The sequence below is a fragment of the Curtobacterium sp. MCLR17_042 genome, from assembly GCF_003234695.1.
GTDB lineage: Bacteria > Actinomycetota > Actinomycetes > Actinomycetales > Microbacteriaceae > Curtobacterium > Curtobacterium flaccumfaciens.
The window spans coordinates 1-57,120 of record NZ_QKTD01000008.1; the positions used below are offsets into that span (position 1 = coordinate 1).

53 protein-coding genes (1 of these 53 only partly in view) are annotated in these 57,120 nt (G+C 71.3%); 25 read left to right on the forward strand and 28 right to left on the reverse strand.

Annotated elements, in window-relative coordinates:
- Positions 1–103: 103 nt before the first annotated feature.
- The 5 genes from rhaI to DEJ02_RS18675 all read left to right on the forward strand — a co-directional run bounded on the left by rhaI (position 104) and on the right by DEJ02_RS18675 (position 7,493).
- Positions 104–1,276, forward strand: a complete 1,173-nt coding sequence (gene rhaI / locus DEJ02_RS09410) for an L-rhamnose isomerase (RefSeq protein WP_111032813.1) — start codon at positions 104–106, stop codon at positions 1,274–1,276.
- 40 nt (positions 1,277–1,316) lie between these two features.
- On the forward strand, positions 1,317–3,365 hold the full coding sequence (locus tag DEJ02_RS09415; protein ID WP_111032814.1) for a bifunctional aldolase/short-chain dehydrogenase: 2,049 nt from the start codon (positions 1,317–1,319) through the stop codon (positions 3,363–3,365).
- Between the two features lie 52 nt (positions 3,366–3,417).
- Positions 3,418–4,905, forward strand: a complete 1,488-nt coding sequence (locus DEJ02_RS09420) for a rhamnulokinase family protein (protein ID WP_111032815.1) — start codon at positions 3,418–3,420, stop codon at positions 4,903–4,905.
- On the forward strand, positions 4,902–6,227 hold the full coding sequence (locus tag DEJ02_RS09425; protein WP_181440318.1) for an alpha-hydroxy acid oxidase: 1,326 nt from the start codon (positions 4,902–4,904) through the stop codon (positions 6,225–6,227). Before DEJ02_RS09420 ends, DEJ02_RS09425 begins: the two co-directional genes overlap by 4 nt.
- A 291-nt stretch (positions 6,228–6,518) precedes the next feature.
- Positions 6,519–7,493 (forward strand): glycoside hydrolase family 16 protein, encoded by a 975-nt coding sequence (locus tag DEJ02_RS18675; RefSeq protein ID WP_258378707.1) that lies wholly within the window; start codon positions 6,519–6,521, stop codon positions 7,491–7,493.
- A gap of 101 nt (positions 7,494–7,594) precedes the next feature.
- Here the strand turns inward: DEJ02_RS18675 and DEJ02_RS09435 are convergent, their stop codons facing one another.
- From DEJ02_RS09435 to DEJ02_RS09445, 3 genes are all read right to left on the reverse strand, one after another.
- The gene (locus tag DEJ02_RS09435; RefSeq protein WP_111032816.1) at positions 7,595–8,401 is read right to left on the reverse strand and encodes an isocitrate lyase/phosphoenolpyruvate mutase family protein; all 807 of its coding nucleotides are present in this window, start codon (positions 8,399–8,401) and stop codon (positions 7,595–7,597) included.
- Positions 8,402–8,465: 64 nt separating this feature from the next.
- Positions 8,466–9,275, reverse strand: a complete 810-nt coding sequence (locus tag DEJ02_RS09440) for a hypothetical protein (RefSeq protein WP_111032817.1) — start codon at positions 9,273–9,275, stop codon at positions 8,466–8,468.
- Positions 9,276–9,286: 11 nt separating this feature from the next.
- Entirely contained in the window at positions 9,287–9,649 is a 363-nt protein-coding gene (locus DEJ02_RS09445) for a hypothetical protein (protein ID WP_111022117.1), read from the reverse strand.
- A gap of 133 nt (positions 9,650–9,782) precedes the next feature.
- On the opposite strand from DEJ02_RS09445, the gene DEJ02_RS09450 reads away from it, so the two are divergent.
- From DEJ02_RS09450 to DEJ02_RS09460, 3 genes are all read left to right on the forward strand, one after another.
- Entirely contained in the window at positions 9,783–10,406 is a 624-nt protein-coding gene (locus tag DEJ02_RS09450) for a flavin reductase family protein (RefSeq protein ID WP_111032818.1), read from the forward strand.
- 147 nt (positions 10,407–10,553) lie between these two features.
- A complete protein-coding gene (locus DEJ02_RS09455) occupies positions 10,554–12,095 on the forward strand; it encodes an MFS transporter (protein ID WP_309147165.1) in 1,542 nt (513 codons plus the stop codon).
- Positions 12,088–13,068 (forward strand): alpha/beta hydrolase, encoded by a 981-nt coding sequence (locus DEJ02_RS09460; protein ID WP_111032819.1) that lies wholly within the window; start codon positions 12,088–12,090, stop codon positions 13,066–13,068. The genes DEJ02_RS09455 and DEJ02_RS09460 overlap by 8 nt, the downstream gene beginning before the upstream one ends.
- A 59-nt stretch (positions 13,069–13,127) precedes the next feature.
- Here the strand turns inward: DEJ02_RS09460 and DEJ02_RS09465 are convergent, their stop codons facing one another.
- From DEJ02_RS09465 to DEJ02_RS09485, 5 genes are all read right to left on the reverse strand, one after another.
- Positions 13,128–13,757 (reverse strand): hypothetical protein, encoded by a 630-nt coding sequence (locus tag DEJ02_RS09465; RefSeq protein WP_146245646.1) that lies wholly within the window; start codon positions 13,755–13,757, stop codon positions 13,128–13,130.
- Positions 13,758–14,036: 279 nt separating this feature from the next.
- The gene (locus DEJ02_RS18465) at positions 14,037–14,846 is read right to left on the reverse strand and encodes a hypothetical protein (RefSeq protein WP_111105242.1); all 810 of its coding nucleotides are present in this window, start codon (positions 14,844–14,846) and stop codon (positions 14,037–14,039) included.
- A gap of 76 nt (positions 14,847–14,922) precedes the next feature.
- Positions 14,923–15,348 carry a hypothetical protein gene (locus DEJ02_RS09475; RefSeq protein ID WP_111032821.1) on the reverse strand — a complete coding sequence of 142 codons (426 nt, stop codon included), beginning with the start codon at positions 15,346–15,348 and terminating at the stop codon, positions 14,923–14,925.
- Between the two features lie 180 nt (positions 15,349–15,528).
- A complete protein-coding gene (locus DEJ02_RS09480; protein WP_111032822.1) occupies positions 15,529–16,623 on the reverse strand; it encodes an SGNH/GDSL hydrolase family protein in 1,095 nt (364 codons plus the stop codon).
- A gap of 158 nt (positions 16,624–16,781) precedes the next feature.
- Positions 16,782–17,414 carry a TetR/AcrR family transcriptional regulator gene (locus tag DEJ02_RS09485; RefSeq protein ID WP_111032823.1) on the reverse strand — a complete coding sequence of 211 codons (633 nt, stop codon included), beginning with the start codon at positions 17,412–17,414 and terminating at the stop codon, positions 16,782–16,784.
- Positions 17,415–17,518: 104 nt separating this feature from the next.
- On the opposite strand from DEJ02_RS09485, the gene DEJ02_RS09490 reads away from it, so the two are divergent.
- The 4 genes from DEJ02_RS09490 (at position 17,519) to DEJ02_RS09505 (ending at position 20,964) form a co-directional block, all read left to right on the forward strand.
- Positions 17,519–18,646 carry an FAD-dependent monooxygenase gene (locus DEJ02_RS09490; RefSeq protein ID WP_111032824.1) on the forward strand — a complete coding sequence of 376 codons (1,128 nt, stop codon included), beginning with the start codon at positions 17,519–17,521 and terminating at the stop codon, positions 18,644–18,646.
- A gap of 71 nt (positions 18,647–18,717) precedes the next feature.
- Complete coding sequence (locus DEJ02_RS09495) at positions 18,718–19,290, forward strand: transcriptional regulator (RefSeq protein ID WP_111029949.1); 573 nt, start codon at positions 18,718–18,720, stop codon at positions 19,288–19,290.
- Entirely contained in the window at positions 19,275–20,525 is a 1,251-nt protein-coding gene (locus DEJ02_RS09500; RefSeq protein ID WP_111032825.1) for an MFS transporter, read from the forward strand. Before DEJ02_RS09495 ends, DEJ02_RS09500 begins: the two co-directional genes overlap by 16 nt.
- A 40-nt stretch (positions 20,526–20,565) precedes the next feature.
- The gene (locus DEJ02_RS09505) at positions 20,566–20,964 is read left to right on the forward strand and encodes a hypothetical protein (protein ID WP_146249261.1); all 399 of its coding nucleotides are present in this window, start codon (positions 20,566–20,568) and stop codon (positions 20,962–20,964) included.
- A gap of 94 nt (positions 20,965–21,058) precedes the next feature.
- On the opposite strand, the gene DEJ02_RS09510 is transcribed toward DEJ02_RS09505, so the two are convergent.
- The 4 genes from DEJ02_RS09510 to DEJ02_RS09525 form a co-directional block, all read right to left on the reverse strand.
- On the reverse strand, positions 21,059–21,364 hold the full coding sequence (locus DEJ02_RS09510; protein ID WP_146248568.1) for a hypothetical protein: 306 nt from the start codon (positions 21,362–21,364) through the stop codon (positions 21,059–21,061).
- Positions 21,365–21,434: 70 nt separating this feature from the next.
- Complete coding sequence (locus DEJ02_RS09515; RefSeq protein WP_111032828.1) at positions 21,435–21,968, reverse strand: hypothetical protein; 534 nt, start codon at positions 21,966–21,968, stop codon at positions 21,435–21,437.
- Between the two features lie 38 nt (positions 21,969–22,006).
- A complete protein-coding gene (locus DEJ02_RS09520; RefSeq protein ID WP_111032829.1) occupies positions 22,007–24,514 on the reverse strand; it encodes a bifunctional lysylphosphatidylglycerol flippase/synthetase MprF in 2,508 nt (835 codons plus the stop codon).
- Positions 24,511–25,842 (reverse strand): esterase family protein, encoded by a 1,332-nt coding sequence (locus DEJ02_RS09525; RefSeq protein ID WP_111032830.1) that lies wholly within the window; start codon positions 25,840–25,842, stop codon positions 24,511–24,513. The genes DEJ02_RS09520 and DEJ02_RS09525 overlap by 4 nt, the downstream gene beginning before the upstream one ends.
- A gap of 182 nt (positions 25,843–26,024) precedes the next feature.
- On the opposite strand from DEJ02_RS09525, the gene DEJ02_RS09530 reads away from it, so the two are divergent.
- Positions 26,025–26,717: a CoA pyrophosphatase gene (locus tag DEJ02_RS09530; protein ID WP_258378708.1), complete on the forward strand. Its 693-nt coding sequence runs from the start codon at positions 26,025–26,027 to the stop codon at positions 26,715–26,717.
- A gap of 15 nt (positions 26,718–26,732) precedes the next feature.
- Here the strand turns inward: DEJ02_RS09530 and DEJ02_RS09535 are convergent, their stop codons facing one another.
- Complete coding sequence (locus DEJ02_RS09535; protein WP_111032831.1) at positions 26,733–27,230, reverse strand: hypothetical protein; 498 nt, start codon at positions 27,228–27,230, stop codon at positions 26,733–26,735.
- A gap of 68 nt (positions 27,231–27,298) precedes the next feature.
- Positions 27,299–28,459, reverse strand: a complete 1,161-nt coding sequence (locus tag DEJ02_RS09540) for an ROK family protein (RefSeq protein ID WP_111032832.1) — start codon at positions 28,457–28,459, stop codon at positions 27,299–27,301.
- 132 nt (positions 28,460–28,591) lie between these two features.
- Here DEJ02_RS09540 and DEJ02_RS09545 point away from each other — a divergent pair, with 132 nt between their 5' ends.
- The 6 genes from DEJ02_RS09545 to DEJ02_RS09570 all read left to right on the forward strand — a co-directional run bounded on the left by DEJ02_RS09545 (position 28,592) and on the right by DEJ02_RS09570 (position 35,927).
- Complete coding sequence (locus DEJ02_RS09545; RefSeq protein ID WP_111032833.1) at positions 28,592–29,890, forward strand: ABC transporter substrate-binding protein; 1,299 nt, start codon at positions 28,592–28,594, stop codon at positions 29,888–29,890.
- Between the two features lie 12 nt (positions 29,891–29,902).
- Positions 29,903–30,859 carry a carbohydrate ABC transporter permease gene (locus DEJ02_RS09550; RefSeq protein WP_110865283.1) on the forward strand — a complete coding sequence of 319 codons (957 nt, stop codon included), beginning with the start codon at positions 29,903–29,905 and terminating at the stop codon, positions 30,857–30,859.
- Positions 30,859–31,773 carry a carbohydrate ABC transporter permease gene (locus DEJ02_RS09555; RefSeq protein ID WP_071405176.1) on the forward strand — a complete coding sequence of 305 codons (915 nt, stop codon included), beginning with the start codon at positions 30,859–30,861 and terminating at the stop codon, positions 31,771–31,773. Before DEJ02_RS09550 ends, DEJ02_RS09555 begins: the two co-directional genes overlap by 1 nt.
- 92 nt (positions 31,774–31,865) lie before the next feature.
- Complete coding sequence (locus DEJ02_RS09560; RefSeq protein ID WP_111032940.1) at positions 31,866–33,524, forward strand: glycoside hydrolase family 13 protein; 1,659 nt, start codon at positions 31,866–31,868, stop codon at positions 33,522–33,524.
- Between the two features lie 250 nt (positions 33,525–33,774).
- Positions 33,775–34,710: an ABC transporter ATP-binding protein gene (locus DEJ02_RS09565; protein WP_111032834.1), complete on the forward strand. Its 936-nt coding sequence runs from the start codon at positions 33,775–33,777 to the stop codon at positions 34,708–34,710.
- On the forward strand, positions 34,707–35,927 hold the full coding sequence (locus tag DEJ02_RS09570) for an ABC transporter permease (protein WP_111032835.1): 1,221 nt from the start codon (positions 34,707–34,709) through the stop codon (positions 35,925–35,927). Before DEJ02_RS09565 ends, DEJ02_RS09570 begins: the two co-directional genes overlap by 4 nt.
- Before the next feature lie 11 nt (positions 35,928–35,938).
- Here the strand turns inward: DEJ02_RS09570 and DEJ02_RS09575 are convergent, their stop codons facing one another.
- From DEJ02_RS09575 to pnuC, 4 genes are all read right to left on the reverse strand, one after another.
- Complete coding sequence (locus tag DEJ02_RS09575; protein WP_111032836.1) at positions 35,939–36,247, reverse strand: transcriptional regulator; 309 nt, start codon at positions 36,245–36,247, stop codon at positions 35,939–35,941.
- Positions 36,244–36,678 carry a chemotaxis protein CheY gene (locus DEJ02_RS09580; protein WP_111032837.1) on the reverse strand — a complete coding sequence of 145 codons (435 nt, stop codon included), beginning with the start codon at positions 36,676–36,678 and terminating at the stop codon, positions 36,244–36,246. Before DEJ02_RS09580 ends, DEJ02_RS09575 begins: the two co-directional genes overlap by 4 nt.
- Positions 36,679–36,762: 84 nt before the next feature.
- Complete coding sequence (locus DEJ02_RS09585; RefSeq protein WP_111032838.1) at positions 36,763–37,395, reverse strand: TetR family transcriptional regulator C-terminal domain-containing protein; 633 nt, start codon at positions 37,393–37,395, stop codon at positions 36,763–36,765.
- Positions 37,396–37,485: 90 nt separating this feature from the next.
- Positions 37,486–38,151, reverse strand: coding sequence for a nicotinamide riboside transporter PnuC (gene pnuC / locus DEJ02_RS09590; protein WP_111032839.1), 666 nt, complete (start codon positions 38,149–38,151; stop codon positions 37,486–37,488).
- Positions 38,152–38,544: 393 nt separating this feature from the next.
- On the opposite strand from pnuC, the gene DEJ02_RS09595 reads away from it, so the two are divergent.
- The 6 genes from DEJ02_RS09595 to DEJ02_RS09620 all read left to right on the forward strand — a co-directional run bounded on the left by DEJ02_RS09595 (position 38,545) and on the right by DEJ02_RS09620 (position 43,445).
- Positions 38,545–39,099 (forward strand): alternate-type signal peptide domain-containing protein, encoded by a 555-nt coding sequence (locus DEJ02_RS09595; RefSeq protein WP_111022073.1) that lies wholly within the window; start codon positions 38,545–38,547, stop codon positions 39,097–39,099.
- A gap of 45 nt (positions 39,100–39,144) precedes the next feature.
- Entirely contained in the window at positions 39,145–39,723 is a 579-nt protein-coding gene (locus DEJ02_RS09600) for a TasA family protein (protein ID WP_111032840.1), read from the forward strand.
- Positions 39,720–40,616 (forward strand): hypothetical protein, encoded by an 897-nt coding sequence (locus tag DEJ02_RS09605; protein WP_110865287.1) that lies wholly within the window; start codon positions 39,720–39,722, stop codon positions 40,614–40,616. Before DEJ02_RS09600 ends, DEJ02_RS09605 begins: the two co-directional genes overlap by 4 nt.
- On the forward strand, positions 40,613–41,413 hold the full coding sequence (locus DEJ02_RS09610; protein WP_258378709.1) for a signal peptidase I: 801 nt from the start codon (positions 40,613–40,615) through the stop codon (positions 41,411–41,413). Before DEJ02_RS09605 ends, DEJ02_RS09610 begins: the two co-directional genes overlap by 4 nt.
- Entirely contained in the window at positions 41,379–41,810 is a 432-nt protein-coding gene (locus tag DEJ02_RS09615) for a hypothetical protein (RefSeq protein ID WP_111032842.1), read from the forward strand. Before DEJ02_RS09610 ends, DEJ02_RS09615 begins: the two co-directional genes overlap by 35 nt.
- Before the next feature lie 315 nt (positions 41,811–42,125).
- Positions 42,126–43,445, forward strand: a complete 1,320-nt coding sequence (locus DEJ02_RS09620) for a GNAT family N-acetyltransferase (protein WP_111032843.1) — start codon at positions 42,126–42,128, stop codon at positions 43,443–43,445.
- Between the two features lie 130 nt (positions 43,446–43,575).
- Here the strand turns inward: DEJ02_RS09620 and DEJ02_RS09625 are convergent, their stop codons facing one another.
- The 10 genes from DEJ02_RS09625 to DEJ02_RS09670 form a co-directional block, all read right to left on the reverse strand.
- Positions 43,576–44,580 carry an ABC transporter permease gene (locus tag DEJ02_RS09625; RefSeq protein WP_027466175.1) on the reverse strand — a complete coding sequence of 335 codons (1,005 nt, stop codon included), beginning with the start codon at positions 44,578–44,580 and terminating at the stop codon, positions 43,576–43,578.
- Complete coding sequence (locus DEJ02_RS09630) at positions 44,577–45,512, reverse strand: ABC transporter permease (RefSeq protein WP_017888404.1); 936 nt, start codon at positions 45,510–45,512, stop codon at positions 44,577–44,579. The genes DEJ02_RS09625 and DEJ02_RS09630 overlap by 4 nt, the downstream gene beginning before the upstream one ends.
- Positions 45,509–47,269, reverse strand: coding sequence for an ABC transporter ATP-binding protein (locus DEJ02_RS09635; protein ID WP_111032844.1), 1,761 nt, complete (start codon positions 47,267–47,269; stop codon positions 45,509–45,511). The genes DEJ02_RS09630 and DEJ02_RS09635 overlap by 4 nt, the downstream gene beginning before the upstream one ends.
- Complete coding sequence (locus DEJ02_RS09640; RefSeq protein ID WP_110865217.1) at positions 47,266–48,933, reverse strand: ABC transporter substrate-binding protein; 1,668 nt, start codon at positions 48,931–48,933, stop codon at positions 47,266–47,268. Before DEJ02_RS09640 ends, DEJ02_RS09635 begins: the two co-directional genes overlap by 4 nt.
- Before the next feature lie 204 nt (positions 48,934–49,137).
- Positions 49,138–50,091, reverse strand: coding sequence for a cation-transporting ATPase (locus tag DEJ02_RS09645; protein WP_111032845.1), 954 nt, complete (start codon positions 50,089–50,091; stop codon positions 49,138–49,140).
- Positions 50,092–50,602: 511 nt separating this feature from the next.
- Complete coding sequence (locus tag DEJ02_RS09650) at positions 50,603–51,877, reverse strand: D-arabinono-1,4-lactone oxidase (protein WP_111032846.1); 1,275 nt, start codon at positions 51,875–51,877, stop codon at positions 50,603–50,605.
- A gap of 17 nt (positions 51,878–51,894) precedes the next feature.
- Positions 51,895–53,436 (reverse strand): L-arabinose isomerase, encoded by a 1,542-nt coding sequence (gene araA / locus DEJ02_RS09655; protein WP_111032847.1) that lies wholly within the window; start codon positions 53,434–53,436, stop codon positions 51,895–51,897.
- Positions 53,433–54,143, reverse strand: a complete 711-nt coding sequence (locus tag DEJ02_RS09660; protein WP_111032848.1) for an L-ribulose-5-phosphate 4-epimerase — start codon at positions 54,141–54,143, stop codon at positions 53,433–53,435. Before DEJ02_RS09660 ends, araA begins: the two co-directional genes overlap by 4 nt.
- The gene (locus DEJ02_RS09665) at positions 54,140–55,843 is read right to left on the reverse strand and encodes a xylulokinase (RefSeq protein WP_111032849.1); all 1,704 of its coding nucleotides are present in this window, start codon (positions 55,841–55,843) and stop codon (positions 54,140–54,142) included. The genes DEJ02_RS09660 and DEJ02_RS09665 overlap by 4 nt, the downstream gene beginning before the upstream one ends.
- Before the next feature lie 838 nt (positions 55,844–56,681).
- A protein-coding gene (locus DEJ02_RS09670) for a LacI family DNA-binding transcriptional regulator (RefSeq protein ID WP_111032850.1) crosses the window boundary here: on the reverse strand, positions 56,682–57,120 show its end. It continues 560 nt past the right edge of the window; 439 of the gene's 999 nt are visible here — the last part of the coding sequence; the start codon falls outside the window, past its right edge — the gene reads right to left on this strand; its stop codon occupies positions 56,682–56,684.

Genomic DNA, 57,120 nt, shown 5'->3' on the forward strand with positions numbered 1-57,120 from the left:
CCGCTGCTCCGCAGCGCCCGGCAAGCGCACCACCGCGGTTGCGCGAACCCCGCGCAAGCCGTACCGTATGAAACGATTCAATCGCACACGAGGAAGTGACACGATGACATCGACCCCGAGCTTCGCCGGCATCGCCGACCAGCTGGCACGACAGCAGATCGAGCTGCCCAGCTGGGCCTTCGGCAACTCCGGCACCCGCTTCAAGGTGTTCAGCACGCCGGGCACCCCGCGCGACCCCTACGAGAAGATCGCCGACGCCGCCCAGGTGCAGCAGCACACCGGCCTGGCCCCCACCGTCGCGCTGCACATCCCGTGGGACCTGGTCGACGACTTCGCCGACCTCAAGCGCCACGCCGAGGAGCACGGGGTGTCGCTCGGCACCGTCAACTCGAACACGTTCCAGGACGACGACTACAAGTTCGGCGCCCTGACCCACGTCGACGAGACGATCCGGCAGAAGGCGATCGACCACCACCTGCGCTGCATCGACGTGATGGACGCCACCGGCAGCCGCGACCTGAAGATCTGGCTCGCCGAGGGCTCGAACTACCCGGGGCAGGAGGACATGCGCTCCCGCCAGGACCGCCTGCACGAGTCGCTCAGCACGATCTACGACCGCCTCGGGGCCGACCAGCGGCTGGTGCTCGAGTACAAGTTCTTCGAGCCGTCGTTCTACCACACCGACGTGCCGGACTGGGGCACGAGCTACGTGCAGACGGCGGCACTCGGGCCGAAGGCGATGGTCTGCCTCGACACCGGCCACCACGCCCCCGGCACGAACATCGAGTTCATCGTGATGCAGCTCCTGCGCCTCGGCAAGCTCGGTTCCTTCGACTTCAACTCGCGCTTCTACGCCGACGACGACCTGATCGTGGGCGCCGCGGACCCGTTCCAGCTGTTCCGGATCCTGGTCGAGGTCATCCGCGGCGGTGGGTACGACAACCCCGACGTCGCGTTCATGCTCGACCAGTGCCACAACATCGAGGACAAGATCCCCGGCCAGATCCGCTCCGTGCTCAACGTGCAGGAGATGACGGCCCGTGCGCTGCTCCTGGACCGCGTCGCACTGACCGCAGCGCAAGAGGCGCACGACGTCCTCGGCGCCAACGAGGTGTTCATGGACGCCTACCAGACCGACGTCCGGAAGGACCTGGCCGAGTGGCGGGAGTCCCGCGGACTGCCGGCGAACCCGATGCGCGCGTACCTGGAGTCCGGGTACCAGCAGTCCATCGCCGAGGACCGCGTCGGCGGCGTCCAGGCCGGCTGGGGCGCGTAGGAACATGACGAACACAGTGGAGGCACGGGTGGACCCCGCAATGCACGGCACCGACGCAGACACCACGATCCGGGCGCTGGTCGCGCGTTCGAACGCGCTCGGCTCGGATCCGCGGATCACGAACTACGCGGGCGGGAACACCTCCGCCAAGGGCACCGACACCGACCCCGTCACGGGCGAACCGGTCGAGCTGCTCTGGGTGAAGGGCTCCGGGGGCGACCTCGGCACCCTCACCCCGGCGGGCCTCGCGGTCCTGCGCGTCGACCGCGTCCGGGCCCTCCAGGACGTCTACCCCGGGGTGGAGCGCGAGGACGAGATGGTCGCCGCGTTCGACTACACGCTGCACGGCAAGGGCGGTGCTGCGCCGTCGATCGACACCGCGATGCACGCCCTCGTCGACGCCGCCCACGTCGACCACCTGCACCCCGACGCCGGCATCGCGATCGCCACCGCGGCGGACGGTCCGGCCCTGACCGAGCGGATCTTCGGCGACCGGGTCGTCTGGGTGCCGTGGCGACGGCCCGGGTTCCAGCTCGGGCTCGACATCGCCGCCGTCCAGCGTGACCACCCGGACGCCGTCGGCACGATCCTGGGCGGCCACGGCATCACCGCGTGGGGGGACACGAGCGACGAGGCCGAGGCGAACTCCCGCTGGATCATCGACACCGCAGAGCAGTACCTCGCGGAGCACGGCACGGCGGACCCGTTCGGCGGCCTCCGAGCGGGGTTCGAAGCACTGCCGACCGACGAACGTCGCGTACGCGCCGCAGCCCTCGCCCCGGCGATCCGCGGCATCGCCGGGCACGACAAGCCGGTCGTCGGGCACTTCACCGACTCGGCCGTCGTGCTCGAGTTCCTGGCGAGCGAGCGCGCCGAAGCACTCGCGGCCCTCGGCACCAGCTGCCCGGACCACTTCCTGCGCACCAAGGTCAAGCCGCTCATCCTCGACCTGCCGGCAACGGCCTCAGTCGACGAGCAGACCGCCCGCCTGCACGAACTGCACGAGCAGTACCGCGCGGACTACCAGGCGTACTACGACCGGCACCGGACGCCGGACTCCCCCGCGATCCGCGGCGCCGACCCGCTCATCGTGCTGGTGCCCGGCGTCGGGATGTTCTCGTACGGCAAGGACGCCCAGACCGCCCGCGTCGCCGGTGAGTTCTACGTCAACGCGATCAACGTGATGCGCGGTGCCGAGTCGGTCAGCACCTACGCCCCGATCGACGAGGCCGAGAAGTTCCGGATCGAGTACTGGGCACTCGAAGAGGCGAAGCTGCAGCGGATGCCCGCACCCAAGAAGCTCGCGACGCGCATCGCCCTGGTCACCGGGGCGGCGTCGGGCATCGGCAAGGCGATCGCGAAGCGCCTGGCGGCCGAGGGCGCCGCCGTCGTCATCGCCGACCTCGACCTGGCGAAGGCGCAGGAGACCGCCGCCGAGATCGGCGGCCTCGACCAGGCCACCGGCGTCGCCGCGAACGTGACGGACGCCGCCGCGATCGACCAGGCGGTCCAGCAGACGCTGCTGCACTTCGGCGGCCTCGACCTCGTCGTCAACAACGCGGGGCTGTCGCTGTCCAAGAGCCTGCTCGAGACCACCGAGCAGGACTGGGATCTGCAGCACGACGTGATGGCGAAGGGGTCGTTCCTGGTGTCGAAGGCCGCGGCGAAGGTGCTCATCGAGCAGGGCCTGGGCGGCGACATCGTCTACATCTCGTCGAAGAACTCGGTGTTCGCCGGGCCGAACAACATCGCGTACTCCGCCACGAAGGCCGACCAGGCCCACCAGGTGCGGCTGCTCGCGGCCGAGCTCGGGGAGCACGGCGTCCGCGTCAACGGCATCAACCCCGACGGGGTCGTGCGCGGCTCCGGCATCTTCGCGAGCGGCTGGGGCGCCAACCGCGCCAAGACGTACGGCATCGAGGAGCAGGACCTCGGCAAGTTCTACGCGCAGCGCACGATCCTGAAGCGCGAGGTCGTGCCCGAGAACGTCGCGAACGCCGTCTACGCCATCTGCACCGACGACTTCTCGCACACCACCGGCCTGCACGTGCCCGTCGACGCCGGCGTCGCCGCGGCCTTCCTGCGGTAGCGACGACCGACGACCAACGAGCGACGACCAACGAACCGAGCAGGAGCACGGCATGCACACCAGCGGCAGCGTCGCCGCGGTCGACCTCGGGGCGACCAGCGGCCGGGTGATCGTCGGCCACGTCGACCAGGACGGGGTCCGGATGGACCACGTCGCCCGGTTCCCGAACGGCCCCGTCACCCTGCACGAGGGCGACGCCGACACCGGCCGCGACGCCCTGCACTGGGACGTCGTCGAGCTGTACCGACAGGTGACCGAGGGGCTGCGGCGCGCGTTCGCCGAGCACCCCGCGATCGCCAGCATCGGCATCGACTCGTGGGCGGTCGACTACGGCCTGCTCCGCGACGGCCGACTGCTCGGGCTGCCGTCGCACTACCGCGACGACCGGCACCAGGGCGGTGTCGTCCCCGTGCACGACCGGATGGCCGCCACCGAGCTGTACGCCCGGAACGGCTTGCAGCACCTGCCGTTCAACACCCTGTTCCAGTGGGCTGCCGACCCGTCACTGCAGCTCGCGCAGCGTGCGCTGCTCGTGCCCGACCTGCTCGGGTACTGGCTGACGGGGGTCGAGGCGGCCGAGCGCACGAACGCCTCGACGACCGGGGCCCTGAACGCGACCACCCGTGGGTGGGACCCGGCGGTGCGGGCTGCTGCGGGCCTCCCGGCCGGGCTGCTGCCCACGCTGCGCGACCCGGGCGACCGACTCGGCCCCCTGCTGCCGTCCGTCGCCGCGCTCGTCGGCGGGCAGGCAGACGTGACGCTGGTCGGTTCGCACGACACGGCGAGCGCCGTCGTCGCGGTCCCCGCGACGGAGCCGGACTTCGCCTACATCTCGTCGGGCACGTGGTCGCTCGTCGGCGTCGAACTCGACGCGCCCGTCCTGTCGGACGCGGCACGACGCGCGAACTGCACGAACGAGGGTGGTGTCGACGGCCGCGTCCGGTTCCTGAAGAACGTGTCCGGACTCTGGTTGCTGTCGGAGAGCGTCCGCACCTGGGAGCGCGGTGGCGACCACGTCGACCTGGAGGCCCTGCTCGCCTCCGCCGCGGCCGTCACCGCCCCGGTCCCCGTCTTCGACCCCGCCGACGAGTCGTTCACGGCACCCGGCGACATGCCGGCGCGGATCGCCGCGTGGTGCGCGGCGCACGGGCTGAGCGCCCCCGCGTCGCGGGCGGAGTTCGTCCGGAGCATCCTCGAGTCCCTCGCGACGGCGTACGCCGAGACCCTGCACACCATCGCCGACGTGACCGGCAAGACCATCCGGGTTGTGCACGTCGTGGGCGGCGGCTCGCAGAACCGGCTGCTCTGCCAGCTGACCGCGGACCGCACCGGCCTGCCGGTCGTGGCCGGCCCGGTCGAGGCCACCGCACTCGGCAACGTGCTGGTGCAGGCGCGCGCCGCTGGACTCGCGGGCCTCGGAGGGGCTTCACTGGAGGCACTCCGCAGCATCGTCGCACGGAGCGTCGAGCCCGTGCGGTACACCCCGTCGGCGTCGTCGCGCGCCGATCCCGATCGATCCCCCGTCAGGAGCCACGCATGACCACGACCGACGACCAGCACGGGATCGACCCCGCGACCGGCGCACCGGCACCCGCGACCGGCTCCGCGTCCGCCGCTCGCACGCGGGTCAAGCGGCAGCTGCCGACGGTGCGGGACCTCGCGCCGCTCATGCAGTTCAAGAAGCCGTCGCTGCCGGGTCGACGGCAGCGCCTCGAACAGGCCTTGACGATCTGGGACCTCCGCGACATCGCCGCCCGGCGCACCCCGAAGGCCGCGTTCGACTACACCGAGGGCGCGGCCGAGGCGGAGATCTCCCTCGCCCGTGCGCGGCAGGCGTTCGAGGACATCGAGTTCACCCCGGCGATCCTGCGGGACGTGTCGCGGGTGGACACCTCGCGTCAGGTGCTCGGGGCACCGGTGTCGTACCCGTTCGGCATCGCGCCGACGGGCTTCACGCGGATGATGCAGACCGAGGGCGAGCGGGCCGGTGCCCGGGCCGCCGGACGTGCCGGTATCCCGTTCTCGCTCTCCACGATGGGCACCACCGCGATCGAGGACGTCCGCGACGCCAACCCGCACGGGCGCAACTGGTTCCAGCTGTACATGTGGAAGGACCGCGAGAAGTCGATGGCGCTGGTCTCCCGCGCCCAGCAGGCCGGGTTCGACACCCTGCTCGTCACCGTGGACGTCCCCGTCGCGGGTGCGCGGCTGCGGGACAAGCGGAACGGGTTCTCGATCCCGCCGCAGCTGAGTGCCCGGACCGTGGTGAACGCGATCCCGCGGCCGTGGTGGTGGTTCGACTTCCTGACCACCGAACCGCTGGCGTTCGCGTCGCTCGACCGCTGGTCCGGCACCGTCGGCGAGCTGCTCGACCACATGTTCGACCCGACCGTCACCTACGAGGACCTCGCCTGGATCCGCGACCAGTGGCAGGGCAAGATCGTCGTGAAGGGCGTGCAGTCCCTGGCCGACGCCAAGCGCCTGGCCGACCTCGGCGTCGACGGCATCACGCTGTCGAACCACGGCGGCCGGCAGCTCGACCGCGCCCCCGTCCCCTTCCACCTGCTGCCCTCCGTGGTCAAGGAGGTCGGGAAGGACACCGAGGTGCACCTCGACACGGGCATCATGTCCGGCGCCGACATCGTGGCTGCCGTGGCCCTCGGCGCGACGTTCACGATGGTCGGCCGCGCCTACCTGTACGGGCTGATGGCCGGAGGCGAAGCCGGGGTGGACCGGATGATCCAGATCCTGTCCGAGCAGATCGAGCGGACCATGCGGCTGCTCGGGGTGGCCTCGCTCGACGAGCTCGAGCCGGGGCACGTGACGCAGCTGCAGCGGTTGCAGCCGATCCCCCGGGCCTGAGCGGTCGGCTCGCCGCGCGTTGCATCGTGCACGTTCGGACGGCGGACACCGGGCGTTCGTCGGTCGATTTCCGTGACGCCCCCCGAACGGGTCACAAATGATGCAAGATGTCCGTGGACGTGTCAACGAAACCCTCGGCATCCGGCCGGCTGATGCGTCCGTCCCTCCCCGCATCCTGCGCCCGAGCATCCACGAGGAGCCCGACATCTCGACCCGAAGCACGTGCACGCCCTCGCGCGGCACGACCCCACGCACCACGTCCACGCCCCCGGTCACCCGAGGGGGCACCCGATGATCCGCCACCGCGCGATCCTGGCGGTCGCGACCGCCGGCGCCCTGGTCCTCGGCGTCCCCACCGCCGCCTCCGCCCGCACCTGGTGGGGCTGGGACGGCGAGCGCCGCTGGCACAACGCCCCGGTGAACCCCACCCCCACGCCGGCCCCGGCCCCGGACGAGACGGAAGCCCCGGCCCCGACCGACGAGTGGACCCCGGATGCGGAGCCCGAGCAGGACTCCGCACCCATCGAGGACTCGGCCCCCGTCGCCGAGCCCGCGCCCGACGCAGAGGCCGAGTCCGAGTCCGAGTCCGAGGCAGCGCCGGAAGCGGCACCCGAGGCGGAGGCCTCCCCCGCGGACCTGTCCGCGATCGCACCGGACGCCCCGTTCGTCGAGGACTTCACCACGAACGCCGTCACCGGCCTCGTCCAGTCGCTGTACCCGCAGTCGTGGCAGCCCTACCCCGACGGCACCTCGGGCATCTACGCGCCGAGCAAGACCGTGTCGGTGCACGACGGCGTGATGGACGTCGCCCTCGGCACCGGCGCCGGAGCGGCCGGCACCTTCGGCTCCTCCGCCGGCGCCTGGGACCACGTCGGTGGTTCGTTCTCGGTCCGCGCGAAGGCGACCGGCGGCGACGGCAACGGCGCGGCCTTCATGCTGTGGCCGACGTCGAACGTGTGGGCCGACGGCGAGATCGACTTCCCCGAGGGCAACTTCGAGGACAGCCCCTCGGTGTTCCACCATTCGATGACCCCGGGCAAGGAAGCCGAGCGCGTCCAGCTCGGCACCGGCGTCTCGTGGCGCGACTGGCACACCTACAAGGTCGACTGGGTCCCCGGTGAGTCAGTCACGTACAGCGTCGACGGCAAGGTCCTCGGCACGATCACGCACGACGTGCCGACGACCCCGCACCGCTTCATGTTCCAGGTCGGCAACTGGGGCGAGCAGGGCAACCTGCTCATCGACTGGGTCTCGACGACCGAGTAGCGTCCGCAGGTCCGCACCACGGACGGACGGGAGGCCCGGTGCCAGCTGGCACCGGGCCTCCCGTCCGTCCGTGTGGTCGCGTTCAGGGCGTCGCGCGCCGCTCAGAAGAGCGCGTTCAGGTCCGCGTAGTCCACCCCGCCCGCCAGCGAGTCGTAGGTGCCGGTGGTCCGCAGCTCGGCCGTGGCCTGCCGAACGACGGCGTACGCGGCCTGCGCGACGGCGGAACCGAGACTGATGCGGGCCACCCCGAGCCGGGCGAGTTCCGCCACGGTCGGCGACCCCGGACCGGCCATCACGTTCACCGGGCCGTCGATCGACTCCACCAGCGCACGGATGGTCTCGACGTCTCGGACTCCGGGGACGAACACGCCGTCAGCGCCGGCTCCGCGGTAGCGACGAGCTCGCTCGAGCGTCTCGGCCAGGAGCCGTTCGGGATCGACGAGACCGGCGAGGTGGACGTCGGTCCGTGCGTTGACGAACAGGGGCACCCCGGCTCGTTCCGCCGCGCGCCGGGCCGCCCCGATCCGGTCGGCGAGCGCATCCGGATGCAACCTGCCGTCCTCGATGTTGATCCCGGCGGCGCCCGCTTCGAGCACCGCGTCCACCGTGCGCGCCACGCCGTCCGCGTCGTCGGCGTACCCGGACTCGATGTCGACGGTGACCGGCACCGACACCGAAGCCGCGATCCGCGCGACCGCGTCCATCGCTTCCGCGCGGGTCAGGGTGTTCCCGTCCGGTCGCCCGAGCGACCAGGCGACGCCCGCACTGGTCGTGGCGATCGCGGTCGCGCCGGCGTCCTCGACGAGTCGGGCGCTCGCGGCGTCCCAGACGTTGACGAGGACGAGTGGCCGGGATCGGTGGTCGTGGAGTCCGTGGAAGGTCGCGGCTCTGGTCGAAGTGGTGTTCACCCTTCGATCCCATCGGTCCGAGCGCGGACGAGCTGGCGGGTTCCGGACGACGCGGTGGCGCCGCTCAGCCCTCGGGGCGAGGAGACCTGCGTGGGTTCAGCAGGTCTCCGTCCCACGACAGGTCGTCGTGCTCGCGGACCTCGAACGCCTCGAATCGGCCGTCGTCGAGCACGCGGTCGACGAGCGCGCGCGATCCGGCGACGATCGTCGAGTCCCAGTCCTCCTCGGCGGCGACGACCCACGCGTGGTCCTCCGGCCAGATGAACGTCGTGTGCGGCGCCACCTGGCCGTGCAGCCCGAAGCTCTCCCAACCCGGGACCGCCCGCTGCGCCCACGACGGATCGACGAGCTCGTCCAGGGTCGCGCTGAAGAGCCAGGTGTCCCGCGCGGGCCAGGCCATCAAGCCCCGCGCACGTCGGATCCGGTGCCGGCGTTCGGCGGACGGCGGCCCGCCCGTCCCCTCCCACGCTCCGACGACCAGGTCTCCGGGGGTCGACGTCGCGCTCCGTAGGTGCGTGGTGAGGACGGCGAGGTCCTGCGGGTCGAACCACCCGTCGTCCGACTGGTCCACGCGCCAGCCGTCGGCCCACGACGTCGTCTGCTCGTCGTCGGTCAGGCGTTGCCACTGCACCAGGGGGTGCATCACGCGGTCGTTGCGGCGCGCGACCTCCGACCACCGCCAGCGGGTGTGTTCGACGTCCGGGTGGTCGCCCCACTCGTCCGTGGTGTCGAGGTCCGCCCGGTGCGCGCCGACCGGGTGCAACAGTCGTGCGTACGCCTCGAACCCGGTGCCCGCGACGCCACCGACACTCGCCCAGTGCCCGGCACGCGCGACGAGCCAGTCGCCCCGCGATGCCTCGCTCAGCAGGCGCATCGTGCTGCTGCTCAGAGCTTCTCGTCGACGAGCGCGATGAAGCGGCTGCCGATGCCCTCGACCTCACGCCGCGTCAGGCCGGCGGTGGGCTCGGGCGCCTGGTACGGGGCGTGGTAGTCGCACATCAGGTAGTCCCACTCGGGCCACCACTTCTTCGGGCGCGCCTCTTCGTCGAAGCCGCAGACCACGCACTCCAGGCGCGTCCAGACCTTCTTGGTGCCGGTGCGGTTGGCGCGGGACTGCACGAGCCAGGCGGGCGGGTCCTGCTCGATCGCGTCGAGCTCCGCTTCGCTGAGGCGCGACGGGATGCCGTGGCGGGTCGCCATCTCGAGGGGGATGTCGAGCCGGACGGCGGCTTCGCGGCGGGAGAGCATCCGTCCAGGGTAGGTCCTGCCCCTTCCCACCTCGAACTGCGATGTCGGGAAACCGCCAGTGATCACTCCCGCGCTTGGCGAGACTGGCTCGGAGCCCGCGACCGCCGCGAAGCCCGACCGAGAGCCGAGCGCCGTGCACCACAGCCCCATCGACCCTGCGATCCTCTACTTCGGCACACCTGTGGCGCTGCTGAGCACCATCGCTGACGACGGCACCACGAACACCGCCCCCATGTCGTCGGTCTTCTGGCTCGGGAAGACCGCCGTCCTCGGCATGGGAAGCCGATCCCAGACCGCGCAGAATCTGCTCGCCACCGGTGAGTGCGTCATCAACCTCCCGTCCGCTGATCTGGTGGCCGCGGTGGACACGCTCGCCCTCACGACCGGACGATCACCCGTCCCCGCCGGCAAGGCCCACGTCCGCTACCGCCACGAACCGGAGAAGCTCCGCCTCGCCGGGCTCCACGGCCGCCCCGGCGACACCGTCCGTACGGAACGGATCGACGAGTGCCCGGTCAACCTCGAAGCGCACGTCGTGCACACGCGACCGCTCGCATCAGACGACGGCACCTTCGTCTTCGAAGCCTCGATCAGCCGCGTCCACGTGCACGATTCCATCCGCATGGCGGGGACCGCGAACCGGATCGATCCCGAGCTGTGGCGTCCGCTCATCATGAGCTTCCAGCGGTTCTACGGCCTCGGCGGCGAGCTCCACCCGTCGCGGCTCGCCGGCGTCGACGAGGAGTGGTACCGGTAGCGAGAGGGGCCCCGACCGCGGACTTTCCTCGAGCGTGCAGGCCGTGTATGGTCTCGATCACTGAGGTAAAAGGCGCCGCGATCTGCGACGCACCAGCACGCGGCATCGAACGAGTCGCCACTTCTTCCCTCGAAGGAGTGCGCCATCGTGTCCCCCAGTCCCCCTCTCACCACCGGGCACGTACCCGCCGGTGACTCGTCGCCTCGTCTGCGCGACGCCTGGATCGCCCTCGCCGGGCTGTCCGCGGTGTTCCTGTTCGAGATGCTCGACAACTCCGTGCTCAACGTCGCCCTGCCGACGATCGGCCGCGACCTGGGCTCGTCGACGACGGGCCTGCAGTGGGTCTCGGGTGCCTACTCGGTCGCCTTCGGAGGGCTGATGCTGCTCTTCGGCGCCGTCGCCGACCGCATCGGACGCCGTCGGGTCATGCTCGCCGGGCTCGTGCTGCTGGCCCTGGCGAGCCTCGCCACGGCGGTGGTCACGTCGACCGAGCAACTGATCGCCGTGCGGGTCGCGATGGGCGTCGCCGCGGCGATGACGACGCCCGGGTCGATGGCGCTGGCGTTCCGCCTCTTCGACGACGAAGGCCTCCGGGTGCGGGCGCTCACCGTCATCTCGACGGCCGGGCTCGTGGGGCTGGCCGTCGGTCCGACCGTCGGCGGGTTCGTGCTCGCCGTCGCCCCGTGGCAGTTGCTGCTGCTGGCAGACGTGCCGATCGCGGTCCTCGCGCTCGTCGGCATCCGGTTGGGTGTCGCACGCGACGAGGCGGCGGGGCTCCGTCGCGATCCGGTCGACGTGGTCGGAGCGCTGCTCGGCACCGTGACCACGGCCGGAGCACTCGTGACGCCGACGATCCTGGTCGAGTCCGGAGCCACTGACTGGTGGGGGTGGGCAGTCCTCGCCCTCGCCGCCACCTGCGCGGTGGGGTTCGTCGCCCGCGAGCGGACCGCGCAGCACCCGCTGATCGACCTGCACCTGCTCGCCCGACCACTCGTCTCGAGCGGCCTCGCGTTCAAGGCCGCGTCGGGTCTGGCCGTCGCCGGACTGTCGTACCTCGTGACCCTGCAGCTGCAGTTCGCCTGGGGCTGGCCGCCGGCGCTGGCCGCCGTCGGGACGTTGCCGCAGGTGGTCGTGCTGCTCGTCGGCGGCCGCTTCGTCGGGCCGTTCGTGCAGCGGGTCGGCCTGGGCCGCGCCGCCTGGATGAGCGCCGTCTCCGTCGTCTCCGGTCTCGCGGTCTTCGGCGCCCTGAGCCGGCACGGGTACCCGTGGGTGCTCGTCGCGCTCGTGCTCGTCGCCGCCGGCCTGCGGGTCGTCGGCGTCGTCGCCGGCGCGTCCGTCCTCACGGGCCTGCCCGCGGACCGCGCCTCCGTCGGAGCGGCGCTCGTCGACACCTCGAGCGAGCTCGCGGGCGGTGCCGCCGTCGCCGCGGCGGGGACCATCGTCGCCGCCTTCGTCACCGGGAGCATCACCACGACCACCTGGACCACCGCCCGGCTCGAGGGCTTCCAGGACGCCCTCACCGTCGCCGGCCTCGGTCTCGCCGCGGTCGCAGCGCTGCTCGTCGTGGTCGGCATGCTCCGAGCCCGGCCCGCCGTCGAACCAGAGGACGCGGCCTCGTCCGAACCTGCCAACACCACGCCTGCACAGCCCGACCCGATCACCATCACCGAGGAGACCTCCCGTGCCTGACACCATCGCCCTCCCCCGCCCGCCGTTCGATCCCGAGTTCGTGCCCTTCCTCACGGCCATGGACGCGCGAGGCCGCTTCCACCTCACGACCCAGATGCTGCCGCAGATGCGACAACTGGACATGACGGAGGCGCAGCTCGACGAAGGACTGCGTGCTCGTGGCCTCGAGCGGAGCAGCATCACGATCGCGGGGCACCGCGGCGACCCGATCGACCTCGCCGTGATCCAACGCGCCGGCCGCACCGGCACGGCTGCCCTGGCCTACGCGATCCACGGCGGCGGCATGATGTTCGGCCACCACCTCGGCAACCTCGACTCCTACGACGAGTGGCTGCTGGTGCACGACGTCGTCCTGGTCAGCCCGGACTACCGCCTGGCTCCGGAACACCCGGACCCGTACCCGGTCGAGGACTGCTACGCCGGTCTCGTCTGGGCAGCCGAGCACGCCGACGAACTCGGCATCGACCCGGAGCGCATCGTCCTCGTCGGGCAGAGCGCCGGTGCCGGTCTCGCCGCCGGCACGGCCCTCCTGGCCCGCGACCGACAGGGGCCCTCCGTCATCGGCCAGGTGCTCGTGAGTCCCATGCTCGACGACCGCGACGCGACGCTGTCGGCTCGGCAGTTCGACGGTGTCGGGGTCGCCGACCGGGAGATGACACGGTTCGGCTGGGACGCCTACCTCGGTGACCGGCGGGGTGGCGAGGACGTCTCCGTCTACGCCGCACCGGGCCGCGCGACCGACCTCACCGGGCTCCCACCCGCGTACATCGACTGCGGCAGCACCGAGGTGTTCCGCGACGAGACCGTCGCCTACGCCAGCTCGCTGTGGGCGGCAGGAGTCCAGGCGGAACTGCACGTGTGGCCGGGAGCGTTCCACGGATCGACGAGCATGATGCCCGACGCGACGCTGTCGCAGCGGGCCGTGCGGGCCCTGCGCGAGTTCACCGGTCGCCTCCTCAACCCGGCAGTCTGACGGCAGCCCCGGCACGAGCGCATCGTGGTGCTCGTGCCGGGACCTGCTCGCAGCATCAGCTAGATCCGGTCCAGGGACGCCACCGCGACGACGATCGGCCACGCCTCACCGTCGAGCTGCACGGACCGCAGCCCGCGCGGCAGGGCTTGTCCGTCATCGGACTCAACGACGACTCCCTGCAGCCCGATGAGGTGCCCGGAACCCCTGCTGTAGTGCACGCGATCACCGACGACGGGCATGATGATGGTGTCCGCCGCCAGCTCCTCTGCAGCGAGTTCCACGGTGAGAGGCCGAGACTCCGTGAGCACCTCGGCGAGCTGTGCCTCGAACACGCCGCGTTCGTCGAGCTCCGCGTCGCCCGCCTCGGGATCCACGATCCTCGCGACTGGCAGGATCTGCTGGCCGATCGTGCGCGCGACTCCGCACCCGATCGCGACACCCAGGCCGGCGAGGGACAGCCCCATGCTCGCCATCTCGAACCGCAACGGGACTGGCTCAGCAACGACCTGACGGATTCCGCCGTTCGAGCCGCCGGCGGTGTGCGCTCGCACGGCAGTCGCCTTCACCGCGCCGTGGAGTCGTGGCGCGACCGGAGCTGCTCTTGTCCGCCGGAGATCACCGCCGAACTGCTCGCCGAGATGCTTCTTGAACGCAAGGGCGCCAGGCCGTCGCTCGTCGCAGTTGTCCATCGGGTCGCCTTCGGGTCGGCTTCTCGCAGCCTCTAGTCAGGCTGTTCCCGGACCGTACTGCCGGACCGTCGGCCCACACGACGGTTCCTCACCGATCTTGCGGTAACCAGCAAGGCCGATTCGGAGTTCGCGCCGGCGCAGCCCCGAAGCGCGAGTAGATGACTCCCAGCGGGAATCGTGCTTCTACCTCGTCGCTGAACTTCGACGCTTCGGACTCAGTCGCGAAGACACCGAGCACCGTGTTGTGTGGTGACTCGTCACCACCGGGGTCTGGTCGCCTCAGAGCTCTGACGTCGGCTGTTGGCGGGGGTTGAGGAGATCGCCGTCCCAGCTCAGGTCGTCGTCTTCGTGCACCTCGAAGGCCTCGAAGTGATCGTCCGCGAGGATGCTGTCGACGAGTGCGCGTGAGCCGGCGACGATCGTCGAGTCCCAGTCTTCCTCGGAAGCGACGACCCAGGTGTGATCCCCGGGCCAGATCAGCGACGTGTAGGGCCCTTCCTGCTGGGGGCGACTGCATCCCCATCCGGGGACGGAGCGCTGCGCCCACGATGGGTCAGCAAGCTCGCGCAGGCTCGAGCTGAACAACCACATGTCCCGACCGGGCCACGGCATCTGCATGCGAGCCCGCGCGCGCGCGTTCCGGCCTCCTTCGGCCCATGGCGGGTTGCCGGTGCCTTCCCATGCTCCGATGACCAGGTCGTCCGGGTTCCGCGTCGCGGCCCGCAGATGCGTGGTCAGGACCGCGAGGTCCTCCGGGTTGAACCACCCATCGTCGGACTGACCGACACTCCACCCATCCGACCAGTCCCTCGTGTGCTCGTCATCGCTGATGCGGAACCACTGCACCAGGGGATGCATCACCCGGCCGTTACGGCGCGCAACCTCAGCCCACCGCCAACGCGTGTGCTCAACATCGACGGGATTGCCCCACTCGTCGACCGTGTTCGGGTCAGTACGGTGCGCATCCACCGGGTGCAGCAGCCGCGCGTACGCCTCGAAGCCCGTGCCAGCGACACCGCCGACGGTCGCCCATCGACCGGCTCGCTTCACGAGCCAATCGCCTCGCAGGGCTTCGGTCAGCAGGATCACCGCATCAGCATCCCACGGCGAACGCCTTCACTCAGGAAAAGCAGTCTCCGAAGACCATCCGCAACCGGAACCGCCCCTACTCCCCCACGTCCGAGCAGCCCGGCAACGCCGCGATGTCCGTGCACCCGTACTCGCTCCACCCACCCTGGCCGTAGGTGTCGTACGCCGCAGTCGACGCCACCGTGGCCCCTGCACCAGCCGTCCGGACGAAGGACGGGGTCGGATCACCCTCGGTCGTCCACCGGACCCACTGGAGCGAGGCCACCTCGCCCGCTTCGCTCGCGTCCCGCAGACACCGCAGGCACTCGGCAGGGAGCGCACCGTCGGCCTCGAGCTCCACGTCACCGCAGTCGGTACCGCTCGGGTTGCTGACCCACTCGGGCGCATCGGCGAGTGTGCGGGCGGACGCGATGGGGTCAGCTGGCTGCTCGCTGCACGCCGACAGGAGCGGCAGCGCGACCAGCGCGAGTCCGGCGGCGGCGAGGACCAGTGGCTTCTGCACAGGACGAGCATGGCTCAACGAGACGCCCTGCCGGGTCACGGTCCGACAACATGTCGAGCGCTGGCGACCTGACGCCCGATGGTCCACACCAGACGGACGGGAGGCCCGCTGCCAGCTGGCAACGGGCCTCCCGTCCGTCTCGCGGTCGCGTCGACGACGCGACCCGCAGGCACTGGTGCGTCAGCGCGATCCGACGATCGCGGCCTTGGTCTGGTCACGCAGGTACGCGATGCCGGCGGCGTTCGGGTGGAGTGCGCCGAAGAGGATGCTGTACTTCGTCCCGGCCAGCGGCGTGCTGTTCGCAGCGGTGCCGCGGTCGGTCAGGGTGAGTCCCGCCATCCACGCGGAACCCGACGCGGCACAGGGGGTGTGCGCGGCAGAGCCCTGGAGCATCGAGACGTAGGTGAACCCACGAGCCTTCGCCGCGGCCTTGACCGCTGCGTCGAGCGCGTTCTGGGTGCGGTGGAAGTAGGCGGTGTCGGTCGCGGTGAAGGGGAACGCGTTCTGCGGGAACGGCGGCTCGAGACCGGAGTCACCGAGGAGGCTCGAGAAACATCCCTTCGGGGCCTGCGCCGCACCCGGCGCGATCATCGGGTAGCCGACGACGAACACCTTCGCCTGCGGAGCACGTTGCGCGATCACGCGGAACGTCGACGCGAGCCGCGGTGCCACGACGGTGCGGATGCGCGATGCGAGACGATCCCGCGTGACGCCGTGCACGACCGGTGCGTAGTAGTCCTTGCAGTGGTCGTAGGTCTTCCCGTGGATCTCCGAGAACACCGGGCCGGCCTTGTCCAGCGCGACGCAGTTCGCGATGACGCCGGAGAACCCCAGGTCGTTCCCGCCGATCGACACCGTGACGACGTCCGTGTCCTTGGAGAGCGCGTCGGCCTGGACGGGCGCGGTGGCACTTCCGGCTCCGGTCTTCTGCGCGACCCGGGAGATGTTGCCGGTGGTGGCACCGGCGCAGGCACGGTCGTCGAGCTGGAGTCCCAGGGATGCTGCGACCTGGTGCGGGTAGTCGGTGGTGGACTGGAAGCAGCCGGCCGCCGGACCCGAGCTGTAGGGGGCGACGCCGAAACCGCCCGCGTACGAGTCGCCCAGGGCCACGTAGTTGTCACCGCTGGCGGCGGCCACGGACTGTGTGGGCGCCGCGCCGTCGGCGTTGGCCGCGGAGACGGGCCCGGCCGCCCCGACAGCGAGCGCTGCCGCCGTGAGGACGCCGCCGGTGATCAGCAGCGCGTTGGTCCGGCGGAGGCGAGGAGCGTGACGCATGGAGCAGGTTCCTTCCAGAGGGCCTATTCGACAGACGATCGTCTGACAAGTAGACGGTAGGTCGGCGGGGCGTCCCGCGCCATGAGAGGGCCACAAGGTGCATGGGATGCGCTCCGCGCACCCGTCCTGTCCTGTCGTGTCCTGTCCTTCGACGTGGATCAGGCCGACGTGCACCAGGTGGACAGGTGGTCCAGCGCCGCTCCGGCCGTGGTCACCAAGCGCTTGCGGGTCGATTCCCGGTCGGCGTCCGCGAGCACCGCGTCGCCGATGGCCTCGGTGGTCTGCTGCACGACGGCCACGAGCGCGGCAGCCTGAGCACGCCGGGTCATCGAGTCGAAACCCGTGTCCGCCAGTTCTGCTGCCACCGCGGACGTGACTTCGTCGTAGAACTCCAGCGCCCGGCGCCGGAGCACCGCGCTGAGCCGGCACTGCGCTGGGAACTCCCCTCGCGCCAAGGCCGGGTCCTCTGCGACGTACCGATCGACATCCTCGAGGACGATGGTGCGCATCGCTTCCGCGGGCGACTGCTGCGCACCTCGGTCCGCAACCGCAGCTCGGATCTTCTCGAGCACCTCGTCGGCTCGGTCGAACACCAGATCGGGTTTGGTCGGGAAGTAGTTGTAGACGGTCTGATCCGAGACGCCTGCAGCTCGGGCCACGTCTGACATCGACACCTCGTCGTACCCGTGCTCAGCGAACAGCCGTGCAGCAACGTCACCCAGGCGCTCGCGGGTCTCCCGTTTCTTGCGCTCTCGCAGCCCCGACGGAACACCCTCGCTCGACTCCACCATCCCCCGAGTCTGACACGAAACGTTGAGTGACCCAAAGTTCTGGTACGTTGGCCGAACTTAGAGTCACTACAAGTTCGGTGGATACCGAGGAACGAGGACGATCGATGACAACGCAGAAGCAGGAACAGGTACTCATCGCAGGAGCGAGTTTCGCTGGGCTCACGACCGCGCTGTGGATGCGTCGGCTCGGGTACGACGTCTCGATCGTCGAGGTCGCTTCCGGGTTGAAGCGAGGCGGCACCCCGGTCGACGTCCGTGACGACACCATCGCGATCGTGGATCGGATGGGCCTGCTCGAGCAGATCTCGGCGAAGGCGCTCGCGCCGCGGGTGACGCAGTTCACGACGCCGGAGGGAGACCGCATCGCGCGGATGGATCCCGTGCCTCCCTCGGCCGGATCGACGGGCGACGGCTACGAGATCCACCGCGACGACCTGCTCGACATCCTCGCCGCCGCGACCGAGGGCGAAGTGGAGATGCTGTGGAACAACTCGGTCACGTCCCTGCAAGAGACCGACGAAGAGCGCGTGCACGTCACCTTCCGCGACGGAACCGAACGGGACTTCTCCATGGTGTTCGGCTGCGACGGCAACCACTCCACAGTTCGTCGACTGCACTTCGGGCAGGAAGCGCTGTACAGCCACTTCCTGCGGACGTACTTCTCCGTCGCCACCCTCGACGACCTCGTCATCGAACCGCAGACGACCCAGATCACCAACGCACCGGGCGTCACGATGCTGGTCAACTCGTACGACACCACCACCGACCTCGTCCTCGGCTTCCGCTCCGAGCAGGAGATCCCCTTCGACCACCACGACGAAGCGGCACAGAAGCGCACCCTCCGCGAGCACATGCTCCGGGCCGGTTCGCCGTTCTCGGACCACGTCGACGAGGCCATCGGCGCCGAGACCTTCTACTTCGACAAGCTCAGCCAGATCAAGATGCCGGCGTGGACGTCCGGCCGCGTCGCACTCGTCGGCGACGCCGGTTACTGCCCTTCCCCGGCCGCCGGGATGGGCGGCTCGCTCGCCATCATCGGCGCCACTGCACTCCACGACGCTCTTCGGGACGCGGACGGCGACGTCGAGCAGGCATTCGCTGACTACGAGCGCGCGCTCCGGCCGGTCGTCGACGCGGTACAGCACGACGCCGAGCACATCGGTGTCAGCAGCTACTTCCCCGCGACCGCGGACCAGATCGATGCGCGCAACAGGATGCTGCACGGCCGCTGAGTACGGACGCCCCGCGGTGGCGCCTGTTCGGAACAATTCCACAAGACTTCTTGTGCGTATAGGGTCGCACCATGACCCAAGGACGGATCGACGACCCCGCCCAGATGCGCGCCCTCGCTCACCCGACACGCCTGCGCATCCTCGGCCTGTTGCGTGCGAACGGCCCGCAAACCGCCGCGACGATCGGCGAGGTGATCGACGAAGCGCCGGGCACGATCAGCTACCACTGCACCCGGCTCGCCGCCGCCGGCTTCATCGAACCCGCTCCCGACGCGGGCACGGACCGACGTGAGCGCTGGTGGCGAGCCGCGCACGACGCCTCCGTGTGGGAGCTCGCCGATGCGCTCGACGACCCGGAGCGGTTGCTCGCCACCAACACCCTCGACCACGCGGTCGCCCGCGTGTACGCCGCGAACTACGAGGCGTTCGTCGACCTCGCGCCGACGTTCGGACGCGAGTGGGTGTCGGCGTCCTCGAGCTCGGACCGCGTGCTCCGCCTGACGGCAGCCGAGCTCCAGGACATGGGCGAGGAACTCCGCGGCGTCGTGGACCGCTGGGCTGGTGTCGCTGCCGAGCACCACGCCGGCGACGGCTCCGAGCAGGTCTTCGTGCTGAACCAGGCATACCGATGGCCTCGCGGCTGAGCCCCCGGGCGCAACTGCGCGCAATGCTCGCGGTGCAGGTGGTGTCGCGCATCGGGAACGTCATCACCACCATCACCGTGCCGTTCGCCGTCCTCGCGCGTGGCGGCTCCGCCACCGACGTCGGCATCGCCGCGTTCATGGCGACGGTGCCGATCGTGCTCGGCGGCCCGTTCGGCGGTGCCATCGTGGAGCGGGTCGGCTTCGTCCGCTCGAGTGTCGCGTCCGACGTCGTCAGCGGGCTCACCCTGCTCGCGATGCCGGTGCTCGCCTGGACCGTCGGTCTGCCGTTCTGGGCGCTCCTCGCGCTCGTGTTCGTCAGCGGGCTTTTCGACACCCCGGGTGAGTCCGCCCGACGGGTGCTCCTGCCGGGGCTCGCGACCGCGGCAGGCGTGCCGCTCGAACGTGCCGTCGGCCACTTCGAGGCGTCGTCACGGCTGTCGGTGCTGATCGGTGCGCCCCTCGGCGGAACCCTGGTCGCCGTCCTCGGTCCGATGCCGGGTCTCGCCTGCGTGGCGATCGCCTTCGGGGCAGCCGCGATGCTCATGGCGCTGACGGTCCGCGGTGCGGTGGCGCCGGTCGCGTCCGGCGAGCCCGTGGAGTCGCAGGGGTACTGGCGCGACATCGCCGACGGGTTCCGGTTCTGCGTCCGCGATCCCCTGTTCCGGCTCGTGGTCGCGCTGGTGCTCGTGACGAACCTGCTCGACGCCGCACGCTCGACCACGCTCCTGCCGCTCTACGCCGACCAGCAGCTCGGCGGCGCGCAGGCGCTCGGGCTCGTCACCGGTGTCTTCGGGGGTGCGGCGTTCCTCGGCTCCGTCGCCTTCGGGTACGTGGCGCACCGTGTGCCACGGCGGTTGGTCTTCGCCCTGTGCTTCGTGCTCGCCGGCGGGCCGTCCCTGGTGGTCCCGGCGCTCGGGCTCGGCCTGCCGTGGATGCTCGCCTCGGCTGCGCTGTCCGGGCTGGCGGCCGGGTCGATCAACCCGATCCTCGGAGCCGTCGAGCTCGAGCGGATCCCGGAGCACATGCGCGCGCGGGTGTTCGGCCTGCTCGGTGCCGGCGCGTGGGCGGGCATCCCCGTCGGCGGCCTGCTCGCCGGGCTCGCTGCCGACGGCGTGGGGGTCGAGGCCACCTTCGCCGTCGTCGCGGTCGTGTACACGGTCGTGACGCTCACGCCGCTGCTCGGAGGATCGTGGCGGCTCATGGAACGCCGCTCGGTCGCGGTGTCAGCGGGTTGACGTCCGGTGGCCCGCTCGAACCGCCGCCTAGACTGCGGAGGTGACCAGGCACCGGACGAACACCCGACGAGCGATCGTCGTGACCGTTCTGATCGTGGGTGCTGCGGCGGTCCTGTTCATCGGCCTGCGCACCGCACTGTTGTTCATGGGCGCGACGGAAGGCGACGTGCCGGCGACGGCGTCGATCCCCCTGCCTGCGGGAAGCAGGGTCGTCGACGAGGACGAGCAGTGTGCGTCCGGCGGGTGCTGGTCGCTCGTGTCCGTGCAGCCGCCGTCGGGGATGAGCCCGACCGAACTGTCGACGACGTTGGGCACTGAACCGTTCGCGAGGCTGCCCGGGAGCCTGTGGGACCCACGCGTCATCAACCTGACGTCAGAAGTCCAGGGCGAGCTCCTCGTGGTCCGAGCGGACTACTGGTCCCGCGAGCCCTCTCCCTGACGCCCGGAAGACCACACGAGGCGGCCGAGTCTGGAGGCACGGTGCCAGCTGACACCGGGCCTCCCGTCCGCCCTGTGGTCGCGTCGACGACGCGTCAGGCTTCCCAGGGCCAGTAGGTCTGGCAGGTCTCGGGGCCGCCGTTCGTCGAGCCGCAGACCTCCACCGGCCCCCAGATGCTGAGGACGACCCACGCGACCTGCAGCACCAACATGCTCAGGCCGACGATGAACAGGGCGCGGACACGGCGACGGTCGTCACGGACACCGGTCAGCAGCGAGCCGAACGCGGCGAGCAGCCCTCCGGCCGGGATCACGAGTCCGAGGACGACGGTCACGGTCATCAGGAGCGCGAACTCGCCTCGGGTCGAGCCGAAGCGTCGCCCGGCGTGCAGTGCAGTCACGGTGGTGAGCATATTGGCCCGCGGGGGCACGCGGATGCACCCACTTCGGGCTGCGGTCGACGACCGGGTTTCAGCCCCCGCTGCGCTCCCGACGACGCACCCGCAGCGTGCCGATCCCCTGCACGATGCAGACGACGCCGCTCGCGACGACGATGACCCCGGTCACGATCCGGCCGATGGAGACTCCACCGAACAGCAGCGGGGCGACCGCGACGCCGATGAAGATCGCGCCCATCACGATGACGACGACCGGGTTCTGGGCGACGAAGAACCGGCGCCCACCGTTCGCTTCGGCGATCGCGCGGTCCCGAGCACGCGGGACGGCGTCCGGCGACCGACCAGCGCGGCGATCTGCACGCCGTCGCCGACTGCGCAGGACCAACCACACCGCCGCGCCGATGACCACGGCCGCTCCGATCGCGATCCACTCGACGAGCTGGAAGAACCCGAAGACCATCACCAGGACGAACCCGACCGCGACGCCCGCGAACATGTCCGTGGTCATCCGGTCGGTCCGGCCGTCGGCACTCGTGACGTAACCGGGGCGGCGTTCGTACGGATCGTGCTCGTCCACGGCCGGTCCGTCGGCCCGTTCGGTTCCCATGCTCCGAACGTACCGACGGCGCTGGGGAACCGTCCGGGTCAGCCCACTCGTTCCGCCTGCTGCTCGGCCCGGACCCCGTGTGCCGGACGCCGCTCCCGCACGATCGCCACCGCCTGGCGCAGCGACAACCCCGGCAGGTAGGTACGGACGATCGCGACGCCGATCGTGGGCAGCGCCACCGGGTCCGGGTACGCCATCACCAGCGGGTGCAGGTCGGGGCCGAACTTCGCCTTGAAGCGCAGCAGGGAACGGAACCCGTACACGGGCTCGAGCGCACCGCCGACGACGTCGAGGACCGATTCGACGCCGCTCCGGCCGGCACCCTGCGGTTCGGCCGACGACGCGAGCGGGGCCGCGGACAGGCTGAGCCGCTCGGCTCCGTCGGCGCGCATCCGGTCGACCGCACTCGCGACCAGGAACTCCATCACACCGTTCGGGGCGTCCGGCGCGCGGCGCATCACGTCGAGCGTCCATCCGACCACCTGCCCGGCGCGGTACGCCGGCAGCCAGCTGGTGACGGCGAGCACCGTGCCGTCCTCGCTCAGGGCGACGAGCGTCCGGACGGCGGGGTCGCGCATCTCGTCGATCCCGCCCAGGGTGAACCCCATCTCGGGCAGTTCGCGCTCGGCGACCCACTCCTCCGAGATCGCCTCGATCTGGCGGGTGACCGAGCCGGGCAGCGAGGCCCAGTCCGACCAGAGGGCGGTGGTGCCGGAGCGGGCCGCCTTGTTGACGGCCGTACGGACGTCCTGCTTGCGCTTGCCCGTGGTCGTCCAGGTGCGCGGGTCGAGGTCGGCGTCCTCGGCCACGGGAAGGGTCGTCCAACCGAGTCGGGCGAGTGCAGCGCTGAGGGTGGCGTCGATGCCGTAGAAGACGGGCGTCCAGCCGTGGTCGTCCGCGGCCCGTGCGAAGCCCTCGAGTGCCGCCAGCCGCGCGTCCTCGTGTCCGAAGGGGCCGCCGGTCGTCACGGCGACGCTGCCGGTGCGGTGGTACGCGACACCGGCGCGGCCGTCCTCGGTGAACCAGTACTCGTTGCCGGGCCAGGTGGTCATCCACCCGAAGGTGTCACCACCGCCCGCGACCAGCAGGGCCCGAGCGGCCACCCGAGCGGCGTCCTGCCCGTCGACGTCGCTGTCCGAGCGTCCGGCCCCGGTCGGCCGGACCGCGGCGATCGCCACGGCGAGCCACAGGAGCGGGCCGGAGACACCCACGACGAACCGCAGCGCCGGGTCGGCCTGCGCCAGGTGCGTCGGCAGCGTCACGGGCGCGATCGGGCCGAGCACGGCGAGCGCCAGGTGGAGGGGCTCGCGCACGCTGTCGCCCGAAGCCACGGCGACACCGACGACGACGACCGCGAGCACCACGGCCGAACCGGCGACCGTCAGGACGAAGGTCCGCAGTCGTCGCTGGTCGGTCCGGACCGGGAAGTCCGCGCGGCGCAGGACGAGCACCACGGCGGTCGCGATCGGCACCAGCACCGACGCGGCGATCGAGAGCGAGACCGCGAGGTGGTCCGACGCCAGGCGCTGCACGACGGCGTGGTGGCGTTCGGGCAGCACCCCGTACGAGACGGCGGTCGCGACGCCGGAGACCAGGTCGACGGTCGCGACGAGCCACAGTGCGAACCGGCTCCCACGCCGCAGACCCACGGCGCCGACCGCCAGGACCACGAGCGGCATCACGGCCAGCAGCGAGTGGAACAGGCCGTGCGGGTGCACCTCGGCGAGCGCCCGGACGCAGCTGGCGGTCACCCCGGTCACCGAACAGTGCGGCATCCGTCCGGTCGGCCCGGTGTCGAGCACCACGGCGAGCGGGGCGAGCAGCCCGAACTGGGCACCGGTGACGAGCGCGAGGACAGGCCCGACGGCCGACACGGTCACCGCGGCCACGAGCAGCACCCGGGTCTCGCGTGAGGAGCTCCGGGTCCAGCCGCTCCGTACCGGTGACCGTCGCAGCACGCGGCCGAGCACCAGGCCGACGAGCAGAGCGAGTGCCGCGTGCAGGTCGGACGCGTGTCCGGCGTAGAGCAGCAGTGCCGCGACGACGGCGATCGACACCACCCGGATCCGGCGTCGCCACAGCGCGCCGGCGAACGCGCTCGCGGTCACGATGGTCCCGACGATCCAGGTCCAGGGGCCGACGTGTCCCAGGTGCACGAGGAAGCCGCGGTTCGCCGGGGCACCGTCGAACAGCTGCAGCAGGGCGCCGAGCCCGGTCCCCACCACGGTCGTGACGACCATCGCGAGCAGGGTGCGCCGCCAGCCGAGCAGCCGTTCGGACGCCGCGGTGCAGACCACGACGGCGACGAAGGTGACGAGGAACCCGACGACACTGCTCGTCACCGCGACCACGCCGAGCGGGCCCATCGTCCCGCCCAGGGTGTCGGGCGTCCGGCCGTCCTTCGTGCCGAGGCACCTGAGCACCACGGCGGCGATGCCGGCGACGATCGTCAGGGCCGAGACGACGCTCGTCAGCGGGTACCGACGGGCTGCCGGTACGAGCCGTCTCGGATGCGCCCACGCGAGGGCCGCGACCACCGCGCTCACCGCAGGCCCAGGTGCGCGATGACGCCGGGCATCCCGACGCGCAGGGCGTAGCGGACGGTGTTCCAGTCATGGGCGGAGCCCTCGGACACGAACAGCCGGGTCCGCATGCCGGCGGCGTTCGCGGCGGCGCGGAGTGCCGTGGTCGAGGCGACGTAGGGGGCGTCGTCGCTGCCGTAGGCGAACACCGTCAGGTGCCCGGGGTAGGGACCGTGCGCCCGCATGATCGCCCGCGGTGCCGCTGCGGCGTACCGCGAGGCCGAGCCGCCGAACCCGTACCGGATGCTGTGCTGGACGGAGCCGTTCAGGGGTGCGAGCTCGCTCGAGATCGCGAAGGTCGTGCCGAACACGCCGGGGTGGGCGGTGGAGAACTGCATGGCGCACGTGGCTCCCTGCGAGAACCCGACGATGCCCCAGGCCGAGGGCGCTGCCCCGACGCGCAGGTGCTGCCGGATCCAGTTCGTGGTGTCGGTCATGATGTACGTCGCGGAACGGCCGAGGGACGAGTCGACGCACATCGGGTTCCGGTCCGGTGCCCCGAGTTGATCCGGCGCGACGACGATCGGGGCGAGTCCGTGGTGGGCCTCGGCGAACGCGTCCATCACCGCGCCGAGCCGACCGGCCTGGAACATGTCGCTCGGCTGCCCGGGTTGCCCGGCCAGGCTGATCACGACCGGCAGGGTCGGTGGTCGCTCGGTCAGGGCGGCCGGCGGCAGGTACACCACCGCCGGCCGTGCGTGGAAGTGGGAGACGGTCGACGGGATGGTGACCGAGAGCACCTTCCCGCGTCGCGGCATGTCGGCGGGCGCCCGCCAGGTGGCCGGGTCGACCACCGGACTGGAGGCGCGCCCCACCCCCGTCTCGTGTCCCAGCGGACCCGACGGGTACGGATCGGTCGTGACGGCCTGCTCGATCGTGCGGTACGCCCCGAAGTCGACGTTGACGCCGAGGACGGCGGCCAGGGCCACCGCCACCGCCGCGAGCACGCCGAGCACGCGGCGGAGCCAGCCGCCCTGGACGACCGTCACGACGAGGAGCCCGACACCGCCGAAGGCGAGGGCCACCCACATCCGGGTGATCGGGGTGAACGACACCCCGTACAGGTCCTGCACGTCGCCGAACCACCACACCGCGACCAGGCCGATCACGGCGCCGACAGCCACGGCACCGAGCCGCCAGAGCAGGCCCCGGACCGGATGGCGGGAGCGATGGCCGAACGCCGGCAGGAGCGCGGCGACGGTGAGGAGCCCCGCGGCGACGTCCACCGGGACGAGCACGGACGGTGCGACGACGGCGACGTGGAACAGGGGTCGGAGCAGATCGTGGAACATGGGGCCTCCCGGCGGACGGTGCAATCGTGGCGGCGGCCCGCTGCGAACGGGGCACCGAGGCGCTTCCGGTTCGCACAGCTCCCACCTGTGCGGCTCCCAGACGGCACTCGATCGACACCCAGCGAAGCGTCCGGTGCGGTGCCGCCGCGAACCTCTCGGTGCTGCGCACCTAGGGTGAACGGGTGACGCACGACGGATCGGTACGGGCTGCTCTCGCGGCGGTCGCAGCGGACGGCTGGGGTGACGGTGGGCCGCTCGTCGAACCCGGCGGCACGGCCTCACCACGTCGGGCCGCGGTCCTGATGCTCTTCGGCGCGCTCGACCACACGCCGAGCGACCGACCGGCGGCAGCGCCCGGTGTCCCGCGGGACCTCGATGTCCTGCTCCTCGCGCGGGCCACGACCCTGCGCGCGCACGCCGGCGAGGTCGCGTTCCCCGGTGGACGCATCGACCCCGGTGACGCGGACGCCGTCGCCGCCGCACTCCGCGAGGCACAGGAGGAGACGGGGCTCGAACCCGCCGGCGTCGAGGTGCTCGGCACCCTGCCGGCCGTACCCCTGGCGTTCTCGAACCATCTGGTCCGGCCGGTCATCGGCTGGTGGCGCGACCCCTCACCGATCCGCGTCGTCGACGAGCACGAGTCGGCGGCGGTGTTCCGGGTCCCCGTGGCCGACCTGCTCGACCCGGCGAACCGCGGCGTGACCGTGATCCGCCGCAGTGGTCAGGAGTGGCGCGGACCGGCGTTCACCATCGAGGCCGACGGGGACGAGCACCTGGTGTGGGGCTTCACCGCGATGCTGCTGGATGCGCTGTTCGACCGACTCGGTTGGACGGAACCGTGGGACCGCGAACGGGAGATCCCACTGCCGAGCTGATGCGCCGGGTTCGCGTCAGAGCCCGTTCGCACGGCGACGGAGCTCCTCGCGCACGACCTCGGCCTTCGCGAGCGCGCGGGGCGTCGTGATCACCGAGAACAGCAAGAAGCCGACGAAGAACGCCACCCCGAACCACCACCAGGGCGTCGAGGTCAGGGCGAGCCAGATGGCGAGCACGACCATCACCCCGAAGACGACCGGTCCGAACCACAGGCTCCGCCGCAACTGTCGGTGGTGATCGTCGACCCTGGCGGACCACGTGGCGAGATCAGCGTCCTCGGGTACCTCGCCGCGCTTCAGACCGCGCTGCACGTCCGTCAACTCCGTCGCGCCGCCGGCTCGCCGACGAGCCTGGCTGATCCAGACGCCGAAGAACGCCGTCATCGCACCGGCGTAGAAGACCGCGGCGATCGCCCGCCCGAGCAAGGACATGTCACGGGGAGAGACGACCAGCCCGATCCCGAACCACAGCCCGCCCGCGAACAGGAAGAGCACCGGCAACAACACGGGCATCGGGAGGGATCGGAGACGGTGCACCACGAGATTGTGTCAGATCTGCGAGTACCCGGTGCGCCGTGTGGTCATGATGCGAGCACTGGCCGGAGCGCGAACGACAGCGGGTCGGCCCGCACCGCGTCGACCGCGTGGGCCACGGCCCCGATGACGACGACGTCGGCCCCGAGCGACGACGCGACGAGCTCCGGCACCGGGTCGAAGTGCCCCTTCGCGAGCAGGTCGCGCGCGCGGTCGATCACGGCGACCGCCGGCTGGGCGATCGCGCCGGCGACCACCACACGGTCGATGTCGAGCAGGCTCGCGAGCAGGATGCAGACCCGGGCCAGGCGGTCCCCCAGACGGTCGACGATCGTGCGCGCGACCGGATCACCGCTCCGTGCGGCCGCGAACACCAGGGCGGCGTCGGCGGCGAGCGCGGTGTCCGCGGGGATGTGCCCCGCGGCGAGGGCGTCGGCCACGAAGGTGCGGGCGACGGCGCCGATGCCGTCGGACGAGCCGACACCCTCGACGAGTTCGAGCACCCGCATCTCCCCGGCACCGCCGTGGGCACCGCGCAGCAGGACCCCGTCGACCACCAGGCCCGCACCGAAGCGTTCGCCGGAGAGCAGCGCCGCGAACGAGGCGTCACCCGAGGACGGCCGCTCGGCGAGCGCGGCGAGGTTCGCGTCGTTCTCGACGAGCACCCGCCCGTCCGGCACGGCGTCGGCGAACCCCGGGTTCATCCGGACCCAGAAGCCGTCGTCGTCGGGCGAGGCACCGGCGGCGTCGACCGGCGCCGGGATGCCCACGACCGTGACCAGGACCCGGGTGCGGTCGACGTCGGCCGAGGCGAGGGCGGCGGCCACGGTGTCGGCGAGGACCCCGAGCCGAACGGGTACGTCGAGGCCCGATTCTCCGAGCGCCCCCTCGGCGCGACCGAGCACCGTGCCGCGCAGGTCGGCGACGAAGGCGGTGACCCGGTGCTGGCCGGCGTCCACACCGACGACGACCCCGGCGACCGTGTCGAGTTCGTAGCGGCGGGCAGGGCGTCCCATCCGGTACTCCCCCGCGGCCCGGGCGTCGTCGAGCTCGCGGAGCCAGCCGAGCCGCACGAGTTCCTCGGCCGCCCCGAGCACGGTCGACCGGGTCAGGCCGGTGGCGTCGATCGCCTCGGTCGCGGTGAACGCCGACGAGTCGAAGGCGTACGCGAGCAGCGTCTCTGCGCTCGTTCCACGGGGTGGCGGCATGTCGTGACCCTATCGCGCGACGAGTTCCTTGCGGAATTAGATTTTCTCGCTACATTTAGTTCCGCGGGCAGCATCGGAGCCGCTCGCGGGACGGAACGGCAGGGACGCCGGGTCCGGACGGACGGAGACGACGTGCAAGCACACGCCACCGCCAGGAGCGCAGCATCGGTCAGCCGACGCGGGTTCCTGCTCGGAGCGGGCGGCATCGGGGCGGGCCTCGCGCTCACCGGATGCGCCCCGATCGGGTCCTCGAGCGCCAAGCCGGAGACCATCACGTTCTACGTGTCGAAGCCCGAGGTCATCGGCTACTTCGACGACGTCATCGCGCAGTTCCACCAGACCCAGTCGAAGGTCCGGGTCGTGCGCGACTCGACCTCGAGCATGTCCGCGAACTTCGTGCGGAACCGGCCGCCGGACCTCGGCTGCTGGAACTACAACTTCTCGGTCGTCCCGTTCGTCGAGCACGGCGCGCTGACGGACCTGTCCGACCTGCCGCAGGCCGACACCATCAACCCCGACCTGTGGCCGCTCATGGAGCAGACCGCCGACTACCCCGGCCGGAAGAGCGCCCTGCCGTACTCGGTGACGGCGGCGTCGGTGATCTACAACAAGGCGCTCTTCGCGCAGCAGGGGCTCGAGGTCCCGACGACGTGGAGTGAGTTCGCCGACGTGTGCGAGCGCCTCACCAAGGCCGGGATCGCGCCGATCTACGGCACGTTCAAGGACAACTGGACGATCGCCCAGGGCATGTTCGACTACTCGATCGGCGGCATGATCGACACCCCGGCGACCTTCGAGGCACTCCGGCGCGAGGGCACGAACGTCGGCAAGGGATCCGCCGTCTCGTTCGAGCGCGACCTGCGGAAGCCGATGGAGCGCATGGTGCAGCTCCGCGCCTGGCACCACGACGGCGCCGCGAGCCGCGGGTACGGCGACGGCAACCTCGCCTTCGCCCAGGGCAAGGCGGGCATGTACCTGCAGGGGCCCTGGGCCCTCGGCGAGATCGCCAAGACCACGAAGGACATGGACCTCGGCACCTTCCCGCTCCCCGTCACCGACGACCCGGCCGACCGCAAGGTCCGCGTGAACGTCGACCTGGCGCTCTGGATCCCGGAGGCGTCGCGCAAGCAGGAGGCTGCCCGCGAGTTCCTGTCGTTCCTGATGACCAAGCAGGTCAACGACAGGTACAACGCGGACAACAACGGCTTCGGTGTGCGCAAGGACGCTCCCCCGGCGTCGAACCCCGCCCTCCGTGGCATGCAGTCGTACTACGACGACGCAGCCTTCTACCTCGGCGCCTCGCAGCTCATCCCCGCCGAGATCCCGGTCGCGAACTACGCGCAGTCGATCGCCTTCGGCGGCGACCCGCAGCGCCAGCTCCGCACCCTCGACGCCGACTGGGCGCGTCTCGCGCTCCGCACGGCCGCGTAAGGAGACGTCCGAATGGCAACCACGACCACCGAATCCATCACGACGGCGGACCGCCGCCGCCGTGGCGGAGCCGCACCGGGCCTCCAGGCCGGACGACGGGACGGACGACGCAAGCCCCGCGTCGACCCGCTCTTCCTGGCGTTCCTGCTGCCCACCCTGGTGCTCTTCACGCTCGCCATCACGCTGCCGGCCGTGATGGGCATCGTGCTGAGCTTCACGAACTCCGTCGGCTTCGGCGAGTTCCGGTTCACCGGACTCACCAACTACATCGCGGTGTTCTCCGACCCCGCGATCCTGCAGGCGTACCTGTTCACGCTCGGGTTCTCGCTCGTCACCGTGATCGTCGTGAACGCGATCGCCTTCCTGCTCGCCATCGCGCTGACGTCGAAGATCCGCGGCAAGATCGCCCTGCGTGCGGTGTTCGTGCTGCCGATGGTGATCTCGGGCATCGTCATCGCCTACGTGTTCTCGTTCCTGTTCGCGAACAGCCTGCCGGCCTTCGCCACCGCGATCGGCTTCGGGCCGCTCGAGCAGAGCATCCTGGCGAACCCCGACCTGGCCTGGCTGGCGATCGTGGTCGTCACCGCTTGGCAGGCGATCCCGTCGACGCTCCTCATCTACATCGCCGGCGTCCTCTCGATCCCCGGCGAGGTGTACGAGGCGGCAGCCCTCGACGGTGCCAGCGCCTGGCGGCAGCTCGTCTCGATCACCGCACCGCTGACGGCGGGCTACATCCTGATCAACCTGGTCATCGGGTTCAAGAACTTCCTGAACTCGTACGACATCATCGTCGGCCTGACCGACGGCGGCCCCGGCACCTCGACCACCAGTGTCGCGATGTCGATCTTCAAGGGCTTCAACGGCGGCGACTACGCCTACCAGATGGCGAACGCCACGATCTTCTTCGTCATCGCGGTCGTCATCGCCGTGATCCAGCTGCGGGCGACCCGCGGGAAGGCAGCGCTCTGATGTCCCTGCAAGCACCCCTGCGACCGGGGACCACCGCGACCGGCAGCATCCGTTCCGTCGACGCCGACCGGTCCTCCGGCTCGGGCAAGGCCGGCCGCGGTCGTTCCAACTGGCCCGTCACCGTCGTCCTCGTGCTGTGCGCGCTGTCGGTGCTCGTGCCGCTGTACGTCACCCTGACGATGGCGTTCAAGACCACCGGCCAGGCCGTCGACGGCAACGCGTTCTCGCTGCCGGCACCGTTCAGCGTCGACGGCTTCGTGCAGGCGTGGCAGCTGACCGACTTCCCGCGGGCGTTCGGGGTCTCGGTGTTCGTCGCCGCGATCACCGTCGTCGGCACGATCCTGCTCGCCTCGTTCACGGCCTACGCGATCGCCCGGAACTGGGACCGCCGGCTGTTCCGCTGGTCGTTCTTCTACCTGCTCGCGGCGATGTTCCTGCCGTTCCCGGTGCTCGCACTGTCGCAGGTGAAGCTCACCGGACTCGCGCACCTGGACAACCCGCTCGGCGTCGCGATCCTGCACGTCATGTTCCAGCTGTCCTTCAGCGTGCTGCTCTTCACGGCCTTCCTGCGGTCGATCCCGGCGGAGCTGGAGGAGAGTGCACGCATCGACGGTGCGAGCACGGGGCAGGTGTTCTGGCGACTCGTGTTCCCGCTGCTGGCACCGATGAGCGCCACCGTCGGCATCTTCGCGTTCCTCGCGTCCTGGAACGACTTCGTGATGCCGTCGCTGATCACCTCCGACCCGGCGCTGCAGACCCTGCCGGTGCTGCAGCAGATGTTCCAGACGCAGTTCAGCAACAACTACAACGTGTCGTTCGCCTCGTACCTGATGGCGATGGCCCCGGCGATCATCGTCTACCTCGTCACCCAGCGGTGGGTGATGGCCGGCGTGACCCAGGGGGCCATCAAGTGACCGACACCGCCGGTGCGGGCCCGACCGCGATCGCCGGTGCGGGCCCGACCGACACACATCCCTCGAACCCCTCGACCCACGAAAGGCCCGACGTGACCGACACCCTCGCCCAGCCCGCCACCACCTCGCACGACGAGACCTGGTGGCGCCAGGCCAGCGTCTACCAGATCTACCCCCGCTCGTTCGCCGACGCGAACGGCGACGGCATCGGCGACCTGCCCGGCATCACCGAGCGGGTGCCGTACCTGGCCTCGCTCGGCATCGAGGCCGTCTGGCTCAGCCCCTTCTACCCGTCCGCCCTGGCCGACGGCGGCTACGACGTCGACGACTACCGGGGCGTCGACCCGCGCCTCGGCACCCTCGACGACTTCGACCGGATGGTCGAGGCACTGCACGCCGCCGGCATCCGGGTGATCGTCGACGTCGTCCCGAACCACACGAGCGACCGGCACGAGTGGTTCCGCGAGGCGCTCGCAGCGCCCAAGGGCTCCCCCGCCCGCGACCGCTACGTGTTCCGCGACGGCAGCGGACCGTCCGGCGAGGAAGCCCCCGCCGACTGGATCTCGATCTTCGGCGGCCCGGCCTGGACCGCCGTCGGCGACGGCCAGTGGTACCTGCACAGCTTCGCGAAGGAGCAGCCCGACCTGAACTGGGCGAACCGGGAGGTCCGCGACGACTTCCTGCACACCCTGCGCTTCTGGTCCGACCGCGGTGTCGACGGCTTCCGCATCGACGTGGCCCACGGCCTGGCGAAGGACCTGGGCGAGACCCTGCCCACCTGGGCCGAGCTCGCCGAGATGCCGAAGGACGGCACGCACCCGCTCTGGGACCGTGACGACGTGCACGAGATCTACGCCGAGTGGCGGACGGTCTTCAACGAGTACACGCCGGCCCGCACCGCGGTCGCCGAGGCCTGGGTCCCCGCCCACCGCCGCGCCCGCTACGCCAGCGCCGAGGGGCTCGGTCAGGCGTTCAACTTCGACCTGCTCGAGGCCGACTTCGACGCCGGCCAGTTCCGCACGATCATCGAGTTCAACCTCGGCCTCGCCGAGCAGTCCGGCTCGTCGACCACGTGGGTGTTCTCGAACCACGACGTCGTCAGGCACGCCACCCGCTACGCCCTGCCGCCCCGCGCCGGCGGCACCGACAAGCAGGGCAGCGCCTGGCTGCTCGCCGGTGGCTCGCAGGACGCACTCGACCGGTCGCTCGGCCTGCGTCGCGCACAGGCCGCAACGCTGCTCGAGCTCGCCCTGCCCGGCTCCGCCTACCTGTACCAGGGCGAGGAGCTCGGGCTGCACGAGGTCGGCGACATCCCGGACGCCGACCGCCAGGACCCGGCGTTCTTCCGCAACCCGGGCGTCGACGTCGGTCGTGACGGCTGCCGCGTGCCGATCCCGTGGACGCGCACCGGCTCGTCGTTCGGCTTCGGTCCGGACGGCTCGCATCTGCCGCAGCCGGCGTGGTTCGCCGACTCCAGCGTCGAGGCCGAGGACGCCGACCCCGACTCCACGCTCAACCTGTACCGGAAGGCGCTCGGCCTGCGTGGCCAGCTGCAGTCCGAGGAACAGCTCGAGTGGATCGAGACCGGCCGCGACGACGTGCTCGCGTTCCGTCGGCCGAACGGCTGGACGAGCGTGACGGTCTTCGGCGACGAGCCCTTCGCGCTGCCGGCCGGCGAGCTGCTGCTCGCCTCGGCCCCGGTGGTCGACGGCGCCCTGTCGGGCGTGGGGACGGCCTGGTTGCGTTCCTGACGCGAGCCGCGCCCTGGGCGCGACCGGATGACGGACGGGAGGCGCGGTGCCAGCTGGCACCGCGCCTCCCGTCCGCCTGTCGGGGCGTACCTGGGCGAAACGGGCATACCCGGCGGAAACGGGCGTACCTGCCGGAAACGGGCGTACCTGCCGGAAGCGGGCGTACCGGGTCGAGAGTTCTGACCAGGTACGCCCGTTCTCGCATTCCATCGCGGCCGTCCTGGGAAGGAAGTCCCGGTAGGGTCGCCGCATGAGCGGGGCGAGCATCAGCGTGCAGGACTTCGTGATGCGGTTCGGGGACCGCAACGTGGTCGACGGGCTGTCGTTCGACGTCGCCCCCGGCGAGACGTTCGGGCTGCTCGGCAGCAACGGCTCCGGCAAGACCACGACGATCCGGGCCCTGCTCGGCATCACCACCCCGACGGCGGGCGCGCTGACGATCGACGGCCGCCCCTACCGGCCGGCCACCGGCGGCATCGGCTACCTGCCCGAGGAGCGCGGGCTGTACCGCAAGGAGTCCGTCATCGACGTGATGACCTACTTCGGGCGCCTGCGCGGGCTCCGCGGTACCGAGGCGACCGCGTGGAGCATGGACTACCTGGCCCGGGTGGGGCTCGCCGACCGCGCGAAGCTGCGCGTCGACAAGCTGTCCGGCGGGCAGCAGCAGAAGGTGCAGCTCGGCATCACCATCATGGACCAGCCCCGGCTGCTCATCCTCGACGAACCGACCAAGGGCCTCGACCCCGTGAACCGGCGACTCCTGCTCGACCTGGTCGACGAACGGAAGGCCGACGGCGCGACCGTGGTCCTCGTGACGCACCACATGGACGAGGTCGAGCGACTCTGCGACCGCATCCTGCTGCTCAAGGACGGCCGGGCCGCCGCGTACGGATCCGTGCCCGACGTGCAGGACGCCTTCGGCGGCGCCGTCGCCCGCGTGGGGCTCGACGGCCCCGTACCGAAGTCACCGCTGTACCGGCTCGCGCGCCACGAGGGGCACGTCGCCTACCTCGTCCCGACCCAGGCGGCCGCTCCGGACGGTGCGGACGTCCTGGCAGAACTGGTCGCGGCCGGGGTGCACGTCACCGCGTTCGAGATGCGCCGGATCCCGCTCGACGAGATCTTCGTGCAGGTCTACGGGCACGACGCCCTGGCTGCGGCGTCGACCGACGGGGCGGCGGCATGAGCAACCTCGGCACGGTCGTCCGGTTCGAGTTCGTCCGCGCAGTCAAGAAGCCCGCGTTCTGGATCGGCACCCTCGCGCTGCCGGTCGTCATCGTGGTCGTCTCGTTGCTCGTCGGCATCGGGCAGGCCGCGGGCACCAACTCCGTGGTGTCCGGGTCGTCGGCCACGAAGACCCCGTTCCACTACGTCGACGAGTCCGGCCTGGTGTCGGAGTCCGTGGCCGCGAAGTGGGGTGGGACGCCGTCCACCGACGCCGCCGCCGACCGCGCCGCCGTTCGATCCGGTGACCTCGACGCCTTCATCATGTTCCCGTCGTCGCCGTCCACGACGGCCATCCGGGTCGACGCCGCCGACCGCGGACTCTTCGCGAACGGGGTGTACTCGTCGCTGGCCGAGCGGGTGCTCGAGCAGAGCGTCGCCGCCTCGGTCGACGACCCCGAGACCGTGCAGCTGCTCCGCAGTCCGCCCGCCACCGACGTCACCACCTACGCGGACGGCCGGGTTGCCCCGGGCTGGCTGTCCGTCGTGCCGCCGTTCCTGTTCGTCGCCGCGTTCTTCGGGCTCGTCATCCTGCTCGCCGCCCGGATGGTCACGGTCGTGGTCGAGGAGAAGGAGAACCGGATCTCCGAGATGATCCTGACCACGGTGACCGCGGGGGACCTGATCCGCGGCAAGGTCATCGCGATGCTGCTCGTCGGCTTCGTGCAGGTCAGCGTGTTCGTCGTGCCCGGCCTGGTCGGGCTGCTCGTCGCTCTGCCGCTGGTGTCGTCGCAGCTCGGTGGACTGACGGTCGACCCGTGGCGGATGGTGACCGGGGCGCTGCTGCTCGTCGGCGGGGTGCTGCTGGCGTCCGGGCTGTTCGTCGCCGTCGGGGCCGCCGTCCCGTCGATCAAGGACGCCTCGGCCCTGCAGTCGGCAGCGATCTTCGCGCTGATCATCCCCCTGTACGCGGCGTTCTTCGTGATGACGACGCCGACGTCGCCCGTCGCGCAGTTCTTCACGTACTTCCCGACCTTCACCCCGATCACCGCGATGGTGCGGAACGCCGTCGGTGCCCTGACCGTGACGGAGTCGGTGGTCTGCATCGTCGAGGTGTTCGTCGTCGCCGGGCTGCTGCTGTGGTTCGCGGAATACCTGTTCCGGCACTCGGTCGCGCAGTACGGGTCGAAGGTGACGGTCCGGCAGATGCTGTCGTGGCGGCGGGGGCGGCGGGGCTGATCCCCCGCTGATCAGCCGGCGGCGATGCGGCGGAGCGCGTCCAGGTGGGCGGCCCAGACGGCCCGACCCGACGCGGTCAGGGTGATCGACGTCCGGGGGGTCTTGCCGACGAAGCGCTTCCCCACCGACACGTAGCCGGCCGCCTCGAGCGCGGAGACCTGCTTGCTCAGCACCGAGTCGCTGACCTCGACCGCGTCCCGCACCTCGCGGAACCCGAGGGTGCCCGCGCGGGTCAGGGCGGCGATCACCGAGAAGCGCACGGGGTGCTGCAGCAGGTCGTCGAGCTCGTGCCGCGGGTGCACCCGGTCGGTGGTGCTCACGAGCGGGCCTCGCGCGCCGCACAGACGAGCGCGACCAGCAGCACGAGCCCCGAGGTGATGCCCGACCAGAGCACCGACCCGTGCAGCCACCCGACCACGGCGATCGCCGCCAGGTAGGTCACCGCCCAGCTGGCGATGTAGACGGTCCAGCGGCGGCTCCGGGCGAAGGCCGAGCGGCCGCGGATGCTCACCATGAAGAACACCACCAGGGCGAACAGCGCGACGAGGGTGCCGACGTAGACGGCGGCGAACGCGTCCCCGGTCGTGAGCCCCATGCCGAGCGTGCCGAGCGACGTCGCGACGCCGAGCGCGGTGATGAACGTGACGTACGGCCAGCGGACGGCGTCGTGCGCACGTCGGCCGATCCGGTCCGCCTGGTCGAGCAGTCGGGCCGCCTCGGCGGGTCCGGGTCGTGCGGTGGTGTCCTCCATGGTGTCCCCTCTCGTTGACACCAGTGTTGCAAGTACTTTCCAGTTTGGCAAGCACTTTTTAAACCGGAGAGCTTGCCGCTGCGCTCAGACGCGGACGGGTGCCTCGTCGAGGTCCCACGACGGGACGGCGTGCCGCTTCCATCCCTGGCGCAGGGTGTTCGCCGCGCGGTCGAACTCCACCAGGACGTCGATGTGCGGGCGGACCAGCATCTGGATCTGCAGCCCCTCGTACACGGCGAGCAGCTGGGTCGCAGCCTGGTACGCGGGGATGCCGGCCTCTTCCGAGCCCTTGTCGAAGTCGCGCTGCAGCCCGACGGTCAGCTGCTCGGCGTACTCCTCGAACCGCTTGCGGAACAGTTCGGCGAACCCCGACTCCGAGCTGGCCACGGTGATCAGCCCCGCGAGCACCCGGACGAGCCCGGGGTCGGCGACGTCCTCGGCCAGGGTCAGGCGGACGTGCTCGATCGTGCACGTCGGCGGGTTCTTCCGCCGGGTCCCCCGCAGCTGCGCCCACCGGTCGTAGGTGACCAGGAGCAGGGCGTGCCAGGTCGGGAACAGCCGCTCGACGGTCTCGAGCGGGATACCGGCCACCTCGGCGACGACCGCCGCGTCGACGGTGTCGAACGGGTGCAACCGGTAGGCGCGGATGGCCGCGCGCACCGTGCGCTCTGCGAGGGACTCGTCGTCCTCGACGCGTTCGCCGTGCAGGGGTTCCATCCGACCATTGCAGCGCATTCCGGGCCGTTTGTCTCGTCCCAGAGCGGGGGCCGTGCTCCCGGCCGCGTCAGCGCGTCGTGATCACAGCGGTCAGCCGACGGTGACGGGCGCCGCCGGAGGCGGGACCCGCTGGCGCATCCACACGAAGAACCCGGTCAGGGTGAAGACGCCGTAGAAGACGTACATCAACCCGGAGGCGTAGTACCCGGCGGAGAACAGCAGCGGCACGCCGACCAGGTCGACCGCCACCCAGATGAGCCAGAACTCGACCCACCCCTTCGCCATGCCGTACGTGGCGAGCAGCGATCCGACGAAGATCCACGCGTCGCTCCACACCGGCTCGTACGACCCGAGCGCGCGGAAGACGGGGGTCAGCAGGGCGGTGCCGCCGACCATGCCGACGACGAGCAGCAGACGGGTCCGCCAGGAGGCCCAGCGCGGGTCGATCACGGTCGTCGCGTCCTCGGGGCGGTGCGTCCACCGGTACCAGCCGTAGATGCTCACGATGATGAACATGACCTGGCGGCCGGCCTGCCCGAGCAGGTTGACGGGGTTCGGGGTGTCGAAGAGCGCACCCATGAAGACGGTGAAGAGCAGGGCGTTGCCAACGAGTCCGACCGGCCAGGCCCAGACCTTCCGGCGCATGCCACCGAGGGCACTGAGCAGCCCGAAGACGTTGCCGATCACCTCGCGCCAGAGCACCGTCTGGTCGCCGATGACGATCTGCGCGTCGAACAACCAGCGCACGATGTCCATGGGCCCTCCTCGTTTCCGGACGGTGCAACGACGCCGTGCGTACCGGCATTCCTTCTGTGATCACTCTGCATACACGGAGCGCGCACCCAGAAAGCGGGGTACAAAGCATGTCCTCCCTAGCGGGGACAAAAATGACCCCTGTTCTGGGGTCCGGGTGAACGCTCGTTCTCGCTTGTCGGCACTTTGGGGGACAGCTAACGTCGTCACCAGAGCGAGTCCAGCCCGCCCGAGCAGCAGCACATGCGCTCCGAGGCCCGGCGACCGCTCTCGGCACCGGTCAGCCGCGACCCCCTCCAACCACTGGGTCGATGACAACCTCCCCACCGGACACGACGCCCGAATGTCCCCGGTGGGCTTCAGCGTGCCCCGAGCACGCAGGAACGGAACCACCCCATGCACAAGATCGTCACCGGTGCCATCGCCGGCGCAGCAGGCGTCGCACTCCTCCTCGGCGGTGCGGGCACGTTCGCCCTCTGGAACGCCAGCGCCTCGAGCGCCGCGTCCGCCGTGAGCGCCGGCACCCTGACGCTGAGCGCCAACAACGACGGCGCGTGGACGGACATCACGAACGGTCGTTCCACCGCGATCGACCCGACGAAGGCCCTGATGGTCCCGGGCAACACGTTCCAGTTCACCCAGACGCTGAACATCGGCGCGACCGGCCAGGACCTCAAGGCGAACCTGACCTACGCCAACCAGAGCATCACCGGTGACGCCGCGCTGCTCGCCGCCACGACGAAGACGCTGGCCGTCACGTCGACGAGCGCCTCGGTCGTGCAGTCCTCGTCGAACACGAACACCTTCGTGGTCTCGCCGTCCTCTTCCACGTCGACCGTCAAGGTCGTCTTCACGGTGACGCTCCCCTCGTCGGCGACCACCGGTCAGGGCGGCTCGATCAACCTCAGCGCGCTGGCCTTCACGCTGACCCAGACCGCGATCGGTTCCTGATCCCCCGATCGCACCCCACCGACCACGACGACCAGGAGCACGCACATGACCGCCACACCACGGACGACGGGACGCCACCGCGCAGCCCGACGGTACCGCTGGGTGTGGCCGGTCGCGATCGCCCTGGTCGTCGCGGTCGGAACAGCACTCCTCGGCGCCGGCGGCACGTACGCCCTCTGGAACGGGACCGCCAGCACGGCAGCCACCACGGTGCGCTCCGCCACGGCGACCATCACCGTCGGCAGCACCACGGCGATGAACACCGCGGTCCTCGGGCCGGGCACGAGTACCACCGGCACCTTCACGGTGCGGAACACCGGGTCGATCCCCCTGTCCATGCGCGTCACGACGACGGCCTCGAAGTCGTCCGTCGCGGCGGCGACCGGTGAGCTGACGCTCCACCTCGCGATGGTGTCCTCGGCCGCGAAGTGCGTGCCCGGACTCACCGGCACGAGCGCGCGGCTCGCCACCTTCGACACCGGCACCGGGTCCTTCACCCTGCCGGCCGGGGTCAGCGGCATCGCCTGCCTCGAGATGGCCCTCGACGCCGACGCCCCGCAGAGCGTCGCCGGCGCCACCACCGACTTCACCCTCACCGTCACGGGAACGCAGGTCTCCGCATGAACCGCCGCCTCCGGCTCCTCGTCGCCGTGCTCCTCACCGCCGTGTTCGTCGGTGGCACCTCGAGCGCCGCGTGGGCACTGTGGAGCGCGTCGGGCACCACCGCGGCGAGCACCACGGTCGGCACGGTCGCGGCGTCCATCAGCGGCACGAGCGCCCTCACCACGGCGTTCTCGTCGAGCGTCACCTCGACGACGAAGCCGATCACCCTGACCGACTCGGGCACCCTCGCCGGCACCGCCACCACCACGGTCTCCGTCGTGTCCGGCAGCTCGACCGCGCTCGCCAAGGCCGTCACCGTCGTCGCCTGGCCGGTCGCCTCGACCGCGGGCTGCACCACGAGCACGGCCGTCGGCACCGGGTCCGTCACCGGCACCTGGGCGTCGCTGCCGAGCATGAGCGCGAAGCTCGCCGCCGGCGCCTCCGCCGTCTGGTGCACCCGCAGCACCCTGCAGTCATCGGCCCCGGCCGGCTCGACCGCCAAGGTGAACGTCAACCTCACCGTCACGAGCGGCACCTGGACCTCGGGCGTCGTCGCCGGCGGCTTCACCCTGACCACCCCGGCAGCGACCGTCGACACCACGCCCTCGCTGGTCTGCACGGACCACGGCGGTTGGTACGTCGAGATCCGGTGGGACGCCGCGAACCGGCCGATGGACACCTGGTACGGCGCGTTCGTCGGCTCGACCCCGGTCGGGCAGAAGGCGCAGGACTACTCCGCGTTCATCACGATCGCCCCGCCGGACGTCCCCGCGAGCGCCGGCACCGCTGGCACGCTGACCGTCACCGTCAAGGTGCTCGACAGCGCCGGCAACCCCACGAGCACCGTCGCGGGCACCGGCAAGGTCACGCTCTTCACGCAGGACAACGGGGCGGCGATCCGATGCGGCGCATGAGCACCCCCACCCCGCGCTCCGGCTGGCGCGCCGTCGTCCACGCCGTCGTGCTCGGTCTCAGTACCGGACTCCTGCTGCTCGTCGCGGCCCTGGCGGTCGTGCTGATCGTCGTGCCGAAGGCCACCGGCTCGATGCCACTCACCGTCCTGACGCAGTCGATGGAGCCGACACTGCCGCCGGGGACCCTGCTCGTGGTCCGTCCGACCCCGATCGACGACATCCGGGTCGGCGACGTCGTGACCTACCAGATCGTGTCCGGCCAGCCCGCGGTCGTCAGCCACCGCGTGGTCTCGGTGTCGTCGTCATCGGACGGCGAGCGGACCTTCGTGCTCAAGGGCGACAACAACGCCGAGGCCGACCCGGCACCGGTCACCGCCGTGCAGATCCGCGGCGTGGTCTGGTACTCCGTGCCGGAGATCGGCATCGTCAACCAGGTCGTCAACGGGTCGCGGAGCTGGCTGATCCCCGCGGTCGCCGGCGTGCTCCTGACGTACGGGGCGGTGATGATGACCGCGGGCTTCGTGAGTGCCGCGCGTCGTCGCCGCGCCGGCACGAACCGCGCCGGCACCAGCCACGGACGCCGCAGCGCAGCGCACCACGTCGAGCGGACCACCAGCGAGAACAGGACCGAGACGACGGCCACCACCCGGTCTAGGCTCGGTGGACGTGACGGACGGAGTGCAGCGGGCGCGGGAGCTCCTCGACGCAGCGGCCCGACGGCTCCGCGCCGCGGACGTCCCGGACGAAGCACTCGGCGAGTACGTGCAGCCGAAGGCCGTCCTCGGGATCCGTCGTGACCCGACGATGCGACCGCTCGGCCGGGTGTGGCGGGTCGGAGCACTCCTGATCGGGTCGTCCCCCGAGACCGCCGGCCGTGTCTGGGCCACCGGGTCGATCACCCGCGTCACCGAACCCGGTCGGTCGCAGTACCAGTCGGTCTCCGCCGAGGTCCGCCGCGCCTACCGAGCCGCCGCCGCGAAGGGGCACTTCGGTGCCGGTGACACGGTGAACCACGGAGCCGTCCCGATCGCCGTCGACGACTCCCTGGTCGGCGCCGAGGGCGTGCTCTTCATCGCCGACGACGTGCCGTCGGTCCGGTGGTCCCCGACCGCCGGCACCGCAGTCCCCCTCGCCGACTACCTGGACGACCGTGTCGGGCTGCTCGTCGATCCCCCGCGGGGCGCGACCGACTGACGCGGCCAGCGGCCACGGAATCGCACGGTGCGGGGTTCGTCGTGCGGTGCCGGATCGCCCGACCCGTGCGAACTTGCCCGCCCCGTGCCCCGCCACGACCCCGCACCGAACCACCGCGACCGCCCCGACCCACGAACTCAGCACCGTGCGGCCCGCCCTGCATCCCGCACCGTGCGTCCGCGGCACCCGAACCCGGCACCCGAACCGGCCACCCGCACCCCGCAGCCCGTCCGCCGGACGCGATCCGGGCCTCCAGTCCGACCGGACAGACCACGCGTCTGTCGTGACGTCACCCGGTCCCGATAGTGTCGGAACGTGAGCAACGAGGCATTCGACGACCGCTACGAGCTGCGCGAGTTCGCGCCCGGGACGGACGACAAGGGGGCACCGAACGCCGAGACGGCAGCGTGGATGCAGGCCGTCGGGATGGGCTTCCACGAAGCCGACCCCGACGCCGAGGGCGCAGCCCGCATGGCGTCGCACTTCATCGCCGACGAAGAGACGTTCCTCGGGGTCTACGTGCGCGAGCCGTTCCCGGGGTCCGTCGACGAGACGTGGCCGGCCGGCACCTTCACGTGGTTCCGCAAGGCGCTGAGCTGGGGCGACGGGTCCTCCGTCGACACGCAGGCGATCTCCGCGGTCACCGTCCGCCCGACCGAGCGTCGCCGCGGCATCCTGCGCCGGATGATGACGCACGCGCTCGAGCGCGGGGTCGCCGAGGGCTACGCCGTCGCGTCGCTGACCGCGTCCGAGGGCACCATCTACCGCCGCTTCGGCTTCGGCTGCGCCATCCGCGAGCGTGCCGTGCACGTCCGCCGCGAGCGCGCGCTCCCCCTGCTCGCCCCGACCTCCGGCACGGTGTCGGTCGTCACGCCGCAGTGGCTGGCCGACGGCCCGGGCAAGGCCGTCTTCGACCGGTTCCACGTCCGCACCCCCGGCTCGATGGTCCGCAACACCGGAACCTGGCCGATCGCGTTCGGCCTGCTCAGCCACGACGGGCAGAAGGCGAAGGACGTCCGTGCGGCGGTGCACCGTCCCGAGGGCTCCGACGAGGTCGACGGCTACGTGACCTGGCGCGTCAAGGAGGACCGCGGTTCCGACACCGCGCTCGAGATCGTCGACCTGGTGTACGCGGACGACCAGGCCTACACCGCCCTGTGGGAGTTCCTGCTCTCGGTCGACCTCAACGACGTCGTGAAGTACAACCGCTCACGCCTCGACGACCCCATCGTCGCGGCGCTCGGCGACAACCGTGCGTACGACGTCGACCACGAAGAGGACCACGTCTGGCTGCGCGTGCTCGACGTGCCGGCGGTGCTGGCCTCGCGGCCGTTCGCCGTCGACGGGTCGCTGACACTCGGGGTCACCGACGCGCTCGGCTTCACCACCGGCACGTACCGCCTCGACGTCCAGGAGGCCCGTGGCACCGTCACGCGCATCGCCGACGACGTCGACGTGGCCGGGTCTGACGTCCAGCTCGACGTCGCGGAGCTCGGTGCGCTGCTGATCGGCTCGGTCTCCCCCGTCACGTTGGCCGCCGCGGGGCTCGTCCGCGCTGCGGATCCGGCGTCGGTGGAGCTGCTCCGCGCGATGCTGCTGCCGCCGCGGACGCCGCACGGCATCACGTACTTCTGATGGACGTCGCCCGGGTGGTGGGGCGCGCGGGCTGACGCGCTCTGGTGCGAGGTTCCCGATTCCGTGGCAGGCGGACGCGCTCGCACGGAGTACGGAACCTCGCACCACACGACCGGAGCGTGCGGCGGGCCTACGCCCGGCGCCGCACCCGCGGGTCGACGAACGCGTAGACCACGTCGACGATCACGTTCGCCGTGACGATCAGCAGCGCCGAGAACAGCGTGAAGCCGACGACCACCTGCAGGTCGAGCGTGTGCACCGCGTCGATGAGCAGCGCGCCGAGGCCCTGCATCGAGAACACCTTCTCGGTGATGACCGCACCACCGAGCAGCGACCCGAGGTCGAGCCCGAACAGCGTCACCACGGGCAGGATCGCGGTCCGGAGCCCGTGCCGCACGACGACCTGTCGCTCCCGCAGCCCCTTGGCCCGGGCGGTCCGGACGAAGTCCTGCGACATCGACTCGAGCATCTCGCCGCGGGTCAAGCGGGCGTAGATCGCCGCGCTGATGAAGGCGAGCACGCACCACGGCAGGATCAGGTGGGTGAACCAGCCGACCGGGTCGTCACCGAAGGCCACGTAGCCGCTGGTCGGCAGGATCCCGAGCACGAACCCGAACAGCAGGATGCCGAGCAGCCCGACCAGGTACGCCGGAGACGAGACACCGGCGACCGCGACCGTCATGACGGCCCGGTCGACGAAGGTGCCGCGGCGCAGCGCCGAGACGGTGCCGCCGAACACCCCGGCGACGAGCCACAGCACGGCGGCGCCCACGGCGATCGAGGCCGTGACGGGCAGGCGCGCCAGGATCAGCTCGGTGACGCTCTCGTGCAGCTGGAACGAGTACCCGAAGCACGGCGCCGCGCACTCGATGACGCTGTTGCCGCTGCCGAAGGTCCGGCCGGTGAAGATGCCGGCCAGGTAGGCGCCGAACTGTGCGAGCCAGGGCTTGTCGGTGCCGAGGAACGCCTGGACCTCTCGCAGCCGGTCCGGCGTGCAGGGCTTGTCGCAGATCGCCCGGGCCGGGTTGGTCGGCAGGAGCATGAAGAGCGCGTACGTGATGGCCGCGACGACGAGCAGCACGACGGCGGCCCCGAGCACGCGGATCGCGAGGAACCGCAGGGTGGCGGCGTTCACGCGGTGCCCCCTCGCGGGTCGAGGGCGTCGCGCAGGGCGTCACCGAGCACGTTGAAGGCGAGGGTGATGAGGAACAGTGCGGCTCCGGGGAACACGAGGTACATGGGATCGGTCTGCACCCAGCCGATGGCGTCGCCGATGCTGCGACCCCACGACGGCGTCGGAGGGTTGACGCCGACGGCCAGGAACGAGAGCGCGGCCTCGGCACCGATCATCGACGGGATCGAGATGGTGGCGTAGACGGTGATCGTCGCGGCGAGGTTCGGCAGCAGCTGCGTGCGGATGACGTGCCACCGGCCGGCACCCATCGCGGTGGAAGCGACGACGTAGTTGCGGCTGACGAGCGACAGCGTCTGCCCCCGCACGACACGGGCCACGGCCGGCCAGCCGAAGAACCCGATGACGAGCACGACGAGCACGGGCTTGGGGAACGACGACGGCACGATCGCGGTGAGGGCGATCATGAACACGAGCGACGGGAACCCGAAGATCACGTCGACGACCCGCGAGAGCACCCGGTCGTACCAGCCGCCGAAGAACCCGGTCGTGACGCCGACGAGCACGCCGATGACGATCGACACCAGGGTCGCGGCGAGTCCGATGCCGAGCGACGTCCGAGCACCGTAGGTGACGATCGAGAACAGGTCGCGCCCGGTCAGGGGCTCGACGCCGAACCAGTGCTCGCCGCTGATGCCGCCGCCCGGACCGCGCGGCGCACCGAACGAGTTGAGCGCGTCGATGTCGTACGAGTACGGGTCCTGCCCGGACGCCTTCGCGATCAGCGGGGCCGCCACGGCGACCACCAGGAACACCGCGATGACGACGGCTGAAGCCACCGCCCAGCGGTCCTGCCGGACGCGTCGCACCACGGCCCGGAAGCCGGTGGTCCGGCCGGACGGTGCGACCGGTCGGTCGACGACGTTGGCCGTCACGAGGCCACTCCTTCCCACGCGCGCCACGCCTCGCGGCGAGCGGCCTGTCGCACGGGATCGGCGACGGGCGCTGCGGCGAGCAGCATGCGCGTGTAGTCCTGTTGCGGGTCGTCGAGCACGGCGTCGGTGCTCCCCCGTTCGACGATCCGGCCGTCGCGCAGAACGATCACCTGGTCGGCGAGCTGGCGGACGACGGCGAGGTCGTGGCTGATGAGCAGCATGCCGAAGCCGAACTCCCGCTGCAGCCCGGCGAGCAGGTCGAGCACGGCGGCCTGCACCGTCACGTCGAGTGCCGAGGTCGGTTCGTCGGCGATGACGAGTGCCGGCCGCAGTGCGAGCGCACGCGCGACGGCGACGCGCTGCCGCTGGCCGCCCGACAGCTGGTGCGGGAACCGCTCGGCCCACGTCGGGTCGAGCTGCACGGCGGTCAGCAGTTCACGGACCCGCTCGGCACGGTCGGCGGCGGAGTCGGTGCCGTGCACGAGCAGCGGTTCCGCGATGCTCCAGCCGATGGTCTGCCGCGGGTTGAGCGACGACGCCGGGTCCTGGAACACGATGCCGACCCGACTGCGCAGCTCGCGCAGTCGTCGTCCGCGAGCGGTGCGCAGGTCGCTGCCGTCCACCTCGACCGAGCCGGCGACGACGGGCACCAGGCCCGCGAGCGCGCGCCCGATCGTGGACTTGCCCGAACCGGATTCGCCCACCAGGCCGACGGTCTCGCCGGCATGCAGGTCGAGGTCGATGCCGGACACGGTCGGTCCGCCTCGGCGCGAGTACCGCACGGCGACGTCGCGCAGGCGCGCCACGAGCGGCCGGGAGGCGCGACTCGCGTCCGCCTCGTCGGTCACCGCAGCGGTCTTCGCGCTGGGCGACACCTCACGCGCGCCCGGAGCCGTGAGCTGTCGCTGGGCGCGTGAGCTGGGCTCGCCGGCCCGGGCGTCCGGGCCCGCGGCCGGCGCTGCGGACCCGGGGCGCGCCTCCAGGCTGGGGACGGCCGCGAGGAGTTCGCGCGTGTAGTCGGCGGTCGGGTGGGCGAAGACCTCGGCGACGGTCCCGTGCTCGACCGGGTCGCCGCGGCGCAGCACCAGCAGGTCGTCCGCGACGTCGGCGACCACGCCCATGTCGTGGGTGATGAGCAGCACGGCGAGGGAGCGCTCGCGGCCGAGCCGCCGCAGCAGGTCGAGGATGCCGGCCTGCACGGTGACGTCGAGCGCGGTCGTGGGCTCGTCGGCGAAGAGTGCGACCGGGTCACCGGCCAGGGCCATCGCGATCATCGCGCGCTGGAGCTGGCCGCCGGACAGTTCGTGCGGGTAGGCCTTCCGGATGCGCTCCGGGTCGGTGAGCCCGGCGTCGCGGAGCAGTTCGTCGACGCGTGCCCGGACCCCGGCGCGGTCGAGCCCGGTCGGGTGGGCTCGGACGGCCTCGGCGATCTGCGTGCCGATCGACAGGACGGGCGTGAACGAGTTCATCGGCTCCTGGAACACCACGCCGATGCCCGCACCCCGGACGGCGCGGACCGTCTCGACGGGGGCACCGATGAGTTCCTCGCCACGGAACCGGGCGCTGCCCGACACCGAGGCCTGCGGCGGCAGGAGCCCGAGCACGCTCATGGCGCTGACGGACTTGCCCGAGCCGGACTCCCCCACCAGGGCGAGGACCCGGCCGGGCGTCAGGTCGAAGGAGACGTCACGGACGACGGGCTCCGCGTCGCCGAACGCGACGCGGAGCCCCTCGACCTGCAGGATCGGTTCGGTCACTGCTTGAGCGAGACCTTGAGGTAGTTCGGGTACGCCGGGAAGTCCGCGATCTGGAAGTTCTGCACGTTCGAACCGGCGAGGAAGGACTGCTTCGCGTAGATCAGCGGCACGACCGGGGCGTCGGCCATGATCTTCTGGTCCGCCTGGGCCCAGAGCTTCTGCGCGTCGTCCTGGTCGACCGTGGAGCTGGCCTTCGCGATGAGGGCGTCGACCTCGGGGTTGCTGTACTTCGAGACGTTGTAGCCGCCGCCACCGATCTGCGACGAGTCGTACAGGGGCTGGAGGTTGGCGTTCGCGCTCGGGAAGTCCGGCTGCCAGCTCGACAGCGACAGGTCGAAGTCGGTGCCGTTGGTGGTCGCCTGCGTGAAGGAGTCGTAGTCGAGCGGCTTGAGCGTCACGGCGATGCCGGCACGCTTCAGGCCGGACTGCAGCGCCTGCGCCTGCGCGAGGTACGTCGGGTCGTTCTGCGTCACCAGGGTCAGCTTCAGGTTGCTGACGCCGGCCTCCTTGAGCAGCTCCTTCGCCTTGTCGACGTCACCGGTGGCCTTCGTCTTGTACAGGTCGTAGTCCTGGCGTCCGGCGATGCCCGGGGTGATGAGCGTCGAGGCGTACGAGCCGGCGATCGCGCCGCCGGCGGCGATCCGGAAGGACTTGCGGTCGACCGCGTACTGCAGCGCCTGGCGGACCTTGAGGTCCTTGAGCTCACCGCGCTGCGTGTTGATCGCCATGTAGCTGATCGGGCCGGCCTTCGAGGTGGCGAGGCGGTCCTGGGCGGCCGGGTTGCTGCGCACCTGGTTGAGCTCGGCGGCACCCAGGTAGATGGCGCCGAACGAGTTCTTGGCGTCGCCGTTGTCCGCGATGAGCGTCTGCGTCGCCGTGGACTGGTCCTGGCTCTCCTTGAAGACGATCTTCGACGGGCCGGCGGTGCGGACCTCGTCGGTCTTCGCGCTCCAGTTCTTGTTGCGGACGAGCGTGACCTGCGAGCCCTGCGTGTTCGACTGCACCTGGTACGGACCGGACGCGACCGGCTTCAGGTCGTAGGCGCCGGTGTCCTTGCCGTCACCCTCGGGCACCGGGGTGAACGCGGGCATCGACGCGAGCCACGGCCAGTCGCCGTACGCGTCGTTCAGCTTGAAGACGATGGTCTTGTCGTTCGGGGTCTCGATGCTGTCGAGCGACTTGCCGTCGAACGGGCCCTTGTAGGAGTCACCACCGACCAGGAGCGACTTGTGGTAGCTCAGGCCACCGCTCAGGGTCGGCGCGAACGAGCGCTCGATGCCCCACTTGATGTCCTTCGTGGTGATCGGCGTGCCGTCCTGGAACTCGACGCCGTCCTTCAGCGTGTAGGTCCAGGTCTTGCCGTCGTCGCTCGAGACCCCGGTGTTGGTCGCCAGGTCGGGGACGACCTTCGCCGTCTTGCCCGGCTCGACGTCCCACGTGGTGAGCCGTCGGGCGACGAGGCCCATCGACGTGATGCCGAGGCTCTGGCTGGTCGCGGGGTCGAGGTGGAACGAGGTCTGCGGCGTCAGGATGTTGAGCGTGCCGCCCTTGGCCGTGCCCTCGGCGCCGTCGTCGGACGAACCCCCACCCGAGCAGCCGGTCAGGACCAGGGCTGCTGCTGCGGCGACGGCCGCGGTGATCGTCAGGCGGTTGGGGCGTCTCATGACGGTGCTGCTCCTCGGGGAAGGGGGTCGCGATCGCGGTGGCGGTCGCTGCGACGGCGGAACGGTGCACCCGCCGGGCGGCGTCCATCCTGACACCGCGACGGTGGCCCGTCCGAATCTCGCGTGCGTCGGACGACGCACGACGAAACATTGCAAGCGCCGGACGCCGTCCCGCTATTCCCGATGCGTTCGCACCACGGAGCGTCAGCGGTCGAAGAGCCCGCCGAGGAAGTCGTTGCCGAGGTTCGACGCCTGCTCGCCGAGCCCGGACGCCTGCTCCCCGAGGCCCGCGGCCTGCTCGCCGAACCCGCCGAGGAGCTGCTCGCCCTCGCCGAGGAGTCCCTCGACGCCACCGCCGAGGTCACCGAGCCCGAGGTCGCCCATGCCCGAGGCGATGCCCTCGAAGTCGACGCCGAGGTCGGCCGCTCCTGCCAGGACCGGACCGGCGGCAGCGCTGAGCACCGCTCCCCCGGCCACCGCGGCGGCGAGGCCACCGAACGCCATCGCGCCGGCACCGACCGCTGCGCCACCGGCGAAGGCACCGCCGCGGCCGCGGCCGTTGCCGTTGCCCGAGCGGCCGGAACCGCCGAGGACCCGTCGAACCAGACCCGGACGCGACATCTCTCCGCGGGTCATCGCACGGGCCATGCCGCCCGCCGAGTCGTCGCGCAGGTGCTCGTGGGGCGGGAGCTCGGAGTTCAGGCGGTCACGGACCTGCTGGCGCTGCGCGGGGGTGAGCCGCGCGAAGGCGTCGTGGTGGACCTGCTCGAGCTGCTCCGGCGACGAGGTGCGGAGCAGGTAGTCGTACTTCGCCAGGGCGACCTTGTCGGCGTCGGCCCCGTGCTGCGGCGTGCCAGCGTGCTGCTGCGGCTGGCCGTACTGCTGCGGCTGGCCGTACTGCTGCGACGGCTGCTGGCCGTACTGCTGCGGCTGGCCGTACTGCTGCGACGGCTGCTGGCCGTACTGCTGCTGCGGCTGCTGCTGCTGGTTCCGGTCGTCGCCGGTCAGCTTGTCCGCGGCGCTGCGCACGATGCCGCGCCAGTCGGTCCCGCCCTGCTGCGATCCGGCGCCGGGCGCGGTTCCCCCCTGCCCACGCTTCTGGAGCTGCTTGTCGATGACCTTGGAGGCCATGCCGATGATGCGGTTGAGGTTCGCCATGTCCCCACCTTTGCGTCCTCACATGTGGACGACCGGCACCGAGGCGGGGGTTCGCCAGGGCATCCGATGGGGATCCCCTGTGAGATTCGGGCTGCATTTCAGCGGACACATACACGGAGGCTGGCTCCGGTCGCGTCACCGCCGGAGCGCGACCTGGGCGAAAGCGTGAGGCCCGGGACTGCGACAACAGTTCCGGGCCTCGATTCGCCTTCCGAGTGGAAAGCCAAGGGATGCGTCAACCATCCCGAGTCCAACGCTCGGAACCGATGGTAGCCGAGCCCGCTCGGCGACGCATCCCTCGGCCGAAGCTCCTCGTGTCAGCCGGCGACGACACCAGGAGGTCAGCGATGTCGAACGACACCGATGATCGGTCCAGGCGTCGGGTGCCCTGGCTGGGGATCGCGAGCTTGCTCGTGACCGTGGTCAGGCTCCTGATCGACCTGTCCCGCAAGGACTGAGGACCCGGGTGTCCCGCACCACAGCCGGTGGTGCGGGACACCTGTCCATCGCGTCAGGACAGGATGCGGGCCAGGAACGCGTTGCGGAACCGCCCCGTGGGGTCGAGGTCCCGGGCGAGTGCGGCGAAGTCGGACAGCCGCGGGTACGCCTCGTGCAGCCGCTCGGCACTGGCCGCGGAGACCTTGCCCCAGTGCGGCCGCGGGTCGAAGGGCTCGAGCACGTCCTCGATCCGGGCCACCGCCGCGGCCACGGCGGCGGCGTCGCGACGGAACGTGAAGTGCAGGCCGACCGACTGTCGTCCGGACGACGGCGCGAGCCATGCGGTGTCGGCCGCGATGGTGCGGACCTCGGCGGCGATGAGGATCGGGGCGAACAGCGACGCCAGCGGTCGGAGCGCCTCGAGTGCCGCCACCGCCGAGGCAGCGGGGATCAGGTACTCCGCCTGGATCTCGGCCCCGGTCGACGGGGTGAACGAGGACCGGAAGTGCGGCAGTCGCTCCGACCACGGCCCCGGCACGCCGCCCTGCTCGGTGACCCCGGCAGGGTCGTTCTCCCCCGGGTGCACCGGCCCCGAGGCCGAACGGGCTCCGAGGGCCACGAGGTCGACGGTCGGTGCGGCCTCGTCGACGCGGTGCTTGACCCAGACCTGCCGGGCACCGCGGTCGTCGAACGAGGTGAACATCGACACGGAGTACGCGTCGGACATCACCTGGTCGAACTGCGCGGCGACGGCGTCCCACGGCAGGTCGAGGTGCACCGTCGTGGCGACCTGGAACGTCGGCTCGATCGCGAGCTCCACCGCGGTGACGACGCCCAGCGCGCCGATCCCCACCCGGTGGGCGTCGAGCAGCCCGTCGGGTGACGAGGCATCGACGTGCGCGAGCGCGCCGGAGGCACGGACGACGTCGAGGCCGACCACCGCCTGCGCGAGCGACGGGTTCCGCACACCGGAGCCGTGCGTCCCCGTGGCGACGGCCCCGGCCGTGGAGATGTGTGGCAGGGACGCGAGGTTCCCGAGCGCCCAGCCACGGGCCTCCAGACCGGCCGCGACCTGGCTGTGCGTCATGCCGGCGGCGACCCGCACGACGCGACGCGACGTGTCGATGTCGAGCACGGGCGGCAGGTCCGACAGTGACACCTGGACGGCGTCGGTGTCGGCGATGGTGTTGAACGAGTGTCGCGAGCCGAGCGCCGTCAGGCGCGGCGTCGAGGCGACGAACTGCTGGAGCTCGTCCACCGACGTCGGCCGGGCCAGCGCTGAGGCGCGGTAGGTGACGTTGCCCGCCCAGTTGGTGCGGGTGCGCTCGGCCGCGATCACGTCGTCCATCGTGGGTCCTGACTCCTCTAGAAGCCGCGGTCGAGACGGTGCCACGTCTGCTGGAGACGCAGCTCGTCGCGGAACCCGCGTGCGGTGGTGTGCTCGTCGATGACCAGGAACTCGGTGCCGACCATGGTCGCGAAGTCCTCGACGACCTGCAGGCCGACCGCCGTCGTCATGACGGTGTGGTGGGCGGCGCCGGCGGTGAGCCAGGCCTCGGCGGCGACGGGGAACGACGGCCGGGGCTCCCAGACCGCGCGGCCCACGGGCAGCTTCGGCAGGGCCTCGGTCGGGGGCACGACGTCGACGACGTTGGCGGTGAGGCGGAAGCCGTCGCGGGTGTCGGACAGCGCGACGACGACGGCCTCGCCGGAGTCGGCGGTGAAGACCAGGCGGACCGGGTCGTCCTTGCCGCCGATGCCGAGGGGGTGGATCTCGAGCGTCGGCTTCGTGGTGGTGAGCGTCGGCGAGACCTCGAGCATGTGCGCCCCGAGGATCTTCTCGGCGCCCGGGGTGAGGTCGTAGGTGTAGTCCTCCATCAGGGAGGCGCCACCGGGCAGGCCGGCGCCGGCGACGTTCATCGCGCGGACCAGGACCGCCGTCTTCCAGTCGCCCTCGGCACCGAAGCCGTAGCCGTCGGCCATCAGGCGCTGCACCGCCAGACCCGGCAGCTGCTTGAGCGAACCGAGGTCCTCGAAGTTCGTGGTGAACGCGGCGCTGCCGTTCTGCGCGAGCAGGGTGCGGAGGCCGATCTCGATGGCGGCACCGTCGCGGAGCGCGGCGTGCCGTTCGCCGCCGGCGCTGCGGAGCGACGGGTCCACGTCGTAGTCGCGCTCGTAGGTCGCCACGAGCGCGTCGACCGCTGCCGTGTCCGCTGCTGCGGCGTCCACCGCTGCCGCGAGCTCGTTGACGGCCCACGTGTTGACCTGCACGCCCAGCTCGATCTCGGCCTCGGTCTTGTCGCCCTCGGTGACGGCGACGTAGCGCATGTTGTCGCCGAAGCGGGTGAGCTTCAGCTCGCGGACGGCCGCGGCGCCGGCGGCGGCACGGGTCCAGTTCGCGACGCGCTGCTGGACGCGGGGGTCCGAGACGTGGCCGACGGCCGTCGCGTGCCGGACGCCCAGGCGAGCGAGGGCGTAGCCGAACTCACGGTCGCCGTGTGCGGCCTGGTTGAGGTTCATGAAGTCGAAGTCGATGTCCGCCCAGGGCAGCGTGACGTTCGCCTGCGTGTGCAGGTGCAGCAGCGGCTTGGTCAGCGCCTGCAGGCCGCCGATCCACATCTTGGCCGGGCTGAACGTGTGCATCCACGTGGTGACGCCGATGACCTTGTCGTCGGCGCTCGCCTCGATGAGGGCCCGGCGGATGCCGTCGGCGTCCTTGAGCACGGGCTTCCAGACGAGCTTCACCGGCAGGTGTCCGGCGAGCTCCGCGTGGACGGCCTTGCTCTGCTCCTCGACCTGGCGCAGAGTCTCCTCGCCGTAGAGCCCCTGGGAGCCGGTGAGGAACCAGACCTCGTAGCTGTCGAGCGTTTCCTGGGGGTCGACGTGCGTCGCGGTGTCCTGCGTCATCGCATGGCTCCTTCGGGGTTCTGTCCGTAGACGTTCTGGTAGCGATCGAAGAGTCGATCGATGTCTGCTTCGGGGATCGGGACGACCTCGCCGCCCTGCTTCGCGATGTGGACGGTCCGTGCCACGTCCTCGCACATCACGGCCGCCTTGACGGCGTCCTTCGCGTCCTTGCCGATCGTGAACACGCCGTGGTTCTGCATCAGGACCGCGCGGCTGCGGTGGCCGCTCAGGGTGTCGACGATGCCGTGGCCGATCGAGTCGTCGCCGATGATCGCGAACGGGCCGACCGGGATGGGTCCGCCGAACTCGTCCGCCATCGCTGTGATCACGCACGGGATCGCCTCGGCGCGGGCGGCCCAGGCGGTCGCGTACGTCGAGTGGGTGTGCACGACACCGCCGACCTCGGGCATGTTCCGGTACACGTAGGCGTGCGCGGCGGTGTCGCTGGAGGGGCCGTGCTCGTTGCCCCAGCCCTCGGCCGGCAGGCCGTCGAGGGTGCAGACCACCTGGTTCTCGGGCGTCAGGTCGTCGCTCGACACCCCGCTCGGCTTGATGACGAACAGGTCCGTGCCGGGCACGCGCTCGGAGACGTTGCCGCCGGTCCAGATCACGAGGCCGTAGCGGACGAGTTCGCCGTGCAGGCGCGCGACGCGCTCCCGCGTCGTCGCCACCGCCTGGCGTGTGGTCTCGTCGATCGCGTCCGTCATCGGGTCACTTCCTCTGTCTGGAGGCGCGGGTCGGCGCCGTCGGTCTCTTCGGTCGGTCCTGTGGTCGCGCTGGGGCGGGTCGCCGCCGCGGCGACGTCCTGCACGGGCAGTGCGGCCCGGTAGCGGTCCAGGTACGTCTGGAACCCGGCGACGTCCGCCGGCTCGGGTTCGGCCACGTGCACGGCGTCCCCTCCGAACACGGTGTCGGACAGGTAGTCGGCGAGCTGCTGGTCGGTGTGCTCGAGGTAGGCGGCCAGCACGGCGATCCCCCACGCGCCGCCCTCGCCCGCGGTCTCCTCGAGCGCGATCGGCACGCGCAACGCCGCCGCGAGGAGCCGCTGCGGGCTGCCGGGCGTGCGGAAGAGCCCGCCGTGCGCGGTCATCCGGTCCACCTGCACCTGTTCGCCGTGCAGCACGTCCATGCCGATGGCCAGGGTCGCGAAGGCGCCGTGCACCTCGGAGCGCACCAGGTTGCCGAGGGTGAAGCGAGCGCCGGGGGTGCGGAGCAGCAGGGGCCGGCCGTCCTCGACGTGGGTGACGGGTTCGCCGGCCAGGTAGTTGAAGGAGAGGAGCCCGCCGGCATCCGGGTCGGTGTCGTCGGCGACGGCCTCGGCGAGCAGGGTGGCGTAGACGTCGTCGATGCCGATCGGGGTCGCGCCGGTCCGCTCGCTCGAGGCCTCGGCGAAGCGCCCGAACACCCGGGCCCAGCTCGCGATCTCGCTCGCGCCGTTGTTGCAGTGCACCATCGCCACGGCGTCCCCGGCCGGGGTGGTGACGACGTCGAGTTCCTCGTGCGCGGTGGTCAGCGGCTGCTCGAGCACGACCATCGCGAAGATGCTCGTGCCGACGCTGACGTTGCCGGTGCGCGGGGCGACGGCGTTCGTCGCGACCATGCCGGTTCCGGCGTCGCCCTCCGGCGGGCAGAGCGGTGCGCCGGGTTCGAGCGTGCCGGTCGGGTCGAGCCAGGCCGCACCCTCGGGGGTCAGCTCGCCGGCTTCGGCACCGGCGACGAGGACCTCGGGCAGCAGGGAACGCAGGTCCGGCACGCCGATCAGGTCCTGCGCGGTGGCGAGCATGGCGTGGTCGAAGTCCTTCGCGCCCGGGTCGCCGGGGCCGCTGTCGACGGGGCCGCCCTCGATCGGGAACATGCCGCTCGCGTCGCCGACGCCCAGCACGTTCCGGCCGGTCAGACGACGGTGGACGTAGCCGGCCAGGGTCGTGACGCCGGCGATCTCGGCCACGTGCGGCTCGTCGTCGAGGACCGCCTGGTACAGGTGCGCGATCGACCAGCGCAGCGGGATGTTGAACCCGAGGGCCTCGCTCAGGCGTTCGGCCGCGGGGCCGGTCGAGGTGTTGCGCCAGGTGCGGAACGGCACGAGCAGCTCGCCCGCGGCGTCGAACGCCAGGTAGCCGTGCATCATCGCGCTCACGCCGACCGCCCGGTAGGTGGTCGGGGTGACGCCGTACTGCGCCTCGACGTCGGCCACCAGGGCGGCGTACGCGGCGCGGAGTCCGGTCTCGACGGCCTCGAGCGGGTAGGTCCAGCGGCCGTCGACGTACTCGTTCTCCCACTCGTGGGAACCGGCAGCGATGGGCACGAGGTCCTCGTCCACCAGGCAGGCCTTGATGCGGGTGGAACCGAGCTCGATCCCGAGTGTGGTGCGGCCGTCCACGATCCGCTGTCGGCGGTCGTCACCCATGTGTTCCTCCAGAACCTCGTCGTCCTCAGTGAGCGCTCACATCCTGGCACGTGAGCGCTCACTCGTGCAACGCCGCGGCGCGCCGCCGGTCCGCCCGTCCCGCCAGCGGTCGAAACACCCCGCTCAGTTCCCCCGAACGGTCACGAACCGTCGTCCAGCGCATCGCCAGTCGACGGTTCCTGACCACTGGACGCCCCACGCACGACGGGTCGTGACCGAGCGACGAACGACGTCGGCGACGACGTGCGACCACTCGCCACCCCGAGCCCGCGCACGTCCCGACCACTCGCCGCCCCGCACCCGCGCACGTCCCGACCACCGGCTACCCCGCACCCGCGCAAGTCCAGACCACTCGCTGCCCGGCACCCGCGCACGTCCCGACCACTCGCTGCCCCGCACCCGCGCAAGTCCTGACCACCGGCCACCCCGCACCCGCGCACGTCCCGACCACCGGCCACCCCGCACCCGCGCACGTCCCGACCGCCCGCCGCCCCACACCCGCGAACGCCGATCCTCCGCACCACGACACCCCCGAACCGCGACACCCCGAACGGCGGCGCTCGGGACGGTCACGACACCCCGCTGCCTCCCCACCGCGCGGTCACGAACTGTCGGCTGGAGGCGCGCCGAGCGACGAGTCGTGACCGCTCGACCACGGCGGACGGGGTGTTGTGACCGCTCGACCACGAGCACCAGCACCAGCACCAGCACCAGCGCCGCCGAGATCGCACGCCACGCCACGCCGCGACCCGTCCGCCGAGGTCGCGCGAACTGCCGCCGGACGGCACGACGCGCGGCAGTTCGCGCGACCTCGCGAGCCCCGAGCGCCGAACGCGCCCTACGCGCCGACGGTGCTCTCGCGGATGACGAGCGACGGGGTGACAGCCGCCGACGACGCCGTCCCGCCGTCGATCAGGGCGAGGAGCGCCTGCCCCGCGACGCGTCCGAGCTCCTCGAGCCGCAGGTCCACGGTGGTCAGCGGCGGCCTCGAGGCGAGCGCCATCACGTCCCAGTCGTCGAACCCCGTGACCGCGACGTCGTCGGGCACCGAACGCCCGAGCTCCCGCAGCCGGTCGCACACGCCCCGGGCGATCTGGTCGCTGCCGCAGACGATCGCGTCGACGTCGGGCGACTCCCGAGCCAGCACGTCCACCGCCTGCCGTCCCCAGCGCTCCGACCACTCGCCGTACAGCGGGTCGGTGACCAGGTGCGACCCGAGCACCGACGAGGCGCCGGCCACCCGTCGTGCCGCGGACCGGTGTCGCGCCGGCCCCGTC

Excerpts from the sequence above, each read along its gene's own strand:
- DEJ02_RS09425 (WP_181440318.1), top strand. The coding sequence starts at position 4,902 with ATGACCACGACCGACGACCAGCACGGGATCGACCCCGCGACCGGCGCA.
- DEJ02_RS09580 (WP_111032837.1), bottom strand. The coding sequence starts at position 36,678 with ATGGAGGACACCACCGCACGACCCGGACCCGCCGAGGCGGCCCGACTG.
- pnuC (WP_111032839.1), bottom strand. The coding sequence starts at position 38,151 with ATGGACATCGTGCGCTGGTTGTTCGACGCGCAGATCGTCATCGGCGAC.
- rhaI (WP_111032813.1), top strand. The coding sequence starts at position 104 with ATGACATCGACCCCGAGCTTCGCCGGCATCGCCGACCAGCTGGCACGA.
- DEJ02_RS18675 (WP_258378707.1), top strand. The coding sequence starts at position 6,519 with ATGATCCGCCACCGCGCGATCCTGGCGGTCGCGACCGCCGGCGCCCTG.
- DEJ02_RS09440 (WP_111032817.1), bottom strand. The coding sequence starts at position 9,275 with ATGCGCCTGCTGAGCGAGGCATCGCGGGGCGACTGGCTCGTCGCGCGT.
- DEJ02_RS09540 (WP_111032832.1), bottom strand. The coding sequence starts at position 28,459 with ATGCCGCCACCCCGTGGAACGAGCGCAGAGACGCTGCTCGCGTACGCC.
- araA (WP_111032847.1), bottom strand. The coding sequence starts at position 53,436 with ATGACGCAGGACACCGCGACGCACGTCGACCCCCAGGAAACGCTCGAC.
- DEJ02_RS09600 (WP_111032840.1), top strand. The coding sequence starts at position 39,145 with ATGACCGCCACACCACGGACGACGGGACGCCACCGCGCAGCCCGACGG.
- DEJ02_RS09535 (WP_111032831.1), bottom strand. The coding sequence starts at position 27,230 with ATGCCCGTGTTGTTGCCGGTGCTCTTCCTGTTCGCGGGCGGGCTGTGG.
- DEJ02_RS09595 (WP_111022073.1), top strand. The coding sequence starts at position 38,545 with ATGCACAAGATCGTCACCGGTGCCATCGCCGGCGCAGCAGGCGTCGCA.
- DEJ02_RS09660 (WP_111032848.1), bottom strand. The coding sequence starts at position 54,143 with ATGACGGACGCGATCGACGAGACCACACGCCAGGCGGTGGCGACGACG.
- DEJ02_RS09480 (WP_111032822.1), bottom strand. The coding sequence starts at position 16,623 with ATGCGTCACGCTCCTCGCCTCCGCCGGACCAACGCGCTGCTGATCACC.
- DEJ02_RS09465 (WP_146245646.1), bottom strand. The coding sequence starts at position 13,757 with ATGGACAACTGCGACGAGCGACGGCCTGGCGCCCTTGCGTTCAAGAAG.
- DEJ02_RS09495 (WP_111029949.1), top strand. The coding sequence starts at position 18,718 with ATGACCCAAGGACGGATCGACGACCCCGCCCAGATGCGCGCCCTCGCT.
- DEJ02_RS09420 (WP_111032815.1), top strand. The coding sequence starts at position 3,418 with ATGCACACCAGCGGCAGCGTCGCCGCGGTCGACCTCGGGGCGACCAGC.
- DEJ02_RS09490 (WP_111032824.1), top strand. The coding sequence starts at position 17,519 with ATGACAACGCAGAAGCAGGAACAGGTACTCATCGCAGGAGCGAGTTTC.
- DEJ02_RS09445 (WP_111022117.1), bottom strand. The coding sequence starts at position 9,649 with ATGCTCTCCCGCCGCGAAGCCGCCGTCCGGCTCGACATCCCCCTCGAG.
- DEJ02_RS09415 (WP_111032814.1), top strand. The coding sequence starts at position 1,317 with ATGCACGGCACCGACGCAGACACCACGATCCGGGCGCTGGTCGCGCGT.
- DEJ02_RS09485 (WP_111032823.1), bottom strand. The coding sequence starts at position 17,414 with ATGGTGGAGTCGAGCGAGGGTGTTCCGTCGGGGCTGCGAGAGCGCAAG.
- DEJ02_RS09665 (WP_111032849.1), bottom strand. The coding sequence starts at position 55,843 with ATGGGTGACGACCGCCGACAGCGGATCGTGGACGGCCGCACCACACTC.
- DEJ02_RS09500 (WP_111032825.1), top strand. The coding sequence starts at position 19,275 with ATGGCCTCGCGGCTGAGCCCCCGGGCGCAACTGCGCGCAATGCTCGCG.
- DEJ02_RS09565 (WP_111032834.1), top strand. The coding sequence starts at position 33,775 with ATGAGCGGGGCGAGCATCAGCGTGCAGGACTTCGTGATGCGGTTCGGG.
- DEJ02_RS09515 (WP_111032828.1), bottom strand. The coding sequence starts at position 21,968 with ATGGGAACCGAACGGGCCGACGGACCGGCCGTGGACGAGCACGATCCG.
- DEJ02_RS09550 (WP_110865283.1), top strand. The coding sequence starts at position 29,903 with ATGGCAACCACGACCACCGAATCCATCACGACGGCGGACCGCCGCCGC.
- DEJ02_RS09585 (WP_111032838.1), bottom strand. The coding sequence starts at position 37,395 with ATGGAACCCCTGCACGGCGAACGCGTCGAGGACGACGAGTCCCTCGCA.
- DEJ02_RS09555 (WP_071405176.1), top strand. The coding sequence starts at position 30,859 with ATGTCCCTGCAAGCACCCCTGCGACCGGGGACCACCGCGACCGGCAGC.
- DEJ02_RS09525 (WP_111032830.1), bottom strand. The coding sequence starts at position 25,842 with ATGTTCCACGATCTGCTCCGACCCCTGTTCCACGTCGCCGTCGTCGCA.
- DEJ02_RS09650 (WP_111032846.1), bottom strand. The coding sequence starts at position 51,877 with ATGGACGACGTGATCGCGGCCGAGCGCACCCGCACCAACTGGGCGGGC.
- DEJ02_RS09645 (WP_111032845.1), bottom strand. The coding sequence starts at position 50,091 with ATGGCGAACCTCAACCGCATCATCGGCATGGCCTCCAAGGTCATCGAC.
- DEJ02_RS09610 (WP_258378709.1), top strand. The coding sequence starts at position 40,613 with ATGAGCACCCCCACCCCGCGCTCCGGCTGGCGCGCCGTCGTCCACGCC.
- DEJ02_RS09640 (WP_110865217.1), bottom strand. The coding sequence starts at position 48,933 with ATGAGACGCCCCAACCGCCTGACGATCACCGCGGCCGTCGCCGCAGCA.
- DEJ02_RS09570 (WP_111032835.1), top strand. The coding sequence starts at position 34,707 with ATGAGCAACCTCGGCACGGTCGTCCGGTTCGAGTTCGTCCGCGCAGTC.
- DEJ02_RS09605 (WP_110865287.1), top strand. The coding sequence starts at position 39,720 with ATGAACCGCCGCCTCCGGCTCCTCGTCGCCGTGCTCCTCACCGCCGTG.